Origin of the sequence: Pseudomonas sp. MF5691 (assembly GCF_016405645.1) — a bacterium.
GTDB classification, from domain to species: Bacteria; Pseudomonadota; Gammaproteobacteria; order Pseudomonadales; family Pseudomonadaceae; genus Aquipseudomonas; species Aquipseudomonas shahriarae.
On the sequence record NZ_JAEKDC010000012.1, the window covers coordinates 115,152 to 172,822 of the forward strand.

Annotated in this window: 48 protein-coding genes, 2 tRNA genes and 1 other RNA gene (1 of these 51 only partly in view); 29 read left to right on the plus strand and 22 right to left on the minus strand. The window is 59.0% G+C overall.

All coding sequences use genetic code 11. The features are described 5' to 3' along the window. Positions 1–44: 44 nt before the first annotated feature. Entirely contained in the window at positions 45–1,175 is a 1,131-nt protein-coding gene (qatC, locus tag JFT44_RS18095) for a Qat anti-phage system QueC-like protein QatC (protein WP_233098386.1), read from the plus strand. Here qatC and JFT44_RS18100 read toward each other — a convergent pair. The 9 genes from JFT44_RS18100 to JFT44_RS18140 all read right to left on the minus strand — a co-directional run bounded on the left by JFT44_RS18100 (position 1,148) and on the right by JFT44_RS18140 (position 12,184). Then, on the minus strand, positions 1,148–1,474 hold the full coding sequence (locus JFT44_RS18100; RefSeq protein WP_198799048.1) for a hypothetical protein: 327 nt from the start codon (positions 1,472–1,474) through the stop codon (positions 1,148–1,150). The genes qatC and JFT44_RS18100 overlap by 28 nt on opposite strands. Beyond that, entirely contained in the window at positions 1,471–2,451 is a 981-nt protein-coding gene (locus JFT44_RS18105) for an integrase domain-containing protein (RefSeq protein WP_198799053.1), read from the minus strand. Before JFT44_RS18105 ends, JFT44_RS18100 begins: the two co-directional genes overlap by 4 nt. Further along, positions 2,429–2,788 carry a hypothetical protein gene (locus JFT44_RS18110; RefSeq protein ID WP_070413333.1) on the minus strand — a complete coding sequence of 120 codons (360 nt, stop codon included), beginning with the start codon at positions 2,786–2,788 and terminating at the stop codon, positions 2,429–2,431. The genes JFT44_RS18105 and JFT44_RS18110 overlap by 23 nt, the downstream gene beginning before the upstream one ends. Continuing rightward, positions 2,772–4,172, minus strand: a complete 1,401-nt coding sequence (locus tag JFT44_RS18115) for a YfjI family protein (protein WP_198799049.1) — start codon at positions 4,170–4,172, stop codon at positions 2,772–2,774. The genes JFT44_RS18110 and JFT44_RS18115 overlap by 17 nt, the downstream gene beginning before the upstream one ends. A 1,030-nt stretch (positions 4,173–5,202) precedes the next feature. After that, positions 5,203–6,459, minus strand: coding sequence for an integrase domain-containing protein (locus JFT44_RS18120; RefSeq protein WP_070413367.1), 1,257 nt, complete (start codon positions 6,457–6,459; stop codon positions 5,203–5,205). A gap of 187 nt (positions 6,460–6,646) precedes the next feature. Continuing rightward, positions 6,647–7,040, minus strand: a transfer-messenger RNA (tmRNA) gene (ssrA, locus tag JFT44_RS18125). 102 nt (positions 7,041–7,142) lie between these two features. Then, positions 7,143–7,427 (minus strand): hypothetical protein, encoded by a 285-nt coding sequence (locus JFT44_RS18130; RefSeq protein ID WP_057440183.1) that lies wholly within the window; start codon positions 7,425–7,427, stop codon positions 7,143–7,145. Positions 7,428–7,528: 101 nt separating this feature from the next. Beyond that, positions 7,529–10,363 carry an FAD-binding and (Fe-S)-binding domain-containing protein gene (locus JFT44_RS18135; protein WP_198831001.1) on the minus strand — a complete coding sequence of 945 codons (2,835 nt, stop codon included), beginning with the start codon at positions 10,361–10,363 and terminating at the stop codon, positions 7,529–7,531. Positions 10,364–10,489: 126 nt separating this feature from the next. Next, a complete protein-coding gene (locus tag JFT44_RS18140) occupies positions 10,490–12,184 on the minus strand; it encodes a lactate permease LctP family transporter (protein WP_057440181.1) in 1,695 nt (564 codons plus the stop codon). 259 nt (positions 12,185–12,443) lie between these two features. On the opposite strand from JFT44_RS18140, the gene JFT44_RS18145 reads away from it, so the two are divergent. Next, positions 12,444–13,211: an FCD domain-containing protein gene (locus tag JFT44_RS18145; RefSeq protein ID WP_057440180.1), complete on the plus strand. Its 768-nt coding sequence runs from the start codon at positions 12,444–12,446 to the stop codon at positions 13,209–13,211. Between the two features lie 66 nt (positions 13,212–13,277). Here the strand turns inward: JFT44_RS18145 and smpB are convergent, their stop codons facing one another. Then, positions 13,278–13,760 carry an SsrA-binding protein SmpB gene (gene smpB / locus JFT44_RS18150; protein WP_029299012.1) on the minus strand — a complete coding sequence of 161 codons (483 nt, stop codon included), beginning with the start codon at positions 13,758–13,760 and terminating at the stop codon, positions 13,278–13,280. Between the two features lie 168 nt (positions 13,761–13,928). On the opposite strand from smpB, the gene JFT44_RS18155 reads away from it, so the two are divergent. After that, on the plus strand, positions 13,929–14,363 hold the full coding sequence (locus JFT44_RS18155) for a type II toxin-antitoxin system RatA family toxin (RefSeq protein ID WP_057440179.1): 435 nt from the start codon (positions 13,929–13,931) through the stop codon (positions 14,361–14,363). Further along, positions 14,356–14,670: an RnfH family protein gene (locus JFT44_RS18160; RefSeq protein ID WP_057440178.1), complete on the plus strand. Its 315-nt coding sequence runs from the start codon at positions 14,356–14,358 to the stop codon at positions 14,668–14,670. The genes JFT44_RS18155 and JFT44_RS18160 overlap by 8 nt, the downstream gene beginning before the upstream one ends. Positions 14,671–14,731: 61 nt before the next feature. On the opposite strand, the gene JFT44_RS18165 is transcribed toward JFT44_RS18160, so the two are convergent. Then, positions 14,732–15,259, minus strand: coding sequence for an outer membrane protein assembly factor BamE (locus JFT44_RS18165; protein ID WP_057960664.1), 528 nt, complete (start codon positions 15,257–15,259; stop codon positions 14,732–14,734). Positions 15,260–15,357: 98 nt separating this feature from the next. Between JFT44_RS18165 and fur the strand changes: the two genes are divergently transcribed. Continuing rightward, entirely contained in the window at positions 15,358–15,762 is a 405-nt protein-coding gene (fur, locus tag JFT44_RS18170; protein WP_010562662.1) for a ferric iron uptake transcriptional regulator, read from the plus strand. Between the two features lie 96 nt (positions 15,763–15,858). On the opposite strand, the gene recN is transcribed toward fur, so the two are convergent. Then, positions 15,859–17,532, minus strand: a complete 1,674-nt coding sequence (gene recN, locus JFT44_RS18175; RefSeq protein WP_128593140.1) for a DNA repair protein RecN — start codon at positions 17,530–17,532, stop codon at positions 15,859–15,861. Between the two features lie 232 nt (positions 17,533–17,764). Between recN and grpE the strand changes: the two genes are divergently transcribed. The 8 genes from grpE (at position 17,765) to JFT44_RS18215 (ending at position 28,247) form a co-directional block, all read left to right on the plus strand. Next, the gene (gene grpE / locus JFT44_RS18180; protein ID WP_038445951.1) at positions 17,765–18,334 is read left to right on the plus strand and encodes a nucleotide exchange factor GrpE; all 570 of its coding nucleotides are present in this window, start codon (positions 17,765–17,767) and stop codon (positions 18,332–18,334) included. Between the two features lie 103 nt (positions 18,335–18,437). After that, complete coding sequence (dnaK, locus tag JFT44_RS18185; protein ID WP_057960662.1) at positions 18,438–20,360, plus strand: molecular chaperone DnaK; 1,923 nt, start codon at positions 18,438–18,440, stop codon at positions 20,358–20,360. A gap of 316 nt (positions 20,361–20,676) precedes the next feature. Further along, a complete protein-coding gene (gene dnaJ / locus JFT44_RS18190; RefSeq protein ID WP_198831002.1) occupies positions 20,677–21,801 on the plus strand; it encodes a molecular chaperone DnaJ in 1,125 nt (374 codons plus the stop codon). 10 nt (positions 21,802–21,811) lie between these two features. Further along, positions 21,812–22,618, plus strand: a complete 807-nt coding sequence (gene dapB / locus JFT44_RS18195) for a 4-hydroxy-tetrahydrodipicolinate reductase (protein WP_057440174.1) — start codon at positions 21,812–21,814, stop codon at positions 22,616–22,618. Between the two features lie 259 nt (positions 22,619–22,877). Continuing rightward, positions 22,878–24,014 carry a glutamine-hydrolyzing carbamoyl-phosphate synthase small subunit gene (gene carA / locus JFT44_RS18200; RefSeq protein ID WP_198831003.1) on the plus strand — a complete coding sequence of 379 codons (1,137 nt, stop codon included), beginning with the start codon at positions 22,878–22,880 and terminating at the stop codon, positions 24,012–24,014. Positions 24,015–24,119: 105 nt separating this feature from the next. Then, positions 24,120–27,341, plus strand: a complete 3,222-nt coding sequence (gene carB / locus JFT44_RS18205; protein WP_057960660.1) for a carbamoyl-phosphate synthase large subunit — start codon at positions 24,120–24,122, stop codon at positions 27,339–27,341. Continuing rightward, entirely contained in the window at positions 27,338–27,814 is a 477-nt protein-coding gene (gene greA, locus JFT44_RS18210; protein WP_032862903.1) for a transcription elongation factor GreA, read from the plus strand. The genes carB and greA overlap by 4 nt, the downstream gene beginning before the upstream one ends. Positions 27,815–27,842: 28 nt before the next feature. Then, positions 27,843–28,247 (plus strand): hypothetical protein, encoded by a 405-nt coding sequence (locus tag JFT44_RS18215; RefSeq protein ID WP_057444151.1) that lies wholly within the window; start codon positions 27,843–27,845, stop codon positions 28,245–28,247. Positions 28,248–28,255: 8 nt separating this feature from the next. On the opposite strand, the gene JFT44_RS18220 is transcribed toward JFT44_RS18215, so the two are convergent. Beyond that, positions 28,256–28,564 carry a YhbY family RNA-binding protein gene (locus JFT44_RS18220; RefSeq protein WP_029298992.1) on the minus strand — a complete coding sequence of 103 codons (309 nt, stop codon included), beginning with the start codon at positions 28,562–28,564 and terminating at the stop codon, positions 28,256–28,258. Positions 28,565–28,669: 105 nt separating this feature from the next. On the opposite strand from JFT44_RS18220, the gene rlmE reads away from it, so the two are divergent. The 16 genes from rlmE (at position 28,670) to JFT44_RS18300 (ending at position 44,633) form a co-directional block, all read left to right on the plus strand. After that, the gene (gene rlmE, locus JFT44_RS18225; RefSeq protein ID WP_038445965.1) at positions 28,670–29,320 is read left to right on the plus strand and encodes a 23S rRNA (uridine(2552)-2'-O)-methyltransferase RlmE; all 651 of its coding nucleotides are present in this window, start codon (positions 28,670–28,672) and stop codon (positions 29,318–29,320) included. A gap of 200 nt (positions 29,321–29,520) precedes the next feature. Continuing rightward, positions 29,521–31,431, plus strand: a complete 1,911-nt coding sequence (gene ftsH / locus JFT44_RS18230; protein WP_029298988.1) for an ATP-dependent zinc metalloprotease FtsH — start codon at positions 29,521–29,523, stop codon at positions 31,429–31,431. Positions 31,432–31,439: 8 nt separating this feature from the next. Continuing rightward, positions 31,440–32,291 carry a dihydropteroate synthase gene (folP, locus tag JFT44_RS18235; protein WP_198831004.1) on the plus strand — a complete coding sequence of 284 codons (852 nt, stop codon included), beginning with the start codon at positions 31,440–31,442 and terminating at the stop codon, positions 32,289–32,291. Between the two features lie 16 nt (positions 32,292–32,307). After that, a complete protein-coding gene (glmM, locus tag JFT44_RS18240; RefSeq protein WP_057440170.1) occupies positions 32,308–33,645 on the plus strand; it encodes a phosphoglucosamine mutase in 1,338 nt (445 codons plus the stop codon). Positions 33,646–33,711: 66 nt separating this feature from the next. Beyond that, positions 33,712–34,467, plus strand: coding sequence for a triose-phosphate isomerase (tpiA, locus tag JFT44_RS18245; RefSeq protein ID WP_057960657.1), 756 nt, complete (start codon positions 33,712–33,714; stop codon positions 34,465–34,467). 4 nt (positions 34,468–34,471) lie between these two features. Then, entirely contained in the window at positions 34,472–34,855 is a 384-nt protein-coding gene (gene secG, locus JFT44_RS18250) for a preprotein translocase subunit SecG (protein WP_029298979.1), read from the plus strand. A gap of 21 nt (positions 34,856–34,876) precedes the next feature. After that, positions 34,877–34,962 (plus strand) — tRNA-Leu (locus tag JFT44_RS18255). A gap of 96 nt (positions 34,963–35,058) precedes the next feature. Continuing rightward, positions 35,059–35,135 (plus strand) — tRNA-Met (locus tag JFT44_RS18260). A gap of 140 nt (positions 35,136–35,275) precedes the next feature. Then, the gene (gene rimP, locus JFT44_RS18265; RefSeq protein ID WP_032862957.1) at positions 35,276–35,734 is read left to right on the plus strand and encodes a ribosome maturation factor RimP; all 459 of its coding nucleotides are present in this window, start codon (positions 35,276–35,278) and stop codon (positions 35,732–35,734) included. A 59-nt stretch (positions 35,735–35,793) separates the two neighbouring features. After that, positions 35,794–37,275: a transcription termination factor NusA gene (nusA, locus tag JFT44_RS18270; protein ID WP_038445977.1), complete on the plus strand. Its 1,482-nt coding sequence runs from the start codon at positions 35,794–35,796 to the stop codon at positions 37,273–37,275. 27 nt (positions 37,276–37,302) lie between these two features. Next, the gene (gene infB, locus JFT44_RS18275; protein WP_057440169.1) at positions 37,303–39,828 is read left to right on the plus strand and encodes a translation initiation factor IF-2; all 2,526 of its coding nucleotides are present in this window, start codon (positions 37,303–37,305) and stop codon (positions 39,826–39,828) included. A 159-nt stretch (positions 39,829–39,987) separates the two neighbouring features. Further along, entirely contained in the window at positions 39,988–40,383 is a 396-nt protein-coding gene (rbfA, locus tag JFT44_RS18280) for a 30S ribosome-binding factor RbfA (protein ID WP_029298974.1), read from the plus strand. Between the two features lie 3 nt (positions 40,384–40,386). Beyond that, positions 40,387–41,304 carry a tRNA pseudouridine(55) synthase TruB gene (gene truB / locus JFT44_RS18285; RefSeq protein ID WP_003176136.1) on the plus strand — a complete coding sequence of 306 codons (918 nt, stop codon included), beginning with the start codon at positions 40,387–40,389 and terminating at the stop codon, positions 41,302–41,304. A gap of 115 nt (positions 41,305–41,419) precedes the next feature. Next, complete coding sequence (rpsO, locus tag JFT44_RS18290) at positions 41,420–41,689, plus strand: 30S ribosomal protein S15 (protein ID WP_003176135.1); 270 nt, start codon at positions 41,420–41,422, stop codon at positions 41,687–41,689. Positions 41,690–41,883: 194 nt separating this feature from the next. Then, positions 41,884–43,989 (plus strand): polyribonucleotide nucleotidyltransferase, encoded by a 2,106-nt coding sequence (gene pnp / locus JFT44_RS18295; RefSeq protein ID WP_057960656.1) that lies wholly within the window; start codon positions 41,884–41,886, stop codon positions 43,987–43,989. Positions 43,990–44,285: 296 nt separating this feature from the next. Beyond that, positions 44,286–44,633: a BON domain-containing protein gene (locus tag JFT44_RS18300; protein ID WP_057960655.1), complete on the plus strand. Its 348-nt coding sequence runs from the start codon at positions 44,286–44,288 to the stop codon at positions 44,631–44,633. Between the two features lie 231 nt (positions 44,634–44,864). On the opposite strand, the gene JFT44_RS18305 is transcribed toward JFT44_RS18300, so the two are convergent. The 9 genes from JFT44_RS18305 to JFT44_RS18345 form a co-directional block, all read right to left on the minus strand. Next, positions 44,865–47,798, minus strand: coding sequence for a DUF748 domain-containing protein (locus tag JFT44_RS18305; protein WP_198831005.1), 2,934 nt, complete (start codon positions 47,796–47,798; stop codon positions 44,865–44,867). 107 nt (positions 47,799–47,905) lie between these two features. Beyond that, positions 47,906–48,922, minus strand: a complete 1,017-nt coding sequence (locus JFT44_RS18310) for a class I SAM-dependent rRNA methyltransferase (protein WP_115127382.1) — start codon at positions 48,920–48,922, stop codon at positions 47,906–47,908. A 130-nt stretch (positions 48,923–49,052) separates the two neighbouring features. Then, positions 49,053–49,922, minus strand: a complete 870-nt coding sequence (locus JFT44_RS18315; protein ID WP_057440165.1) for an oxygenase MpaB family protein — start codon at positions 49,920–49,922, stop codon at positions 49,053–49,055. Positions 49,923–49,938: 16 nt separating this feature from the next. Next, positions 49,939–51,876: an acetate--CoA ligase gene (gene acs, locus JFT44_RS18320; RefSeq protein WP_198831006.1), complete on the minus strand. Its 1,938-nt coding sequence runs from the start codon at positions 51,874–51,876 to the stop codon at positions 49,939–49,941. Between the two features lie 122 nt (positions 51,877–51,998). Then, entirely contained in the window at positions 51,999–53,663 is a 1,665-nt protein-coding gene (gene pgi, locus JFT44_RS18325) for a glucose-6-phosphate isomerase (protein ID WP_057440163.1), read from the minus strand. Positions 53,664–53,980: 317 nt separating this feature from the next. Beyond that, positions 53,981–54,835 carry a pantoate--beta-alanine ligase gene (panC, locus tag JFT44_RS18330; RefSeq protein WP_057960651.1) on the minus strand — a complete coding sequence of 285 codons (855 nt, stop codon included), beginning with the start codon at positions 54,833–54,835 and terminating at the stop codon, positions 53,981–53,983. Next, positions 54,832–55,632, minus strand: coding sequence for a 3-methyl-2-oxobutanoate hydroxymethyltransferase (gene panB / locus JFT44_RS18335; RefSeq protein WP_057960650.1), 801 nt, complete (start codon positions 55,630–55,632; stop codon positions 54,832–54,834). Before panB ends, panC begins: the two co-directional genes overlap by 4 nt. A 272-nt stretch (positions 55,633–55,904) precedes the next feature. Then, the gene (folK, locus tag JFT44_RS18340; RefSeq protein ID WP_128593137.1) at positions 55,905–56,390 is read right to left on the minus strand and encodes a 2-amino-4-hydroxy-6-hydroxymethyldihydropteridine diphosphokinase; all 486 of its coding nucleotides are present in this window, start codon (positions 56,388–56,390) and stop codon (positions 55,905–55,907) included. A 5-nt stretch (positions 56,391–56,395) separates the two neighbouring features. Beyond that, positions 56,396–57,671: the 3' portion of a polynucleotide adenylyltransferase PcnB gene (locus JFT44_RS18345; protein WP_057960649.1), read on the minus strand. It continues 122 nt past the right edge of the window; only the last 1,276 of its 1,398 coding nucleotides appear in the window; its start codon lies off the right edge, out of view; its stop codon occupies positions 56,396–56,398.

Consider the following 57,671-nt stretch of genomic DNA (forward strand, 5'->3'; position numbering starts at 1 on the left):
TGAGGCGTTTGGGGGCTCCGGTCAGTAGAACCGGGTTCGATTTGTTGACCATAGCCATGGCCGTAACAGCCGCAGATACTTTTGTTGATAAAGCAGAAGCTGATGATGGTTGGGCCCGGGACCTTCGCTTATTCATCCCCATCGCTGATCCTCAACTTTGGCAGCCCGCGATACCGCTTTTACAGAAGGCTCTGCATTTCTTAAGCGGCGATCTTTGGGAGATCATCCTATTGCCTGATGGACCCAGACAGCTCACGTCTCAGAACCGTGGTCGCATCACCGTTATGGCCGGCCACGATTGCGTCAGTTTGTTCTCGGGGGGGATGGATAGCGGCATTGGAGCGTTGAATTTATTAGCAGAGGACAGGCGCCCATTGTTGATAAGTCATGCATATCGAGGTGACTCGGAAAAGCAAATCATGGTTCGGGATCATCTACCGGTGGAGGTCTCAAGATTCGCTGCGGTGGCAAATCCGGTGTCCTTGACTGGGAGAAAAACCGATGTGCAGATGCGCACTCGAAGCTTCAATTTCCTCGCCTATGGTGCACTGGTTGGGGCCACACTCGCGCAGCTACGAGTCACTGGCACACCAGTAGAACTTTTCGTTCCCGAGAACGGGCTCATTGCGCTGAACCCTCCAATGACTGCTCGACGCATTGGCGCGTTGAGTACTAGGACGACGCACCCACATTTTTTGGGCCTATTCCAAAAAATCCTGGATACGGTCGGCCTGCCTGTACGAGTCGAGAATCCGTACGCGCTTCAGACGAAGGGAGAGATGCTTTCTGGGTGCTTAGATCAAGCGAGCTTGAGGGTCCTGGCATCGGAAACGGTATCGTGTGGTAAGTGGAAACGGACACACCAGCAGTGTGGTAAGTGCGTCCCGTGCGTCATCCGACGCGCCTCGTTCCACGCTGCCGGAATGACGGACGGCACCGCGTACCATGCCAGAGGAGCGGATCTGACTTCAGTAGTTCGGGATGCGAATGCCAGAGATGATTTGATGGCCATGATCCTGGCGGCCCGCAGATTGCCTGCAGAAGATGTCGCGAAATGGGTGCGTCAATCCGGCCCGCTTCCACTCCACCGCCAGTCTCGTGATTATTTAGTAGATGTGGCCAGCAGAGGCATGGGAGAGGTTAGAAACTACCTATGGTCTCTTGGTTTGCTCTGAAGGGAGCTGTAATCTTGAGGTGCCATATCAGAAATTTTCTGGCCGTTCCCTAATCGCTTCCAGACCAATAGGGCGGTGAGCCGATAATAGTACCGGGTAGCTTCGGAACGTTCCTCCAAGCAATGAGTGAGAAACCAGCACACATGTTTGAGTTGCCAGGTCCACGGATTGTCTCGCTTCCATCGCTGTTGAATGGCCGCTTGCATGATTCGGGCTTGCCGCATGTGGCGTTGCTGGGTGGCCTTCGAGCCGGTCAGTACGCCGCTCAGAAACAGCGCCATATCGAAGTGCTTGGTCATGCCCGACCTCCAATGTAGGCCGAAACCACATCGATCCGGTTATGCCCGAGTTCAAGGCTGATCTGTTGCCGCGCCTGTTGATCAAGGTCGCGGTCAATGTGGTAGCAGTGGCCACCATTGACCGGTGCAGTGTGGCCCGTGAGCTGCTCGTAACGTTCGCAGGCGTAGGCCGCTCGCAGTTCATGGAAACCCTTCAGCCCGTGTTCATGCAGCGTTTCGCGGGCGGGGAGTACGGTCTGTTGCAGGAACACGGCGTAGCTTTCGTCTCGGGCCAGCAAGTTGCGGCTGCGGGGCGGCGACGCATGACGAGCCAACTGCAGCGCCGCCCTCACCGCTTCATTGGCCACGATCCATCGCGGCGCTGAAGCCCCTGAGCGGCCGCCTTTGGTGCCGTCCTGGATGTTGATGCGGCCTAAGTGTTCGGCTTCGCGGTGCAAACGTGGCAGGTCAGCCAGGATCGCTTCGCGCAAGCGCATGCCGGTTGCTCGGGCCAACAGGACAATCGCGGCCACCCGCTCGTGTTGCTGTTCGCCAAGCGCCTCGAGTACTCGCCGCAGCTGTTGGTGGTCTTGGCCATCCGGCGCGCGGGTGCGTACGCTCGAGCGCTGCCGTCCTAACGCCTGGCTCGGACTGGCGATCCTCACGTCCTGATCACCGCGCAGCGCGGCGAGGGTGCGGTTAACGCTACTCAGGCGGTTCTGCGCAGTCGCGATGCAGAGTTCGCCTTGCTGGATCTGCTGGCGCAGGTAAGCAGCGTAGTCTTGCAGCGTCTGTCGATCGATCTGGCGTGCATCGTTGTAACCGGGGCCATTCTCTGACCGACACCAACGCACGAACGCTTGCCAGCGGTCACTGTGCGCTTTGACCGTGGCGAAGTGGCCGCCGGCAAACAGATCCTTGAGCGCTTGTGGGCCGGCGTAGCTCAGCTGACGACCATAGCCAAAGTTGCGACCCTCACGCCGACCGGCCAGTGCCATCGTCATCACCGTTTTCGTTGGTTTGCAGAAAGAGCAGCAGGGCTTTCCAGTGGAGGCTGAGCCGGTCCAGCTGCTGCCAGTGTGTCGGGCGGATCAGGAGGGCATTTTTGTAGTGCAGCAGCAGTGCCCCTTCCTCACGCAGTTGTTCCATCAGCAGGACGAGGTAGGCAGGATCAAGTGGTGGTGTGGCGACAGCGGCGACAGTGGCGACAACCCGCGTCGTTTCTGGCCTGGGGCGTGGCGACAGGGTGGCGACAGAAGCGGCGACACGTCGCGATTCTGGCGGCGGTTGATGTTGCGCTTGGTAGCGGCGCACCGCGTCATTGAGGCGGAACATGACGGACCTCGAAGGTTCTTCCATCGCGGCTGCTCAGCCAGCGATGAGTGATCAACTCGACGAATAAAGAGGCGGTATGGTCAGCACTTTTTCGGGCAAAACGAGGACCGTTACGATTGACGTCGCGGACGGTGAAGTGGGTCCAGCCTTTCTGCACCAGCCAGCGCAGCAGCCGATCCGATTCCTCGCGTCGGCTATTGACCGGTTCCTGTTCGGTCAGGCGCTGAATCTCGGCCAGGTAGTAATCCATCAGCGTGGAGGCACGCTGGATGTGTGCTTCCTCCAACATACTGGCCTCTTCAACCATGGCCAACACGCCCGCGATACGCAGTACATTCGCCGCGGCCTTGCTCGCGACAGGCTGGACGCCGGCAAGCTCGCCGAACTCGCCAGACTGGCACTCGATGGTGTCGTGAATATCAATCCAGGCACGACGGGCACGGGGAGTCAGCTCCAGCGTGGCGGGATTGAGTGAGCCATCCTGGTGAAGCGACCAGGGCTGTTGCAGCAGGGCGGTGATCTGCTGTTGGTAGCGCTGGACTTTGGGATCTCGGGTCAGGTCGATTGCCTTGTAGAGCCGCTGGCCGGCCAGGCGCTCGGGCCAACTGATCAGGCAACGGCCCAGGATGCCTTGGCCATTGATCACCGGATCTTTGAAAATCTGGTTGGCCAGGTAGGGCTGCAGCATCAGATGCAGGCTGAGGCGGCGATCATAGGCCCGAAGGCTTTCTCCGGCCATGGAGCGGGCCCTGTCGATCGGGCTGCCATCCCACAGCATCGACAAGGTGGTGATTGCCTTGAGCAGATTCTCTTTGCTCATGGTGCTGCTGCCCAAGAATTGGCCACCTTCATCATTGAACAAACCCATGCTGGGTAAGCCATGGCACAGGCTTTTGACCAGGGCCTCGATAGTGGGCTCGGCAATGATCAGTCTCGGCGGTACCGGCTCGGACAGCTCACCGTCTTTCGACTCAGCGCGATCCGTTGAGGTTTTGGGCTTGGCCATGATGCTGGTAGCGGCGCGATAGGCTTTGAGCTTTTCCGCATACAGGGTCCACTGCTGTCGTTCCCAGTCGCGCGCCGCCTTCAGTGCCAGGTGATCCACTGCGCTTTTGCGATCACCCGAGGACGCCACCGTCAGTAGGTAGAGGGACAGCGGATAGGTTCGGCCATCGAGTTGGGCATTGGCATGGCCCTGGCTCACCAGGGCAGCGCTGGCAAGCACCGATTGTGCAGCCATGGCGCTGGGCACGCCGATCACCTCGGCCAGTCGTTCGACCGCAGGGCCCAACAGGTCCCCGAGTGCTTCGACCGGGTAGGGCAGTGGCGCCTGCTGGTATTCCAGCAATGGTTGTGGTGGCTCGAACGCTTCGCACAGTTGCATCGCTATTCTCCTGAGATTATCGACTTCGTCCTCACTCATCCCGCCACGGTTGTTGAGTGTTATCAGGGATCAAGGCCCCTGCGACCTGTGAGGGTTGTCCACTGACGCGGGACTGGCGGCTCTTTACGACCGGGAGCTTGGGCATCTCATGATCTGGCCTCCTGAACACTTCCGAAGACGTGGGCGGGTGGAGGCTGCGCTGGCTGACGAGACCAATGCCGCGAGATCCAGAGTCGGGTGAAGGCAGTGATGCGATGACCGGGGCATGCCTGACTGTCAGTCAGGTGCAGTCCATTCCTTGGGCTGCGGCACCATCATCGGCATCGCTGTGGCGAGTGAGCATTCGGTGTTTGTCACGCCGATTGTCACGAGGTGGAAAGCCGCAAAGCCCCATGCGAGCCGGGCTGCAGCAGTGTGAGATGCGCCCGTCTCTTTCGAGAGAAAGAGACGGGCGCAAGGTTGGCGCAAGAAATGGCCAAGCGGATAAGTTGCTGCAGGACAGCTGGGTAGGGGGATGAGTTGCCGCAGTAGGCACTCTGCTAGAAGTAGGCATCCATCACATGGGTAGTGACCGTACGAGCTGCCGGACGCTAATCGCACTTGGGGGTGAACCACCACGGTGTGGCGTAGACTCAAAGGTTCTGGCTACCTGGGTGCTGTCGAGGACAGCGCTTGTAAGGCTCTGGTGTAACGCTCGTTCTGCTCGCGGTCAACAGCATTTTGGGGGCACTGTTGCGCCAATCGGTAGCGCTGGAAGACCTTGGAGGCCGGTGGTTTTCCATGGTCGGGTGGTCGTTCGTCGGGTTTTAATGTGAGCCCATGCAGGTGGGAATGCGGAGCCTTCCCGCCTGCATGGGCTTGGCCGAAAAAGCTCCAAGAGCGAGGATTGCAACGGCGACAGTCGCCACTTTTGTCGCCATGCTGCAGGCCAGGCATTACACGGGTTGTCGCCGGTGTCGCCACTGTCGCCAAATCAACCATCACTCCATCCGGGAGTCATTCTCGGTTACCGGCAGCGTCCGGTGAGCGCTCACCGTATCGGCACGACGTTGTGGTCCCTGGTTTGATTGATCGCAGATGCCGACAGGCTGCCGGTGGCCGCCTTCTGGATATACTCACTCCACCAGGCCATCATCGGACGCCGGCGTTCGATGTAGTCCGCCCGGTTGTAGGCACTACGGACTTCATCCTTGTCGACATGCGCCAGTGCGACTTCGATGAGCTCCGGATCCCACCCATGCTCGTTCAGGATGGTGCTGGCCATGGAGCGCATGCCGTGGCTGACCAAGCGGTCCTGAAAGCCCATGCGTTTCAACGCCATGTTGGCGGTCTGGCTATTAGCGTGGGTACGCGGGTTTCTATCTGCCGGGAACACGTATTCTCTGTGGCCGCTATGGGTCTTGAGTGTCTCCAGTAACGCGAGTGCCTGTTCAGTCAGCGGAATGGTATGCGGGCGACGCTTTTTCATGCGCTCTGGTGGGATGGTCCAAATGCGTTTGTCGAAATCGATGTCTGCCCACCGAGTGGTGGCTGCCTCGACAGGGCGGGTCATCGTGTGCAACTGCCATTCGATCAGACAGCGCGTGACTCGCTTGATGCTGGCATTCGCGATTTCCATCATGAGCTCCGGAAGCTCGTCAGGTCGTAGCGCGGCCATGTTCTCTTTCCTGGGTTTTTTGAACACCGCCCGAATGCCACTGAGGGGGTTCGCAAAGATCAGTCCTGAATTGACCCCATAGGTCATGATTTCGTTGAGCCGTTGGCTCAGTCGCTTCACTGTCTCGAGACTGCCTTTGGCCTCAATCGGGCGAAGCAGTTCGATGACCATCGGTGCGGTAATTTTTGAGAGCGGCGTTGTTTTCAGGTCTGGAAATACGTGCAGCGTGAGCGATCGCCAAATGTCTTCGGCGTACGCCGGCGTGACGGAGTCCTTCTTCAGCTCGAACCAGGCGGTGGCCACGTTCTCGAACGTATGTTCCGTCTCCGCTCGTTTGGCTTCGTCCTGTGCATTGCGTTGCACCTTGGGATCAATACCTTGTGCAAGCAGCTCGCGCGCTTCCACCACTTTTTTCCTGGCGTTCGCTAGTGAGAGTTCTGGGTACGTGCCCAGCCCCATATTGATACGGTTTTTGGTTACCGGCTCGCGGTAGTTGAAGTTCCACAGCATCGAGCCATTGCTCCTGACTCGGAGCTGAAGGCCATCACCATCGCTGAGGACGTAATCCTTGTCTTTTGCCTTGACTGCCTTGAGCTGGCGGTCGGAGAGGCGAAGGGCTAGAGCAGGCATGAGAGCTACCTCTGACACCATTTTGGTATTCCAAAAAATAGCACCAGATGGCTTGGAATACCATTTGGAATACCAAAATTGCTAGAACTCCAAAAAGCTCTAGAGATCTCTATAGCCGCTAAACCCCTGTATTTACTGGATTTCAGGCACAAAAAAAGACGTCCTTGGACGTCTTTAGTTGATCAAGTGGTGGAGCCGGGGGGATTTGAACCCCCGTCCGCCAGTACTCTGCTGTCGGTACTACATGCGTAGCCGTTTCTATTAAGTTAACCCTCAGCGACCCGAAGGGCAGGGTGCTTTGGGCGAGTTGTGTAAGTTTTAGCCGCTTCGTCCACAACGTACTGCACGGCGATTCTGTTCTATATGACAATCACTTTGGGTTTACAGACATCCCCTGGTGATTGCTGGACCCGAAGGTACCAGGAGGGAAGGGCTAAGGCTGCTTACGCAGCGAGAGCGTATTCCCCGTAGGTTTCGTCATTGGCAACTATAGAAAGTTGCAACAGTGGATTTACGAGTTCTGTTACCAACTCGGCATGCACCTAAAGGTTCGCAACCGGCGTCGAATCCTAAACGGCCCCGTGCTTGTTGCTCGATGTGATCGTGAGCGACAAGCCTGCGCAGTGTACGTCAAACGGTCACAGAAGGCCAACCCGAAAGGTTGGCCTTGAGCGGTTGGCGGGTTATGGGTTGCCGCCTTTGTCCAGGTTCTGCAGGTCTTGCAGGGCTTTGGAGGTGATCTCGATACACTTCTTCTCATCACCGGCCGCGTGGGCTGCTTTGGCTTGGGAGACGGCCGTGTCGATCTCGCCGCTTTTGCCACTGGTGTCCGTGGCGAGCAGTGCTTTGCCGTTGTTGATTTTATCCAGGTTGATCTGGCACAGATCTGCTTCGTTGCCTGCGGCAAACACGGGGGAGGCCAGCATCGCAGCGGTAACGAATACACCAGCCAGTACGGAACGCTTCATGGGTATCTCCTTGTGCAAAGAGGTCTCGATGCTGCGCGGTACGTGCGGGCAGCCGGCGAGGTCATGGGTCGGCCCCGGTTGCCCGGGGCTTAAGCAAGTGACTACGCCAGTTCGCAGGGGTTCGTTTTTATTGCGCGGGCCTGGGTCACCCGATCAACCAGGTAGACCAGGCCGTGGTAATCAATCCCACCATGCTGGGTCAGACCGATCTCACAGGTGCGGCTGGTGGAGATGCCTTCGCTGCAGTACTGCACGGCGTCCTTGAGGGAGCGCAGGGAGTGGGCGTTGAGTTCCGGCGTGGTGAAGCCTTTGTCGCCGGCAAACCCGCAGCAGTGAATGCCTTCGGGGATTACCACGTTGTTGCTGCAACGCCGGGCCAGGTCGATCAGGGCCTGGCTTTCGCCCAGGTGTTGGGTGCTGCAGGTCACATGCACGGCAATCGGTGCATCCTGGGGGGTGAAGTCCAGGCGGTCCATCAGGTGGGTGCGGATAAACCGCACCGGGTCGTAGAGGTCCAGGCGCGTTTGCCCCAGGTCCTGGACCAGGCGCAGGGTGCAGGGGCTGGTGTCGCAGTAGATCGGGTCGAGACCGCCACGGCTGGCGTGGAGCAGGGCGCCGATCAGTTCCTGGCGTTTGTGTTCGGCCTGTTCGGCGTAGCCTTTGGAGGCGAAGGGCTGGCCGCAGCAGAGGCTGTCCGGGTTGTCCGGGATGACCACCTGGTAACCGGCTTTTTCCAGCAGGCCGCGGGTTTTGTCGTACAGCGACATTTGCTCTTTGTCCCCGGCCGCCGGCCCCATTGCCCGCGATACACAGGCCGCGAGGTAGACCACCCGTGGGCGTTCATCGTTGACGGCGGGGCTGAAGCGGATGGCTTTTTCCGGCTGTGGCATGGCGCTGGTCCACTGCGGGATTTGCCCCTTGGACAGCTTGGTCATGGAGGCCGAAAGTTTCGCCAGGCGTGGCGCGCCCAGTAGCATGCGGGCGCCGTTGGCCACATGCAGGGTGAAGCGTGCGCCTTGCAGTGCGGTGGAGAAATGGCTGGCCAGCCACTCGGCGGTTTTCGTACTGCCTGCTTCACGGCTGCGCAGTTTTTTCACCAGGTCGCCGGTATTGATGCCTACCGGGCAGCGCTGGGCGCACAGCCCGGTGGCGGCACAGGTGTCGATGCCTTGATAGTGATACGCCGCTTCCAGCTCGGTGGTGTCGATGCCGGCGCGTTTGCGCGCCTGGATATCACGCCAGATCACGATGCGTTGGCGCGGGCTCAGGGTCAGGCCCTTGGAGGGGCATACCGGCTCGCAGAAACCGCACTCGATGCACTTATCCACAATCTCATCGGCGGCGGGCAGGGGCTTGAGGTTTTTAAGGTGGATTTGCGGATCTTCGCTGAGCACCACGTCCGGGTTGAGAATGCCGTTGGGATCGAGCAGGCGCTTGAGTTGCCACATCAACTGATAGGCATCGCTGCCCCATTCCAGTTCGACGAAGGGCGCCATATTGCGCCCGGTGCCGTGCTCGGCTTTCAGCGAGCCGCCGAACTCCACGGCCACCAGTTGTGCCACGTCATCCATGAACGCTTGATAGCGTGTGACTTCTTCGGCGCTGTTGAAGCCTTGGGTGAACACAAAGTGCAGATTGCCTTCCAGGGCGTGTCCGAAAAGGATGGCTTCGTCGTAGTGATGTTTGTCGAACAGCTCGATCAAACGGTTCACACCAATGGCCAGTTGCTCCACCGGGAAGGTCACGTCTTCGATGATTACCGTGGTGCCGGTCTTGCGTACGGCGCCGACGGCGGGGAAGGTGTCCTTGCGGATCGCCCACAGGCGTGCGTTTTCCAACGGGTCTTCGGTGAAGTCGACTTGCTTCTCGACCGGGAAGTCGGCCAGCGAGGCCATGATCAGCGCCAGTTGCTCATGCAGCAATGTGGACGAGGCGGCGCGGGATTCGATCAATAGCGCGCAGGCACTTTCCGATAGTTGTTGTACGAAAGCGGGCATGCCGGGTTTGTCCTGCACCGAGCGCATGCTGCGTCGGTCCAGCAGCTCAACCGCTGACACCGGCTGGGTTTTCAGCACGGTTACGGCGTTGCAGCAGGTTTCTACATCCGGGAATACGATCAGCGCCGAAGCTTTGCTCGGGTGATCAATGACGGTGTCGTAGGTCACTGCGCTGATAAAGCCCAGGGTGCCTTCGGAACCCACCAGCAGATGGCTGAGGATATCCAGTGGCTCGTCGAAATCCACCAGGGCATTGAGTGACAGCCCGGTGGTGTTTTTCAGACGGTATTTATGGCGAATTTTTGCCGCCAATTCAGGATTGGCCCGGGTCTCGCGGCCCAGGGTGGCCAGGCGCTCAAGCAACTGGCTGTGTTGTTGGCGGAACGCCGCGACGCTGGTGGCGTCCTCGGTATCGAGGCGGCTACCGTCGGCCAGCACCAGGCGAATCCCGGCCAGGGTGTGGTAGGTGTTCTGGGCGGTGCCGCAGCACATGCCGCTGGCATTGTTGGCGACAATCCCACCGATCTTGCAGGCGTTGATTGACGCTGGATCCGGACCGATCTTACGCCCGAACGGCGCAAGCCAGGCGTTGGCCTGGGCCCCAATGACGCCGGGCTGCAGGCGGATTTGCGTACCCTGGCCACGAATCTCACGCCCGTTCCAGTTATCGCCGAGCACAATCAGCACTGAATCGCTGATGGCCTGGCCGGAGAGGCTGGTGCCGGCTGCGCGAAAGGTCACTGGTACGCGGTCACGTTGCGCCAGTTGCAGCAACTCGACCACTTCATCTTCCGATTCGACGCGCACCACCAGTTGTGGGATCAGTCGGTAAAAACTGGCGTCGGTGCCGAAAGCCAGGGTGGAAAGAGGATCGTCGAAGCGTCGATCTTTCGGGATCAGTCGTGCGACGGCATCCAGGAACGCGATGGGCAGACTCATGGGGCCTCCAGGGTCAGCAGCACCCAGTCTGGGGAGCCTTGGCGCCACGGTCCTGCAGACTGGGTTGTGAATAGCTGACGCCGCAAAGCGGTTGCGGCGTCGGTTCTTACGGTATTGCCTGTGGTCTTAATGCACCAGCATGCCGGTGAACCAGTACGCCTGGGCGTAGGTGATCAGGCCGACAATCGTGGCGAAAAACAGGCTGTGCTTGAGGGTAAAGCGGAACAGGTCGGATTCCTTGCCGACCAGGCCGGTCGCGGCACAGGCCACGGCGATCGACTGTGGCGAGATCATCTTGCCGGTTACGCCGCCGCTGGTGTTTGCCGCTACCAGCAGGGTGTCGCTGACGCCGATCTGGTGTGCGGTGGTGGCTTGCAGGGAGCTGAACAGGGCGTTGGACGAGGTATCGGAACCCGTGAGGAACACACCCAGCCAGCCGAGGAACGGCGAGAAGAACGGGAATGCCGCGCCGGTGCCGGCCAACACCAGAGCCATGGTCGAAGACATCCCGGAGTAGTTGGTCACGAATGCGAACGCCAGCACCATGCCGATGGACAGGATCGGCCAGCGCAACTCGTAGAAGGTCTCTTTCAAAGTGGTCAGACCAGTTTTGAAATTGATCTTCAGCACCAGCATGGAGATCAGTGCGGAGAAGAAAATCGCCGTGCCGGTGGCGGAAATCGGGTCCAGCTTGAACACCGCTGGAATGGCCGTCGCGTTGGTGACGATGGGTGCAACCTTGATCACCATCTGGTCCAGGTGCGGAATCGCAAAATTGAACACCCAGCTGTACATCGAGCCGCCGGCGGCGAACATTGCCTTGAACGGCTTGAGGGTCCAGATGGTCACCAGCACGGTCAGGATCAGGAACGGCGACCAGGCTTTGAAAATCTCCATCAGGCTGTAAGGCGAAGCCACGGAAGTGCGCGGCTGGCCGAAACCGCCGACGCTGCCGGTAACCGAAACGCTGGAGGTGGCGCCAGCAATCTGTGCGCCCGCTGTACGCTTGGGCTGCCAGACTTTCAGGAACAGGGTCAGGGAGATCAGGCTGGCCAGGGCCGAGGTGATATCCGGCAGTTCCGGGCCGATGAAGTTGGAGGTGAAGTACTGGGTGATGGCAAAGCTCAAGCCGGCCACCAGTGCCGCAGGCCAGGTTTCCTTGACGCCGCGCAGGCCGTCCATCATGAACACCAGCCAGAACGGCACGAACAGCGACAGCAGCGGCAGCTGGCGGCCGGTCATGGCGCCGATCTTGAAGGCGTCGATGCCGGTGACCTGGCCGGCCACGATGATCGGGATCCCCAGGGCGCCGAACGCCACTGGCGCGGTGTTGGCAATCAGGCACAGGCCGGCGGCGTACAGTGGGTTGAACCCCAGGCCGACCAGCAGCGCGGCCGTAATCGCCACGGGTGCGCCGAAACCGGCGGCACCTTCCAGGAATGCGCCGAAGCAGAAGCCGATCAGCAGCACTTGCAGGCGCTGGTCATCGGTAATCGACAGCACCGAGCTGCGGATCACTTCGAACTGGCCACTCTTGACCGTCAGTTTGTAGAGGAATACCGCGGCGACGATGATCCAGGCGATTGGCCACAGGCCGTAGGCAAAGCCATAGCCGGCAGCGGCGAATGCCATATCGACCGGCATCTGGAAGGCAAATATCGCCACCAGGATCGACAGCGCCAGGGTGATGCTCCCGGCAACATGGCCTTTAAGGCGAAACACCGCCAGGGCCAGGAAGAAAAATATGATCGGGATAACGGCGGCCAGTGCGGACAGGCCAAGGCTGCCGAGTGGGCTGTAGAGCTGTTGCCAGGTTTGCATATGGGGTGGCCCCTAATTGTTGTTGGTCATGCATGCTCAGCTGATTTGGATAATTGGTAAGACCAATTTACAATCGCTGTGGGCTAGGTTAAGAGCCTTCGGGGTGGCGTGTCAATTTGCCGCTTGAGAAACTTTGGTCGTATGTCGACGGGGCGGGGTCTGATCGGTGCAATCAAAGGGGTTCTGATAGGTGCCGACGCCGCCGCAATAGGCCAGAATAGAGGGCCCGGCGAGTGGCCGGGATCGTGGAGAGTCAGTTATGGCGTTTGATCAGGTGCGTCAGCGCCGTTTGTCCGACGATATTGTCGAGCAGCTTGAGGGGATGATCCTTGAGGGCACGTTGAAGTCGGGTGAGCGATTGCCAGCCGAGCGCGCACTGGCTGAACAGTTCGGTGTGTCGCGTCCGTCATTGCGCGAGGCGATCCAGAAGCTGGCGGCCAAGGGGCTGCTGGTCAGTCGCCAGGGCGGCGGCAATTATGTGGTGGAGACGCTGGGTTCAACCTTCAGCGATCCATTGTTGCATCTGCTGGAAAGCAACCCCGAAGCCCAGCGTGATCTGTTGGAATTTCGTCAGACGCTTGAAGCGTCTTGCGCTTATTACGCCGCCTTGCGTGCCACGGAAGTGGATCGCGAACGGCTGACTGCCGCCTTTGACGCCTTGCAGGATTGCTATGCACGGGATGATGAGGTGAGTCGCATTGAGGAAGGCGCGGCCGACGCCAGGTTTCACTTGGCTATCGCCGAAGCCAGCCATAACGCGGTATTGCTGCACACCATCCGGGGCTTGTTTGATTTGCTCAAGCGTAACGTGGTGACCAATATCGGCGGCATGTACCAGCAACGCACCGAAACCCGGGATATGCTGATCAACCAGCATCGGGATTTGTATCTGGCGATTATCGAGGGGCGGGCGGAACAGGCGCGCGAGGTCTCAACACGTCACCTGCTGTACGTGCAGGAAGTGTTGGAAGAGGTGCGTCAGGAAGTGCAGCGTATGGCTCGGGCAGAGCGGCGCAAGGGGATATAGCCTGCAATTGCGGCGCAGGGAGCAGGCTCCCTGGCCACATCGGCTCGCTTCAAGAGGCGGGGAAGATCAGTCTTCCTTGCCCTTGTTGCGTACGGCGCGCTGCAATTCCCGATTGGAGTCGCGTTCGCGCTCGGTATCACGCTTGTCGTATTCCTTCTTGCCCTTGCCCAGTGCGATCTCGCACTTGACCAGGTGCTTGCTCCAGTACCACGACAGGCAGACGCAGGCATAACCCTTCTGCTGGACCGCAGCAGCGAGCTTTTCCAGTTCGCGGGCATTGAGCAGCAGCTTGCGTGTGCGCACCGGGTCGGCAATAACGTGGGTACTGGCGGTCATCAACGGCGTGATATGACTGCCGAGCAGCCAGGCCTCGCCATCCTTGAGCAGCACGTAACTGTCGACCAGTTGCAACTTGCTGGCGCGCAGACTTTTTACTTCCCAGCCGGCCAGGACCAGACCAGCTTCGAACCGATGTTCGATGAAGTAATCGTGTCGCGCCTTTTTGTTCTGCGCGATGGTCCCTGTTGGGTGTTTCTTTTGTTTAGCCATAGGGGCGGCATTATAGGCAGTTGCGAGCGTGTCGGCTACGGTCAACCTGCGTGCTTGAGCGTGTTGGATGAATCCCGGACAATACCGCCAGTTTTCTGGTTTTTTTCTCTCGCGAATCGGGCAGTCTTTTCGCGATGTTTGCCGCTCAGCTTCGGAAATAACGCTCCCATGACGACGCATATTCAACGCTCGGCCCTGCTGCCTTACCCGGCGCAAGCGCTCTATGACCTGGTCAATGACGTGGCGAGCTACCCGGATTTCCTGCCCTGGTGCTCCTCATCCACGGTGCTGGAGAGCAGCGATGAGCATATGCGCGCGAGCCTGGAGGTATCCAAGGGCGGGCTTGGTCAGAAGTTTGTGACGAGTAATGTGCTGGTTCCCGGTCAGTCGATTGAGATGAATCTGGAAGAAGGGCCGTTCACTCAACTGCACGGCGTCTGGGTGTTCAAGCCGCTGGGAGAGAAGGCATGCAAGATCAGCCTGGACCTGACGTTTGATTACGCGGGCTCCATTGTGCGGGCGACCTTGGGGCCGCTGTTCAATCAGGCGGCGAATACCCTGGTGGATGCGTTTTGCCAGCGGGCCAAGCAACTGCATGGCTGAGTCGTTGATCGAAATTGAGGTGGTCTACGCTGCGGTAGACCGGCAACGGTTGTTGAGCCTGGCGGTTGCGCCGGGTACGAGCCTGAGGGCTGCGGTGCTGGCGTCGGGCATTGCGGCACAGTTTCCCGAGCTGGATATCGCCGCTTGCCCCTTGGGGATTTTCGGCAAGGTTGTGGCCGACGCTGAAACCCGTAATGTCCAGGTTGGCGATCGCATCGAGATTTATCGCCCCTTGCTGGCGGATCCCAAAGAGGTCAGGCGCTTGCGAGCAGCTAAAGCGGCTGAAGCCCGGCGGCAAAATCCATAACCTGTGAAATAGCAGGCAACAAAAAGCCCGGCATGCCGGGCTTTTTGTTGAGCGATACAAATTATTGCGGGGCTGTATCCAGAGGTTCTGGCGTTGGCACCGGAACGGTTTCCACGCTGTCGATGTCTTTCTGGATGGTATCCAGCAAGGAGCCAGGCTTGGCCGGCACCTCGGACTTGGGTTTTTCAGCATTCTGCGCTGGCGCAGTGACGCTGGTCCCGCTGTCCTTGCCCAACAGGGCTTCATCACGGCTTACGCCGGGCATGAAGTCGCCGGAAAGGCTGACCAGTTGGTCGTTGCCATTAAAGATGACACTGACGCGCTCCTGTTGGCGCTCTCCGCCTCCAGGCTGCAGGCTATAGAGATAATCCCAGCGATCGGCATGGAATGTGTCGGTCAGCAGGGGATTGCCCATAATAAACCGTACTTGCCGTCGGGTCATTCCCGGGCGTAACTGGTCTATCATGTCCTGCGTGACGACATTGCCCTGCTGGATGTCGATTTTGTAAACCCCGGGGAATGAACAACCGGCGAGTGCGAGCAGTCCCACAAGGGTGAAACTGGTTAGCAAGAGCTTGGTGTTTTGCATCGGTGGGCGACTTCCACTATCTTGGCTGGGACAACGTAAACGCCGATCATACCCGTATTAAGAGAAGCTGCGAAGCAGCATCCGCGAGAAAGCTAACCATGGTTGAAAATAGCGAACTACGCAAAGCCGGTCTTAAAGTGACTCTGCCACGAGTCAAGATTCTACAAATGCTCGATTCCGCCGAGCAGCGCCACATGAGTGCCGAGGATGTTTACAAGGCGCTGATGGAGTCTAACGAGGACGTCGGCCTGGCCACGGTTTACCGTGTACTGACCCAGTTCGAAGCCGCAGGGCTGGTGGTTCGTCATAATTTCGACGGCGGTCATGCGGTGTTTGAATTGGCTGACGGTGGTCATCACGATCACATGGTTGACCTGGATACCAATGAGGTTATTGAGTTCACCAGCCCGGCGATCGAAAAGCTTCAGCACGAAATCGCTGAGGAGCATGGATTCGATTTGGTTGACCACAATCTTGTGTTGTACATCCGTAAGAAAAAGTAAAAAAGCGCTGCAGATTCGCTCTGCGCAACGATCGAAGGCGACCCTAGGGTCGCCTTCATGCTATCTGCCGCCAGAGAAAATCCGATAAAAAAGGATTCAAACCTTCGCCGTTACCACCATTTTCTTCGCGTGGGCCAGGGACTCCTTGGTCAGGTCGATGCCGCCAAGCATGCGCGCGACTTCTTCCACCCGTTCGGTCTTGTTCAGCTTGGACACGGCGGTATGTGTCGCGTCGCTGCCCCGTACCTTGTGCACAAATAGATGTTGATGCCCTTGGGCTGCAACTTGGGGCAAGTGGGTAACGGTCAGCACTTGTCCGCGTTCACCCAGGCGGCGCAACAATTGGCCGACAATTTCAGCGGTCGGCCCGCCAATCCCCACGTCCACTTCGTCGAAGACCAGGGTCGGTACGCGCGAGGTCTGGGCGGTAATAACCTGGATTGCCAGGCTGATCCGTGACAGTTCACCGCCTGAGGCGACTTTGGCCAGAGCCTTCAGGGGTTGGCCCGGGTTGGCGCTTACCAGCAATTCGACCTGTTCCAGGCCGTTGGGCTGTAGTTCGTTGCCACTGTTGGCGTGCAACTCGATGGTAAAGCGTCCGCCCGGCATGCCCAGGCGTTGGATCTCCTGCTCAACGGCGCAGGCCAGTCCGGTCGCGGCCTGGTGCCGCAGGTCGCTCAGTTCCCGGGCCTTTTCCTGGTAATGACGGGCAAAGGAAGCCAGTTCATCGCCCAGGCGCTCGATGGATTCATCATTGGCATTCAGGGTTTCGATCTCGTCCAGCAGCTTTTGCTGCATGGCCGCCACTTCGGTCGGCTGGATCCGATGTTTGCGCGCCAGGGTATAAATAGTGTCGAGGCGCTCTTCGATCTCTTGCAGGCGGGCCGGGTCAGCATCGAAGTGGTCAAGGAAGCGGTTCAGTTCACCAACGGCCTCTTCGACCTGGATCTGCGCACTGGTCAGCAGGGTAGTGGCTTCATTCAGGGAGCCAGAGCCACTGTTTACGCTCGACAGGCGGTTAAGGCTTGCCGTCAGTGCGTTCAGTACATTGCCGGAGTCACTTTCGCTGCATTGCTCGACAACCTGGCGGCAGATGCCCAGCAGGGTTTCGGCATTGGTCAGGTTCTTGTGCTCCTGCTCCAGTTGTTCCAGCTCGGTTTCGCCCAGGCCCAGACTTTCCAGTTCTTCCAGCTGATAGCTGAGGAGTTGGTGGCGGGCGCGTTGCTCGTCGCCGGAATTGGATAGGCGCTCCAGTTCCAGGCGGGTCTGGCGCCAGCGTTGTGCGGCCAATTGCACCTGGCGGGCGAGGTCGGTGGCGCCGGCGTATTCATCCAGCAGTCGACGATGGGTATCGGTTTTCAGCAGGGATTGATGTTCGTGCTGGCTGTGGATGTCGATGAGCAGCTCACCGAGGGCTTTCAAGTCGCCGAGGGGGCAGGGCGTGCCATTGATGTAGCCCCGCGAGCGGCCTTCGGCGGTAATCACCCGGCGCAGAATGCACGGGCTATCGCTGTCAAGGTCGCGCTCGGCGAGCCAGGCGCTGGCTTCCGGAATATCTGCCAGGTCAAAGGTCGCCAGAATATCGGCCTTGTCTGCACCGGGGCGAACCACGCCGCTGTCGGCGCGATCACCCAGGGTCAGGCCCAGGGCGTCGAGCATGATCGACTTGCCGGCGCCGGTTTCGCCTGTGATTACGCTCATCCCGCGATCCAGTTCAAGATCCAGATGCTCAACGATGGCGTAGTTATGTACGGACAGGTGAACCAGCATAGTGGCCGCTCCCAGGCTTTAGGTCTGGTTATTTATACAGTGTTTTGTTTGGCGCTGACAATCCTGCGACTTAGCTCAATTTGCTTGGATAAAGGGTTTTTTTAGCTCTATGTGGAATGTGCGGGAAAGTGTGAGTCGGGGTATGTCCGCCCTTGAACCTGGAAATTGTGGCCCCATATACCGGAACAGAAGCGCGAGTTGAGTTCGCGCAGGATTTCGAAAGGAGAAAACTATGGCTGACGAACAGACGCTGGATACGCAAAACCCAGACGCCAACCAGGCCTCGCAGGCAGCGGGTGAAGACCTGGCGGCTCGTGTGCAAGTGCTCGAAGAGCAACTGGCAGGCGCTCAGGATCAGGCTTTGCGTGTTGCTGCCGATCTGCAGAACGTCCGCCGCCGCGCCGAGCAGGATGTAGAGAAAGCCCACAAGTTTGCGCTGGAGAAGTTTGCCGGTGATCTGTTGCCGATCATCGACAGCCTGGAGCGTGGCCTGGAGCTGTCCAGTCCGGACGACGAAAACATCCGTGCCATGCGCGAAGGGATCGAACTGACCCTGAAAATGTTCCAGGACACCCTGAAGCGTTATCAGCTGGAAGCAATCGATCCGCAAGGCGGCGAGCCGTTCAACGCGGAGCATCACCAGGCCATGGCCATGCAGGAAAATGCTGACCTTGAGCCTAATAGCGTGTTGAAGGTGTTCCAGAAGGGCTACCAGCTCAATGGTCGCCTGTTGCGCCCGGCGATGGTGGTGGTGAGCAAGGCTCCCGCACCGGTTTCGCCGTCGATTGACGAGCAGGCTTGAAATCGTTCGTAACGACCCCATTTATAAGTCAAGCGTTTAAGTGCTACCGCAGTTAGCCACCACTGCTGCGGCAACCAAATCCAAAGTTTCGGGAGAGTGAATCATGGGCAAAATTATCGGTATCGACCTGGGGACTACCAACTCCTGCGTCTCCGTGCTGGAAAACGGCGTATCCAAGGTTATTGAAAACGCAGAAGGCGCGCGTACCACTCCGTCCATCGTGGCTTACGCCAACGACGGCGAGATCCTGGTAGGCCAGTCCGCCAAGCGTCAGGCTGTGACCAATCCGCATAACACCTTGTACGCGGTGAAGCGTTTGATCGGTCGTAAGTTCGACGAAGAAGTCGTACAGAAAGACATCAAGATGGTGCCGTACAAAATCGCCAAGGCTGACAACGGTGACGCCTGGGTTGAAGTGAACGGCCAGAAAATGTCGCCACCGCAAATCTCGGCTGAAATCTTGAAAAAGATGAAGAAGACTGCCGAAGACTACCTCGGTGAAGCAGTGACTGAAGCGGTGATCACCGTTCCGGCCTACTTCAACGACAGCCAGCGCCAGGCGACCAAAGACGCCGGCCGCATCGCGGGCCTGGACGTAAAACGTATCATCAACGAACCTACCGCGGCCGCTCTGGCTTACGGCATGGACAAGGCCAAGGGCGACCACACCGTGATCGTTTATGACCTGGGTGGCGGTACTTTCGACGTTTCCGTGATCGAAATCGCTGAAGTCGATGGCGAGCACCAGTTCGAAGTGTTGGCGACCAACGGTGACACGTTCCTGGGCGGCGAAGACTTTGACATTCGTCTGATCGACTACCTCGTTGACGAATTCAAGAAAGAAAGCGGCATGAACCTCAAAGGTGACCCGCTGGCGATGCAGCGCCTGAAAGAAGCTGCTGAAAAAGCCAAGATCGAACTGTCTTCGAGCAATTCGACCGACGTGAACCTGCCGTACATCACTGCAGATGCCACCGGTCCTAAGCACTTGAACGTGAAGATCTCGCGCGCCAAGCTGGAATCGCTGGTTGAAGACCTGGTTCAGCGCACTATCGAACCTTGCCGCATCGCCCTGAAAGATTCGGGTATCGACGTTGGCTCGATCAACGACGTGATCCTGGTTGGCGGTCAGACCCGTATGCCGCTGGTACAGCAGAAGGTCACCGAGTTCTTCGGTAAAGAAGCGCGTAAAGACGTGAACCCGGACGAAGCCGTTGCCATGGGTGCTGCCATCCAGGGTGCGGTACTGGCCGGCGACGTGAAAGACGTGCTGCTGCTGGACGTCAGCCCGCTGACTCTGGGTATTGAAACCATGGGTGGCGTGATGACCGCGCTGATCGAGAAAAACACCACGATTCCTACCAAGAAATCGCAAGTGTTCTCGACTGCCGATGACAACCAGGGCGCCGTGACCATTCACGTGCTGCAAGGTGAGCGTAAGCAGGCTGCACAGAACAAGTCCCTGGGCAAGTTCGACCTGGCCGAGATTCCACCCGCTCCACGTGGCGTGCCACAAATTGAAGTGACCTTCGACATCGACGCCAACGGCATTCTGCACGTAGGCGCCAAGGACAAGGCTACTGGCAAGACTCAGTCGATCGTGATCAAGGCCAACTCCGGTCTGTCCGAGGAAGAAATTCAGCAGATGATCAACGATGCTGAAAAGAACGCCGAGGAAGATCGCAAGTTCGAAGAACTGGCCGCTGCCCGCAACCAGGGTGATGCACTGGTTCACTCGACTCGCAAAATGATCGCGGATGCTGGCGACAAAGTGACTGCTGAAGAGAAGACCGCAATCGAAGCCGCCGTGGTTGCCCTGGAAGCCGCTGTTAAAGGCGACGACAAGGCCACCATCGAGGCCAAGGTTGAGGAGCTGTCGAAAGTCTCCGCGCCGGTCGCTCAGAAGATGTACGCCGAGCAGGCTCCGCAAGGTGACGGTGCTGCGCAACAGGCAGAACCTGAAGCCAAGCACGACGACGTTGTCGATGCCGAGTTCGAAGAAGTAAAAGAAGACCAGAAGAAGTAACTTGGTCGCCCGGTTGACCGCTATCAAGCGGTGACTGGTAGGATGTCGCCGCGCGGGAGCTTGCTCCCGCGTTGGCGTGTCTGGGGTACGCGAATTTTTACAGCATGCGACAAGGTTCGGATGTTGGCGGTGTGATCGGGAATGCTCCTGCTTTGCGATCGACAGACACCGCGTTTTTGGCTGGGTCTCGGCTGAAAGCAGTAAAGACCAGGATCGTTGAATTTGACGTGAGTTGGGTCCGGGCCTGTATTGGGGCTCAACGAGTTTGGCAGGCTCAGGAGGGTTTTGCCGGACGTCCTTAAGAGTGCAAAGACTTATGGCAAAGCGTGACTATTACGAAGTATTGGGTGTGGAGCGCGGTTCCAGCGAGGCGGACCTGAAGAAGGCTTACCGTCGCCTGGCGATGAAGCACCACCCGGACCGTAATCCGGATAACAAAGAATCCGAAGAATTGTTTAAAGAGGCCAATGAGGCCTACGAATGCCTGTGTGATCCGAACAAGCGTGCAGCCTACGACCAGTATGGCCATGCCGGTGTCGATCCAAGCATGGGCGGCGGCGGGGCTGGCTTTGGCGGGCAGAACTTCTCCGATATCTTCGGCGATGTATTCAGCGACTTCTTCGGCGGCGGTCGTGGTGGTCAGCGTGGCGGTGCCCAGCGTGGCAGCGACTTGCGCTACACCCTGGAACTGAATCTGGAAGAGGCCGTACGCGGCACCAGCGTCAATATCCGCGTGCCGACGCTGGTCAATTGCAAGCCGTGTGACGGTTCGGGCGCCAAGAAAGGCTCCTCGCCGATCACCTGCCCGACCTGTGGCGGTATTGGCCAGGTGCGCATGCAGCAGGGTTTCTTCTCGGTGCAGCAAACCTGCCCGCGCTGCCATGGCCAGGGCAAGATCATTTCCGATCCGTGCGATTCCTGCCACGGCGAAGGGCGCGTCGAAGAGTACAAGACCCTGTCGGTGAAAGTGCCGGCGGGTGTTGATACTGGCGACCGTATCCGTTTGTCGGGCGAGGGCGAGGCCGGCGCGCAGGGTGGTCCGACGGGCGACCTGTACGTGGTGATCAATGTGCGCGAGCACGCGATCTTCCAGCGTGACGGCAAGCACCTGTTCTGCGAAGTGCCGATCAGTTTTGTCGATGCGGCCCTGGGTGGCGAGTTGGAGATTCCGACCCTCGAAGGGCGGGTCAAGCTGAAGATCCCCGAGGGTACTCAGACCGGCAAGCAGTTCCGGATCCGTGGCAAAGGTGTAGCGCCGGTGCGCGGCGGTGGTGCGGGCGACTTGGTGTGCCGTGTGGCTGTCGAGACGCCGGTCAACCTGGATCGTCGTCAGCGTGAGTTGCTCGAAGAGCTGCGCGGTTCGCTGGCCGGTGATGGCTCCCATTCGCCCAAGACCGCTGGCTGGTTCGAAGGCGTGAAGCGCTTCTTCGGCGACCTGTAAGGACGTGGATATGCGACGTATAGCAGTGATGGGCGCCGCCGGGCGTATGGGCAAGAATCTGGTGGAGGCGGTGCAGCAGCGCTCGCCCCTGTCGGGGCTGACTGCGGCGATCGTACGCCCCGGCAGTACGCTGATTGGCGCCGATGTTGGCGAGCTGGCCTCCCTGGGGCGGATCGGTGTGTCATTGTCCGGCAGCCTGGAGCAGGTGGCTGATGAGTTCGATGTATTGATCGACTTCACCCTGCCCGAAGTGATGCTGAAAAACCTGGCGTTCTGCCGCAAGGCGGGCAAAGCCATGGTTATCGGTACCACGGGCCTGAATGCCGAGCAAAAGCAATTGCTCGTCGCGGCAGGCAAGGACATTCCTATCGTGTTTGCCGCCAACTTCAGTGTGGGCGTCAACCTGTCGCTGAAGTTGCTCGACATGGCGGCAAGGGTGTTGGGTGATGACGCGGATATCGAGATCATCGAGGCGCATCACCGGCACAAGGTCGATGCGCCATCGGGCACTGCCATGCGCATGGGCGAAGTGATTGCCGATGCCTTGGGGCGTGATCTGTCGAAGGTCGCGGTGTATGGTCGCGAAGGTCATACCGGGGCGCGCGAGCGTGAAACCATTGGCTTTGCCACTGTGCGCGGTGGTGATGTGGTGGGTGACCATACGGTGCTGTTTGCTGCCGAAGGTGAACGCCTGGAGATTACCCATAAGGCTTCCAGTCGCATGACCTTCGCCAAGGGCGCGGTGCGTGCCGCATTGTGGCTGGAGGGTCGCGAAGCGGGTCTCTACGACATGCAAGACGTGCTGGATCTGCGTTAATCAGTAGCAAAAACGGGCCCGGAGGATTACTCTAGGGCCCCGTTTTTACCCGCTAAGCGACGTCCTGTCGCATTCTCCTGCCTTTTCGGCTCATTAGCGGTGGACCCAAAAAGCCTTTTTCTGTAAGCTACAGCTTTAGTGTGTCCACTAAAAGCGCGCAGAATAATTCAGTGAAGAAGCGGGGTGACGTGTCCATACGTCACTCCGCTTTTTTGCAACCTGCGATCGCCCTTTCAGGCTTTATTTACGGGAGGTCTTCTTGACTAAGCCAGCCATACTCGCCCTTGCTGATGGCAGCATTTTTCGCGGCGAAGCCATTGGAGCCGACGGTCAGACCGTTGGAGAGGTGGTGTTCAACACCGCCATGACCGGCTATCAGGAAATCCTTACCGATCCTTCCTACGCCCAACAGATCGTTACCCTGACTTATCCGCATATCGGCAACACCGGTACTACATCGGAAGACGTCGAGTCTGATCGTGTCTGGTCGGCCGGTCTGGTGATTCGTGACCTGCCACTGGTTGCGAGCAACTGGCGTAACACGATGTCGCTGTCCGATTACCTGAAAGCCAACAATGTTGTGGCGATCGCCGGTATCGATACGCGCCGCCTGACACGCATCTTGCGTGAAAAAGGCTCGCAGAACGGCTGCATCATGGCCGGTGACAATATTTCCGAAGAGGCGGCAATTGCTGCAGCGCAGGGCTTCCCTGGCCTCAAAGGCATGGACCTGGCGAAAGTCGTCAGCACCAAAGAGAAGTACGAGTGGCGCTCCACTGTCTGGGACTTGAAGACCGACAGTCACGCGACCATCGAAGCGGCTGAGCTGCCGTATCACGTCGTGGCCTACGACTACGGCATCAAGTACAACATTCTGCGCATGCTGGTCGAGCGCGGTTGCCGTGTGACCGTGGTCCCGGCCCAGACCCCGGCCAGCGATGTGCTGGCCCTGCAACCGGATGGCGTGTTCCTGTCCAACGGCCCGGGTGACCCTGAGCCATGCGACTACGCGATCAAGGCCATCAAGGAAGTGCTGGACACCGAGATCCCGGTATTCGGTATCTGCCTCGGCCACCAGCTGTTGGCCCTGGCCTCCGGCGCCAAGACCCTGAAAATGGGCCACGGCCATCACGGTGCCAACCACCCGGTACAAGACCTGGACACCGGTGTCGTGATGATCACCAGCCAGAACCACGGTTTTGCGGTGGATGAAGCCACCTTGCCGGCCAACGTGCGTGCCATTCACAAGTCGCTGTTCGACGGTTCCCTGCAGGGTATCGAGCGCACCGACAAGAGCGCGTTCAGCTTCCAGGGCCACCCTGAAGCGAGCCCGGGCCCGAACGACGTAGCGCCGCTGTTCGACCGTTTCATCAATGAGATGGCCAAGCGACGCTGACTGAGTGGCTTGCGGGCGGCCCCGACTCTCGGTGGCCCCCGCAGGCTCTTCAAAGATTGTTCAAGACGGCTTGCCGACTGACCTGCGGATTTGAGTGACAAACCCATGCCAAAACGTACAGACATAAAAAGCATCCTGATTCTCGGCGCTGGCCCGATCGTGATCGGCCAGGCCTGCGAATTCGACTACTCCGGCGCCCAGGCCTGCAAGGCCCTGCGCGAAGAGGGTTACCGCGTCATCCTGGTGAACTCCAACCCGGCCACCATCATGACCGACCCGGACATGGCCGACGCCACCTACATCGAACCGATCAAGTGGCAGACCGTTGCCAAGATCATCGAGAAAGAGCGTCCGGACGCACTGCTGCCGACCATGGGTGGCCAGACTGCACTGAACTGCGCCCTGGACCTGGAGCGCGAAGGCGTCCTGGAAAAGTTCGGCGTAGAGATGATCGGCGCCAATGCCGACACCATCGACAAGGCTGAAGACCGTTCGCGTTTCGACAAGGCCATGAAGTCTATCGGTCTTGATTGCCCGCGCTCGGGTATCGCCCACAGCATGGAAGAGGCCAACGCGGTTCTCGAAAAGCTCGGCTTCCCGTGCATTATCCGGCCGTCCTTCACCATGGGCGGCACCGGCGGCGGTATCGCTTACAACCGTGAAGAGTTCGAAGAAATCTGCGCCCGCGGCCTGGATCTGTCGCCGACCAAAGAGCTGCTGATCGACGAATCTCTGATCGGCTGGAAAGAGTACGAGATGGAAGTTGTCCGCGATAAAAAGGACAACTGCATCATCGTCTGCTCGATCGAAAACTTCGACCCGATGGGTGTGCATACCGGTGACTCGATCACCGTTGCTCCTGCGCAAACCCTGACGGACAAGGAATACCAGATCATGCGTAACGCCTCGTTGGCGGTACTGCGTGAGATCGGCGTTGAAACCGGTGGTTCCAACGTTCAGTTCGGTATTTGCCCGAACACAGGCCGTATGGTCGTGATCGAGATGAACCCGCGTGTGTCGCGTTCTTCGGCGCTGGCATCAAAAGCTACCGGGTTCCCGATTGCGCGCATCGCTGCCAAGCTGGCGATCGGTTACACCTTGGACGAGCTGCAAAACGAAATCACTGGCGGCGCTACGCCGGCGTCCTTTGAGCCGTCGATCGACTACGTAGTTACTAAGCTGCCACGCTTCGCTTTCGAGAAGTTCCCGAAAGCCGACGCCCGCCTGACCACTCAGATGAAGTCGGTCGGTGAAGTCATGGCCATTGGCCGGACATTCCAGGAGTCCCTGCAGAAAGCCCTGCGTGGCCTGGAAGTGGGCGTTTGCGGCCTGGATGAGAAGCTCGACCTGAGCAATCCGGAAAGCATGAGCATCCTCAAGCGCGAGCTGACCGTGCCGGGCGCCGAGCGTATCTGGTATGTGGCTGACGCCTTCCGCGCGGGCATGACCGTCGAAGACATCTTCGGCATGAACATGATTGATCCGTGGTTCCTGGTGCAGATCGAAGATCTGATCAAGGAAGAAGAGAAGGTCAAGACCCTGGGTCTTTCCTCTATCGACCGCGACCTGATGTTCCGTCTCAAGCGCAAAGGCTTCTCCGACCAGCGTCTGGCCAAACTGCTGGGCGTGACCGAGAAAAACCTGCGCACCCACCGCCACAAACTGGACATCTTCCCGGTCTACAAGCGTGTTGACACGTGCGCCGCAGAGTTCGCCACCGACACCGCGTACCTGTACTCCACCTACGAGGAAGAGTGCGAAGCCGCGCCGTCGGGCCGCGACAAGATCATCATCCTGGGCGGCGGTCCAAACCGTATCGGTCAGGGCATCGAGTTCGACTACTGCTGCGTACACGCCGCCCTCGCCCTGCGCGAAGACGGGTACGAGACCATCATGGTCAACTGCAACCCGGAAACTGTTTCCACTGACTACGACACTTCCGACCGCCTGTACTTCGAGCCGGTAACGCTGGAAGACGTGCTGGAAATCTGTCGCGTCGAGAAGCCAAAAGGCGTGATCGTGCAGTATGGCGGGCAAACTCCGCTGAAACTGGCGCGTGCCCTGGAAGCGGCTGGCGTGCCGATCATCGGTACCAGCCCTGACGCCATCGACCGTGCCGAAGACCGTGAGCGCTTCCAGCAAATGGTCGAACGCCTGAACCTGCGCCAGCCGCCAAACGCGACCGTGCGCAGCGAAGACGAAGCCATCCGTGCAGCCAGCAAGATCGGCTACCCGTTGGTGGTGCGTCCGTCCTACGTGCTGGGCGGCCGGGCGATGGAAATCGTCTACGAAGAAGAAGAACTCAAGCGTTACCTGCGTGATGCGGTGAAAGTGTCCAACGACAGCCCGGTGCTGCTGGACCACTTCCTCAACTGCGCCATCGAGATGGACGTGGATGCGGTCTGCGACGGTACCGACGTGGTGATCGGCGCGATCATGCAGCACATCGAGCAGGCGGGTGTTCACTCCGGTGACTCCGCGTGCTCCCTGCCGCCGTACTCGCTGCCGCTGCACATCCAGGACGAGATGCGCGAGCAGGTCAAGAAAATGGCCCTGGAGCTGGGCGTGGTCGGTCTGATGAACGTACAGTTGGCGCTGCAAGGCGAAGACATCTACGTCATTGAAGTCAACCCGCGTGCTTCGCGTACCGTGCCGTTTGTTTCCAAGTGCATCGGTGTGTCCCTGGCGATGATTGCCGCCCGTGTCATGGCCGGTAAGACCTTGAAGGAAATCGGCTTCACCAAGGAAATCATTCCGAACTTCTACAGCGTGAAAGAGGCGGTATTCCCATTCGCCAAATTCCCTGGTGTGGACCCGATCCTGGGCCCAGAGATGAAGTCCACCGGTGAAGTGATGGGCGTGGGCGATACCTTCGGCGAAGCATTCGCCAAGGCCCAGATGGGCGCCAGCGAAGTGCTGCCGACCGGCGGTACTGCGTTTATCAGCGTGCGTGATGATGACAAGCCGCTGGTTGCAGGCGTGGCCCGTGATCTGATCAACTTGGGCTTCGAAGTCGTGGCCACCGCCGGGACCGCCAAGCTGATTGAAGCCGCTGGCCTGAAAGTGCGTCGCGTGAACAAGGTAACGGAAGGTCGTCCGCACGTGGTCGATATGATCAAGAATGACGAAGTCACCCTGATCATCAACACCACCGAAGGTCGCCAGTCGATCGCGGATTCCTACTCCATTCGTCGTAACGCCTTGCAGCACAAGATCTACTGCACCACCACCATTGCTGCTGGCGAAGCCATCTGTGAAGCGCTCAAGTTCGGTCCGGAAAAGACCGTGCGTCGCTTGCAGGATCTACACGCAGGATTGAAGGCATGATCAAATACCCAATGACTGTCCAGGGCGCCAAGGCCCTGGAAGAGGAGCACGCCCATCTGACCAAGGTCGTACGTCCAAAGCTGAGTCAGGACATCGGTACGGCCCGTGAGCTGGGCGACTTGAAGGAAAACGCCGAATACCATGCTGCCCGTGAGCAGCAGGGCATGGTCGAGGCGCGGATCCGTGATATCGAAGGGCGCATGCAGAATGCGGTCATCATTGATGTCACGACTATTCCCAAGACCGGCAAGGTGATTTTCGGCACGACTGTAGAAATCGCCAACGTCGAGACGGATGAAAGCGTGACTTACCACATCGTGGGTGAGGACGAGGCTGACTTCAAACTCGGCAAGATCTCCGTCGGTTCGCCCCTGGCCCGCGCCTTGATTGCCAAGGAAGAGGGTGATGTGGTGGCCGTCAAGACGCCCGGTGGCGTGATCGAGTACGAGATTGTCGAAGTTCGTCACATCTGAAAAACGGCGCCCGCTTCGAGCGGGCGCCATGCTTTGGCAGTTGGCCCAGATGCTTTGGGTTGGCGGGCTATGGCTGTTGCATCTTGGTGTATTGCCGGTGCTGGGCATGATTGGCCTGGCGCCGTTGCTGATCGATGAGATCGGCGGATTATTGAGTGCGCTGCTGGTGGGATTTGCGGCAGCGTGCGTGATTCTCCAGGCATTGGTGCTGGTCAAGGCCGAGGGCTTGGGGAGCTTGTGGCGGGATATGCGCGGGCAACTGCTGTTGATGGCGCTGTATGCGTGCGCAATGTATTGCGTGGTGCGCATATTGCTGCCGGAAGCGTTGCGCTGGCAGCTGTTCAGCTATCTTGTGCTAGGGTTTTCTGGCTTGGTGCTGGTGGTACAGCCTGCGCCGGGATGGAGTGGCAGGGCGCGCGAAGCGCGCCCGTGACCCTTGCATCATTTGAAGCGATGAACGTTCGACAGTTGCTTGTTGGCGCTGAAATTCTTGCGATACAGCAGCGCCATCTTGCCGATGACCTGAACCAGGTCCGCTTTGCCCACCTTGCACAGTTCTGCAATGGCGGCCAGGCGCGCTTCGCGATCAAGGATATTGACCTTGATCTTGATCAGCTCGTGATCGCCTAATGCGCGTTCAAGTTCGGCTAACACACCTTCAGTCAAACCGTTGTCGGCCACAATCAAAACTGGTTTCAGATGGTGGCCAATGGATTTGTACTGTTTCTTCTGCTCTTGAGTGAGCGGCATAATCTGACCCCTGCGTCTGATCTTGTAAAAAGCGGCGGCCAGTTTACCCGAGCGAGTCCGGGACCGCCCAGTTAATCACGACCCGTTTTATTTTCGAGGTGGCCCGTGGCCCGTTCCAAAACTAGCCTTAACTGGCTTAAAGAGCATTTCAACGATCCTTACGTCAAAAAGGCGCAAAAGGATGGCTACCGTTCCCGGGCCAGCTACAAGCTGCTGGAGATCCAGGAAAAGGACCGGTTGATCCGTCCCGGCATGAGCGTAATTGATCTCGGCGCAGCCCCCGGTGGCTGGTCCCAGGTGACCAGTCGTCTGATTGGTGGGCAAGGCCGTTTGATCGCTTCCGATATCCTGGAAATGGATAGCATCCCTGATGTGACCTTCGTGCATGGCGACTTTACCCGTGATGATGTACTGGCACAGATCCTCGAGGCTGTCGGAAATTCGCAGGTAGACCTTGTGATTTCGGATATGGCCCCCAATATGAGTGGATTACCAGCCGTGGATATGCCACGCGCCATGTTCCTGTGCGAATTGGCACTGGATCTGGCAGGAAGGGTTCTGCGTCCGGGTGGTGATTTTCTGGTCAAGGTCTTCCTTGGGGAAGGTTTTGACGAGTACCACAAGAACATGCGCAAGCTGTTCGACAAGGTGCAGACCCGCAAGCCTGACTCCTCGAGGGACAGGTCTCGCGAGCAGTATTTGCTGGGCCGCGGCTATCGCGGTGTCGAAGGCGCTGCCAGTGATGAGCGTCTTTAAAGGTTTTAAGGGAGTCGATAGGTTTTTTTATATCGCTTTCGTCACGAAGCTTTACGAATATTGTGTAGTCAAAGTTTCACAAAGGGTTACAGACGGCGCCTGCCAGAGTTGTAGGTAATGTAGTAAGTTAGGCCAGTGAATATCATGCGAAGCGCGCGCCAGTAGCGGAGCTTGCTTCAGAGGGTAGTTAATTGAACGATATGGCAAAGAATCTGATCCTGTGGTTGATCATCGCGGCTGTCCTGGTGACGGTGATGAACAACTTCTCCAGCCCTAACGAGCCGCAGACCCTCAACTATTCCGACTTCATCCAGCAAGTTAAGGATGGCAAGGTCGAGCGCGTAGCGGTTGATGGCTACGTGATCACTGGCAAGCGCAACGATGGCGACAGCTTCAAGACCATCCGTCCGGCGATCCAGGACAATGGTCTGATCGGCGACCTGGTGGACAACAAGGTGGTCGTTGAGGGCAAGCAGCCTGAGCAGCAGAGCATCTGGACCCAGCTCCTAGTGGCCAGCTTCCCGATCCTGGTGATTATCGCCGTGTTCATGTTCTTCATGCGCCAGATGCAAGGCGGCGCAGGGGGCAAGGGCGGACCGATGAGCTTCGGCAAGAGCAAGGCCCGCCTGCTTTCCGAAGACCAGGTAAAAACCACCCTGGCTGACGTTGCCGGTTGCGACGAAGCCAAGGAAGAAGTTGGCGAGTTGGTCGAGTTCCTGCGCGATCCGGGCAAGTTTCAGCGCCTGGGTGGCCGTATTCCTCGCGGTGTACTGATGGTCGGTCCTCCGGGTACCGGTAAAACCCTGCTCGCCAAGGCGATTGCCGGCGAAGCCAAGGTGCCGTTCTTCACCATTTCCGGTTCCGACTTCGTCGAGATGTTCGTCGGTGTGGGCGCCAGCCGTGTGCGTGACATGTTCGAGCAGGCCAAGAAGCACGCGCCATGCATCATCTTCATCGACGAAATCGACGCTGTCGGTCGCCATCGTGGTGCGGGCATGGGCGGTGGTCATGACGAGCGTGAGCAGACCCTCAACCAGTTGCTGGTCGAGATGGACGGCTTTGAAATGAATGACGGCATCATCGTGATTGCCGCCACCAACCGTCCTGACGTACTTGACCCGGCGCTGCTGCGTCCGGGCCGTTTCGACCGTCAGGTTGTGGTTGGCTTGCCAGATATCCGTGGCCGCGAGCAGATTCTCAAGGTCCACATGCGCAAAGTGCCAATGGGCGACGACGTCGCTCCAGGCGTGATTGCCCGCGGTACCCCTGGTTTCTCCGGTGCCGACCTGGCCAACCTGGTGAACGAGGCCTCGCTGTTCGCTGCCCGTACCGGCAAGCGCATTGTCGAGATGAAAGAATTCGAGCTGGCCAAAGACAAGATCATGATGGGTGCCGAGCGCAAATCCATGGTCATGTCCGAGAAAGAGAAGCAGAACACCGCTTATCACGAGGCTGGTCACGCCATTGTCGGTCGCGTTGTGCCTGAGCACGACCCGGTCTACAAAGTGTCGATCATTCCTCGCGGCCGGGCACTGGGTGTCACCATGTTCCTGCCGGAAGAGGATCGTTACAGCCTCTCCAAGCGCGCTCTGATCAGTCAGATCTGCTCGCTGTACGGCGGTCGTATCGCTGAAGAGATGACCTTGGGCTTTGACGGTGTGACCACCGGCGCTTCCAACGACATCATGCGTGCCAGCCAGATTGCCCGGAATATGGTTACCAAGTGGGGCCTGTCCGAAAAACTCGGCCCGCTGATGTATGCCGAGGAAGAAGGCGAAGTGTTCCTGGGTCGTGGTGGTGGCGGTCAAAGTGCCAGCTTCTCCGGCGAGACTGCCAAGCTGATCGACTCTGAAGTGCGCAGCATCATTGACCAGTGCTACGGCACGGCCAAGCAGATCCTCACCGATAACCGTGACAAGCTCGACGCCATGGCAGATGCCCTGATGAAGTACGAGACCATTGATGCCGAGCAGATCGACGACATCATGGCTGGTCGTACGCCTCGCGAGCCTCGTGATTGGGAAGGTGGTTCGGGTACTTCAGGCACACCGCCAGTGGTACAGAACGAACGCCCGGAAAACCCAATCGGCGGCCCGGCTGCCGACCTTTAAGGCTTGAAATGACTTCTGTGTTGTCCTCCACCCGGTTGCCTTGCGGCAGCCGGGTTCTTGATTTGGCCCATACGCATGTTATGGGCATTCTCAATGTAACCCCTGATTCCTTTTCCGATGGTGGTCGCTTCAGCCAGCTGGATGCGGCGTTGCGCCATGCAGCGGCAATGGTAGCTGCGGGTGCGACCATTATTGATGTGGGGGGCGAATCAACCCGGCCTGGCGCGCGTGCTGTTTCCCCTGTGGAGGAAATGGAGCGTGTTGCGCCGATTGTCGAGCGTATTCACCGCGAACTGGATGTCATTATTTCGGTAGACACCTCGACCCCGGCGGTCATGCGCGAAACCGCGCGGCTCGGGGCCGGACTGATCAATGACGTGCGCTCGCTGCAGCGCGACGGCGCGCTGGATGCGGCGGCGGCCACCGGGTTGCCTGTCTGTCTGATGCATATGCTCGGCGAGCCCGGGACGATGCAGGACGCGCCGCACTATGATCACCTGGTCGAAGAAGTGACGGAATTTCTTGGCGATCGCATTGCCCAATGCGCCGCTGTGGGAATTGCCCCTGAGCGGATCATTCTCGATCCCGGGTTTGGTTTTGCCAAAACCCTGCAGCACAACCTGAGCCTGTTCAAACATATGGAATCGCTGCATGCCCTTGGTCGCCCCCTGTTGGTTGGGGTGTCGCGCAAGAGCATGATAGGCATGGCCTTGAATCGCCCTGTGGGTGAGCGTCTGTACGGCGGCCTGGCCCTGGCGGCGTTTGCCGTGGCCAAGGGCGCGCGTATTCTGCGGGTGCACGATGTGGCCGAGACAGTTGACGTTGTACGGATGATCGAAGCAGTAGAATCAGCCGAATAAGAATGATGGAGCACTTATGACAAAGAAATATTTTGGCACCGACGGTATTCGTGGTCGGGTCGGCGAATTCCCGATCACTCCGGACTTTATGCTCAAGCTGGGCTGGGCGGCCGGGATGGCCTTCCGCAGCATGGGGGCATGCCGCATCCTGGTGGGTAAGGACACGCGGATTTCTGGCTATATGTTCGAGTCTGCGCTGGAGGCGGGCCTGTCTGCCGCCGGGGCAGATGTGATGCTGCTGGGGCCGATGCCTACGCCTGCGATCGCTTACCTGACGCGTACCTTTCACGCTGAAGCCGGTATTGTGATCAGTGCCTCGCACAATCCCCATGATGACAATGGCATCAAATTCTTCTCGGGCCAGGGCACCAAGCTGCCGGACGCGATCGAGCACATGATTGAAGAGTTGCTGGATGCGCCGATGACCGTCGTCGAATCGAGCAAGCTGGGCAAGGTTTCACGGATTAACGATGCGTCTGGCCGTTATATCGAGTTTTGCAAAAGCAGCGTGCCTACCAGCACCAATTTTGCCGGGCTCAAGGTGGTCATCGACTGTGCCCATGGTGCAACCTACAAGGTTGCTCCCAGTGTATTCAAGGAGTTGGGTGCCGAGGTTACAGTGCTGTCGGCCCAGCCCAACGGCCTGAACATCAACGATAACTGTGGTTCGACCCATATGGGTCAATTGCAGGCAGCAGTATTGGCCGAGCACGCGGACCTGGGTATTGCCTTCGATGGCGACGGCGACCGCGTGTTGATGGTCGATCATACCGGCGCCATCGTCGACGGTGACGACCTGCTGTTCATCATTGCCCGCGACCTGCATGAGCGTAACAAGCTGCAAGGTGGTGTGGTCGGTACCCTGATGAGTAATCTGGGGCTGGAGCTGGCCCTGGCAGACCTGGGGATCCCGTTCGTGCGGGCCAATGTGGGCGACCGCTACGTGATTGCCGAGCTGCTGGAACGCAACTGGCTGGTAGGTGGCGAGAATTCGGGGCATGTCGTGTGCTTCCAGCACACCACGACCGGGGATGCGATCATTGCGGCGCTGCAGGTGCTGTTGGCTCTGCGTCGGCGTGACGAAAGCCTGGCCCTGGCGCGCCAGGCGCTGCGCAAGTGCCCGCAGGTGCTGCTCAATGTGCGCTTTTCGGGCGGCGAAAACCCTATCGAGCACCCGGCGATCAAGGAAGCCTGTGAGCGCGTAACCGTCGCTATGGCGGGGCGTGGTCGGGTCTTGTTGCGCAAGTCTGGGACCGAGCCTTTGGTGCGTGTGATGGTCGAAGGCGATGATGAAACACAGGTTCGCGGCTACGCCGAAGAGCTGGCAAAACTGGTAACTGAAGTTTGCGCCTGAATTCGGCTTGCCAGTGTTGATGTGGTTGGGTAACATCTGCGCCCACTTTGACCGACGAGGTACAGCATGCGTCGCACTATGGTAGCTGGTAACTGGAAGATGCACGGTACCCGCGCCAGTGTCGCTGAGCTGGTCAATGGCCTTCGTCACCTGGCCCTGCCGAGCGGTGTTGATATCGCGGTATTCCCGCCTTGCTTGCATATCAACCAAGTGGTTGATGGCTTGAAAGGCAAGTCGATCCAGGTCGGCGCGCAGAATTCTGCGGTGGAAGCCATGCAGGGTGCGTTGACCGGTGAGATTGCACCGAGTCAGCTGGTGGATGCGGGTTGTTCCTATGTGCTTGTTGGGCACTCCGAGCGCCGTCAGATGATGGGCGAACGTGATGGGATACTCAATCGCAAGTTCGCAGCAGCACAGGCTTGTGGCCTGATTCCGGTGTTGTGCATAGGGGAGACCCTTGAGCAGCGTGAATCGGGCAAGACTCTTGAAGTTGTCTCGCGTCAGCTGGGCAGCATCATCGAGGAGTTGGGTGTTGGTGCGTTTGCAAAGGCAGTGATTGCTTACGAGCCGGTCTGGGCCATTGGCACCGGGCTGACTGCTACACCGCAACAGGCGCAGGATGTGCACGCAGCCATTCGCGCGCAGTTGGCGGCAGAGAATTCTGAGGTCGCACAAGGTGTGCGGCTTCTATACGGCGGCAGCGTGAAGGCGGCCAATGCGGTCGAACTGTTCGGCATGCCGGATATCGATGGGGGGCTCATTGGTGGAGCTTCCCTGAATGCAGATGAGTTCGGTGCGATTTGTCGCGCCGCGGGAAACTGAGAAAATGCTGGAAACAGTCGTAGTCGTTTTTCATCTGTTGGGTGCACTGGGCGTTGTTGCCCTGGTATTGCTGCAACAGGGTAAAGGTGCGGACGCTGGTGCGTCTTTCGGGGCAGGTGCTTCAAATACTGTGTTCGGAAGCCAAGGTTCCTCTACCTTTCTTAGTAAGTTTACTGCTATACTTGCCGCCGGTTTCTTCATAACCAGCCTGGGGTTAGGTTACTTTGCTAAAGAGAAAGCTCATGTGCTGACTCAAGCAGGTTTGCCAGATCCAGCAGTGTTGGAAGTTCCAAAAGCAAAACCGGCTTCTGATGATGTCCCGGTGCTTCAAGAGCAAAAGTCGGCTACTCCAGCGACTGACGTGCCTCCAGCTCAAGAGCAGAAGTAAGAAGGTTGTAAACGCTGTATTGCCGAGGTGGTGGAATTGGTAGACACGCAACCTTGAGGTGGTTGTGCCCATAGGGTGTAGGGGTTCGAGTCCCCTTCTCGGTACCAATTATCAGGAGAGCCCGCTGTTGCGGGCTTTCTTGTAGGTGGAAGGTTACATTGACCCTGTAAAGGATCGGTCGTATACTTCCGCCCCAGCTTTGTCGCGGGGTGGAGCAGTCTGGTAGCTCGTCGGGCTCATAACCCGAAGGTCGTCGGTTCAAATCCGGCCCCCGCAACCAGTTTTAGCGGAGCCCCTTTTAAGGGGCTTTTTGTTAGCTGGACACTTTCAACGCCGCTGTTCGACGGCGTTTCAAGGATGGGCGTTTCGCCCATTTTTTTATTTTGCACAGCATGCACATACATGCACGAGGGGGTTCAGGTGTCGAGCAAGCTAGAAGAGTTGCAGGCCTTGCTGGCCCCGGTGGTCGTGGCCCTAGGCTATGAATGCTGGGGTATTGAGTTTTCGGCTCAAGGTCGCCACTCAATGTTGCGCGTTTATATCGATAAAGAGGGCGGTGTGCTGGTGGACGATTGTGCCATCGTCAGCCGTCAGATCAGCGGTGTCCTGGATGTTGAAGATCCGATCGCCGTTGAATACACCCTCGAAGTTTCCTCGCCAGGCATGGAACGCCCACTGTTCACTATTGAGCAGTTTGCTAAATATGTCGGTGAACAAGTGAAGATCAAGCTGCGATCCCCTTTCGAAGGGCGACGCAACTTTCAGGGCCTTCTGCGCGGTGTAGAAGAACAGGATGTAGTGGTGCAGGTAGAAGACCACGAGTTCCTGTTGCCGATCGATATGATCGACAAGGCCAACATTATTCCCAGTTTTGACTGAGACGTGCCAGAAACTGCGGATCCCGCGGATCCAATGGCTTGCGAAAGGCGAGGCGTACGATGAGCAAAGAAGTACTGCTGGTTGTTGAGTCGGTATCCAATGAAAAGGGCGTACCGGCTAACGTGATTTTTGAAGCGCTGGAGTTGGCCCTGGCCACTGCTACCAAAAAGCGTTTTGAAGACGAAGTTGATCTGCGTGTGGAAATCAATCGCCACACCGGAGCTTATGAGACTTTCCGTCGCTGGACAGTCGTTGAAGAAGCCGATCTTGATGATCCGGCCATCGAAACCTGGCCAAGCAAGGTTGCGCAAACGCATCCGGGCGCCCAGGTGGGTGACGTCGTCGAGGAAAAGATCGAGTCCATCGAGTTCGGCCGCATCGCTGCACAGACTGCCAAGCAAGTCATTGTGCAAAAGGTCCGTGAAGCCGAGCGCGCTCAAGTCGTTGACGCCTATCGCGAGCGCCTGGGGGAAATCATCTCCGGCACCGTGAAGAAAGTGACCCGCGACAACGTGATCGTCGATCTGGGTAACAATGCTGAAGCGTTGCTGGCCCGTGAAGACATCATTTCCCGCGAAACCTTCCGTGTCGGCGTGCGTTTGCGTGCGCTGCTCAAGGAAATCCGCACTGAGAACCGTGGCCCTCAACTGATCCTGTCGCGTACCGCGCCGGAAATGTTGATCGAGCTGTTCCGTATCGAAGTGCCGGAAATTGCCGAAGGCCTGATCGAAGTCATGGCTGCGTCCCGCGACCCGGGTTCGCGCGCCAAGATCGCGGTCCGCTCCAAGGACAAACGCATCGACCCGCAGGGTGCTTGCATTGGTATGCGCGGTTCGCGCGTCCAGGCAGTGTCGGGCGAATTGGGCGGTGAGCGTGTGGATATCGTGCTGTGGGACGATAACCCGGCGCAGTTCGTGATCAACGCCATGTCCCCGGCTGAAGTCGCGGCAATTATTGTTGACGAGGATGCCCATGCAATGGACATCGCCGTTGGCGCAGACAATCTGGCCCAGGCCATCGGTCGCGGTGGTCAGAACGTGCGTCTGGCCAGCCAGTTGACTGGCTGGACCCTGAACGTCATGACCGAATCGGACATCCAGGCTAAGCAGCAAGCAGAAACCGGCGACATCCTGCGCAACTTCATCGACGAGCTGGAAGTCGACGAAGATCTGGCACAGGTGCTGGTAGATGAAGGCTTTACCAGCCTGGAAGAGATTGCCTACGTACCGGTGGAGGAAATGCTCAACATCGACGGCTTTGACGAAGACACCGTCAACGAGCTTCGCGCTCGGGCCAAGGATCGCTTGTTGACTAAAGCCATCGCTACTGAGGAAAAGCTGGCAGACGCCCATCCGGCCGAAGACCTGCTCTCGCTTGAGGGTATGGACAAGGATTTGGCGATGGAACTGGCGGTGCGCGGCGTAATTACCCGCGAAGACCTGGCCGAGCAGTCTATTGACGACCTGCTCGACATCGACGGCATTGACGATGATCGTGCCGGCAAGTTGATCATGGCCGCCCGAGCCCATTGGTTCGAGTAATTAGGCGCGGCCTGAGGAGAGAAGTGCATGACGCAAGTCACGGTGAAACAACTGGCCGATGAGGTCAAAACACCGGTAGAGCGCCTGTTGCAGCAGATGCGTGAGGCAGGTCTGCCGCACACCGCCGCCGAGGAACATGTGAGCGACAGTGAGAAGCAATCGTTGCTGACTCACTTGAAAAGCAGCCACAAGGCGAAAGTGGAAGAACCGCGCAAGATTACATTGCAGCGCAAAACAACCAGCACCCTGCGGGTGGCTGGTAGCAAGAGCATCAGCGTTGAAGTGCGTAAGAAGAAAGTCTTCGTACAGCGCAGCCCGGAAGAAATCGAAGCCGAGCGCAAACGCGAGATGGACGAACGTCGCGCAGTAGAAAATGCTGCACGTCAGAAGGCTGAAGAAGAAGCCAAGCGTCGCGCCGAAGAAGAAGCGCGTCGCCAGCCTGCTGCTGCGCAACCTGCTGGTACTGACGCAGTCGCTGCGCCTAGCGCGCCTGTAGAAGCTGTGCGTGAGGCCGCTCCGGTTGCCGCTGCACCAGCGCCTGCTGCTGACGCTCGCAAGCGCGACGAACCTCGTCGTCCGGACAAACCACGTGCCGACGATAACAATCGTCGTAGCGGCGGTGGCGATGGCGAGCGTAAAAACGCTCCACATCGTGCTTCGGTCAAAGAGAAAGCGCCTGCTCCGCGCGTTGCCCCACGGACTACCGACGAAGAAAGCGATGGCTTCCGTCGTGGTGGTCGCGGCAAGGCCAAGCTGAAGAAACGCAACGCCCACGGTTTCCAGAGCCCAACCGGCCCTGTCGTGCGTGAAGTGAAGATCGGCGAGACCATCACTGTTGGCGATCTCGCTCAGCAGATGTCGGTCAAGGCTGCTGAAATCATCAAGTTCATGTTCAAGCTGGGTACTCCAGCCACCATCAACCAGGTACTGGACCAGGAAACTGCCCAGCTGGTTGCTGAAGAGCTGGGCCACAAAGTGACCCTGGTCAGCGACACCGCCCTGGAAGATTCCCTGGCCGAGTCCCTGAAGTTTGAAGGTGAAGCGGTTTCCCGTGCTCCAGTCGTGACCGTCATGGGCCACGTTGACCACGGTAAGACTTCCCTGCTCGACTACATCCGTCGTGCCAAGGTTGCAGCGGGCGAAGCCGGCGGCATTACCCAGCACATCGGTGCCTACCACGTTGAAACCGACCGTGGCATGGTGACGTTCCTCGACACCCCTGGTCACGCCGCGTTTACCGCCATGCGTGCCCGTGGTGCCAAGGCGACCGACATCGTGATCCTGGTGGTTGCAGCGGACGACGGCGTGATGCCGCAAACCATCGAAGCCGTTCAGCATGCTAAAGCAGCTGGCGTGCCGCTGGTGGTTGCCGTGAACAAAATCGACAAGCCGGGCGCTGATCTCGATCGCATCCGTAGCGAACTGTCGGTTCATGGCGTGACTTCCGAAGAGTGGGGTGGCGACACTCCATTCGTACCGGTCTCGGCGAAGATGGGTACCGGCGTTGACGAACTGCTCGAAGCAGTCCTGTTGCAAGCCGAGGTCCTGGAACTGACCGCTACCCCATCGGCTCCTGGCCGTGGTGTTGTGGTTGAATCCCGCCTCGACAAGGGCCGTGGCCCGGTTGCGACCGTTCTGGTTCAAGACGGTACCCTGCGCCAAGGCGACATGGTGCTGGTCGGTTCGAACTACGGCCGTGTACGTGCCATGCTCGACGAGAACGGCAAGCCAATCAAGGAAGCCGGTCCAGCCATCCCTGTCGAGATTCTCGGCCTGGACGGTACCCCGGACGCTGGCGACGAGATGAGCGTAGTTGCCGACGAGAAGAAAGCCCGTGAAGTGGCTCTGTTCCGTCAAGGCAAGTTCCGCGAAGTCAAGCTGGCCCGTGCTCACGCCGGCAAGCTGGAAAACATCTTCGAGAACATGGGCCAGGAAGAGAAGAAGACGCTTAACATCGTCCTCAAATCTGACGTCCGTGGTTCCCTCGAAGCGTTGAACGGCGCCTTGAATGGCCTGGGTAACGACGAAGTGCAAGTGCGTGTTGTCGGTGGCGGTGTCGGTGGTATCACCGAATCCGACGCCAACCTGGCACTGGCTTCCAACGCTGTACTGTTCGGCTTCAACGTGCGTGCCGATGCTGGCGCACGGAAGATCGTCGAGCAGGAAGGCCTGGACATGCGTTACTACAACGTCATCTACGACATCATCGAAGACGTCAAGAAAGCCCTCACCGGCATGCTTGGCAGTGACGTTCGGGAAAATATCCTGGGTGTCGCCGAAGTCCGTGACGTGTTCCGTTCGCCGAAGTTTGGCGCGATCGCCGGTTGCATGGTTATCGAAGGTACTGTGCACCGTAACCGTCCAATCCGTGTACTGCGTGAAGACATCGTTATCTTCGAAGGCGAGCTGGAATCCCTGCGCCGCTTCAAGGATGACGCTTCCGAAGTACGTGCCGGCATGGAGTGCGGTATTGGCGTCAAGAGCTACAACGACGTCAAGCCTGGCGACAAGATCGAAGTCTACGAGAAGGTTCAGGTTGCTCGCAGCCTCTAACTCGCGCACTTCAGGAGCCACGCCGCGTGTGGGCATGCAAATGCCCCGCGCAGTGTCCGGACTCTAAACGCAACGCCCGGTCTGGCTTTTGTCAGGCCGGGCGTTTGCCGCTTTCAGACCCCACGGGTTTCACCGTGTGGCAGTAACAGGTAACAAGACATGGCAAAAGAATACAGCCGTACCCAACGTATCGGCGATCAGATGCAGCGCGAGCTGGCCCAACTGATCCGTCGCGAAGTCAAAGACCCGCGCGTTGGCCTGGTCACCATCACCGCTGTTGAAGTGAGCCGTGACGTCGGTCACGCCAAGATCTTCATCACCGTGATGGGTCAGGACAACAGCGAAGAAATCGCGCAAAGCATCAAGGTGCTCAACTCCGCTGCAGGTTTCCTGCGTATGCAGTTGGCCCGTGAGATGAAGCTGCGCAGCGTGCCCCAGTTGCACTTCCACTACGACGAAAGCGTCGTGCGTGGTGCGCACCTGTCGGCCCTGATCGAGCGCGCCGTGGCTGAAGACAATCAGCATCCGTCCACACCTGAAGACGCCAAGGAGTAAGCGGTGGCTCAGGTCAAACGTATCCGTCGTAACGTCAGCGGCATCATCCTGCTCGACAAGCCCATTGGTTTTACCTCCAATGCGGCGTTGCAGAAGGTCCGCTGGCTGCTCAATGCCGAAAAGGCCGGGCACACTGGTAGCCTCGACCCCCTGGCTACTGGCGTGTTGCCATTGTGCTTTGGCGAGGCCACCAAGTTCTCGCAATACCTGCTCGATTCGGACAAGGGTTACGAAACCCTTATGCAACTGGGCAAGACCACCACCACGGCAGACGCCGAAGGTGATGTTCTGCAGGTTCGCGACGTGACCGTTGGTCGTGCAGATATCGAGGCTGCCTTACCCGCTTTTCGTGGTCAAATCAGTCAGATACCGCCGATGTACTCGGCTCTCAAGCGTGATGGCCAGCCTCTTTACAAGCTGGCACGTGCGGGCGAAGTAGTGGAGCGTGAACCGCGTTCTGTTACTATTGCGCGCTTGGAATTGCTCGCCTGTGAAGGCGACACCGCCCGCTTGGCCGTGGACTGCAGCAAAGGCACCTATATCCGTACCCTGGTGGAAGATATTGGTGAACAGCTCGGTTGCGGCGCGTACGTTGCAGAACTGCGACGCACCCAGGCTGGCCCTTTCACCCTGGCCCAGACGGTCACGTTGGAAGAGTTGGAAGCTGTACATGCCGAAGGCGGCAATGAAGCAGTTGATCGCTTCCTGATGCCATCGGACAGCGGTTTGCTGGATTGGCCATTGCTGCACTTCTCGGAACACAGCGCGTTCTACTGGCTCAACGGCCAGCCGGTCCGCGCACCGGATGCTCCGAAGTTCGGCATGGTGCGGGTACAAGATCATAACGGTCGCTTTATCGGTATCGGTGAAGTGAGCGAAGACGGGCGCATCGCGCCGCGTCGGCTGATTCGGTCAGAATGACCGAACGAGTGTGGCTGTTAACAGGCACGGTCAACACTCATTTTTAGATACAGGGATTTGTCCCTGGCCTGTTGAAACTGCCCTTTGGGTGGTTTCCTGAAAAAAGGATTGCCTCATGGCTCTCGACGTTCAAGAAAAAGCACAAATCGTAGCTGACTATCAGCAAGCTGTTGGTGACACTGGTTCGCCAGAAGTGCAAGTTGCACTGCTGACCCACAACATCAACAAGCTGCAGGGTCACTTCAAGGCCAACGGTAAAGATCACCACTCCCGTCGTGGTCTGATCCGCATGGTAAACCAGCGCCGTAAGTTGCTGGACTACCTGAAAGGCAAGGATCTGGGCCGTTACCAGGCTCTGATCGGTCGCCTGGGTCTGCGTCGCTAATCAGCGATTGCGCTAGAGGTTGGTTGTTTGCCGTGTGTCAGTGGGTTTCCCGCTGGCCCATGGCAGGCTCCCAGCCTCAAGTTTTATCTGGATACACGTTTTACCCTGGACAAGGGTTGGGCCGATTCCCGACATTGCCCAAGAATTTCGCAAGAAGACAAGTTCCCCAAGAGCCACAAAGAAGGTAGGACACCGTGAACCCGGTAATCAAAAAATTCCAGTTCGGTCAGTCGACCGTTACCCTCGAGACAGGCCGTATTGCCCGTCAAGCCTCCGGCGCAGTGCTGGTCACCGTTGACGACGACGTTACCGTATTGGTAACCGTTGTAGGCGCCAAGACCGCTGACCCAAGCAAAGGCTTCTTCCCTCTTTCCGTTCACTACCAGGAAAAGACTTACGCTGCCGGTAAGATCCCTGGTGGTTTCTTCAAGCGCGAAGGCCGTCCTTCCGAGAAAGAAACCCTGACTTCCCGACTGATCGACCGTCCGATCCGTCCGCTGTTCCCAGAAGGCTTCATGAACGAAGTGCAGGTTGTCTGCACCGTCGTTTCCACCAGCAAGAAGACCGATCCGGACATCGCTGCGATGATCGGCACCTCGGCTGCCCTGGCCATCTCCGGTATTCCTTTCGATGGCCCGATCGGCGCAGCTCGCGTTGCTTTCCACGAAAGCACCGGCTACCTGCTGAACCCAACTTACGAACAACAGAAAGCTTCGAGCCTGGACATGGTCGTTGCCGGTACTTCGGAAGCCGTGTTGATGGTTGAATCGGAAGCCAAAGAGCTGACCGAAGACCAGATGCTGGGCGCTGTACTGTTTGCTCACGACGAGTTCCAGGTTGTGATCAACGCTGTTAAAGAACTGGCTGCCGAAGCCGCCAAGCCGACCTGGACCTGGGCTCCTCAGCCAGAAGCCACTGAACTGCTGGGCGCTATCCGCTCCGAGTTCGGTGCTGCGATCTCCGACGCCTACACCATCACCATCAAGGCCGACCGTTACGCTCGCCTGGGTGAACTGAAGGATCAGGTTGTTGCCAAGCTGTCCGGTGAAGAAGGCCAGCCTTCTTCCAGCGAAGTCAAAGCAGCCTTCGGCGAAATCGAATACCGCACCGTTCGCGAAAATATCGTTAACGGCAAGCCACGTATTGACGGTCGCGACACCCGCACCGTACGTCCGCTGAATATTGAAGTCGGCGTTCTGCCGAAGACCCACGGTTCGGCCCTGTTCACCCGTGGTGAAACCCAGGCCCTGGTAGTCGCGACTCTGGGTACTGCCCGTGACGCACAACTGCTGGACACCCTGGAAGGCGAGAAAAAAGACCCGTTCATGCTTCACTACAACTTCCCTCCGTTCTCGGTAGGTGAGTGTGGTCGCATGGGTGGTGCTGGTCGCCGCGAAATCGGTCACGGCCGCCTGGCCCGTCGTTCGATTGCAGCCATGCTGCCTGCCGCCGACGTGTTCCCGTACACCATTCGTGTTGTGTCGGAAATCACCGAGTCCAACGGTTCCAGCTCCATGGCTTCCGTTTGCGGTGCTTCCCTGGCATTGATGGACGCTGGTGTGCCGATGAAGGCGCCAGTTGCCGGTATCGCCATGGGTCTGGTTAAAGAAGGCGAGAAGTTCGCAGTCCTGACCGACATCCTGGGTGACGAAGACCACCTCGGCGACATGGACTTCAAAGTAGCCGGTACCGCCAAAGGTGTTACCGCGCTGCAGATGGACATCAAGATCAAGGGCATCACCGAAGAAATCATGGAAATCGCTCTGGGCCAAGCCCTGGAAGCGCGCCTGAACATCCTCGGCCAGATGAACCAGATCATTGGTCAGTCCCGCACCGAGCTGTCGGAAAATGCTCCGACCATGATCGCGATGAAAATCGACACCGACAAAATCCGTGATGTCATCGGTAAAGGCGGCGCGACCATCCGTGCGATCTGTGAAGAAACCAAGGCTTCGATCGACATCGAAGACGACGGTTCGATCAAGATCTTCGGCGAAACCAAGGAAGCGGCTGAAGCTGCACGCCAGCGCGTCCTGGGCATCACCGCTGAAGCCGAGATCGGCAAGATCTACGTCGGTAAGGTTGAGCGCATCGTCGACTTCGGCGCGTTCGTCAACATCCTGCCGGGCAAGGACGGTCTGGTTCACATCTCCATGCTGAGCGATGCTCGCGTAGAGAAAGTGACCGACATCCTGAAAGAAGGCCAGGAAGTGGAAGTGCTGGTACTGGACGTGGACAACCGCGGCCGTATCAAGCTGTCCATCAAGGACGTAGCAGCAGCCAAGGCTTCGGGCGTTTAATTACTCCCAGGCTTTACGCTGAAAAAGAGGACTCTTCGGAGTCCTTTTTTTTGGGCTGCAGGAAAGTGAAGGTAAATCAGCCGTTTAGCCCAGGACAAAAGCCGCAACTTGCATGCAGGCACGATGGGCTTCATGCAAGTTGCACGATTCTGAATTTCGGCAAAAAACATAAGCTATTGAATTTAAAGGTTTTTATTCGTATGCGAAAGTTGGCACAGCGCCTGCAACAGTACTGGTAACCCTGCAGCATTAACGTTGAAACGCTGCAGACCTTCGAAAAAACAGGAGTTACTCGTATGAAGAAGTTCGCTATCGCTGCTGCAACTGCCACCGCGCTGACCCTGACCATGGCTAATGTTGCGTTCGCCCAAACTTCCCAGGCTCCAATGGTTGTAGCCGCCGGTGAAGTGGACAAGGCCAAAGAAGCGACCACCGATACCTGGATCACCACTAAAGTCAAAGCTGACCTGGTTACCGAGAAAGGCATTCCTGGCACCGACATCAAAGTCGAAACCAACAAAGGTGTGGTCTCCCTGTCCTCCACTGTTGCTGTGACTGATGCACAAAAGGAAATGGCAGTAGCCATCGCCAAGAAAATCAAAGGCGTTAAAGCTGTATCGGCCGACGGCCTGAAAGCAGAGTAACGCGCAACGACTCGACTGGACTTAGGCAAGGCGGCCACGAGCGAGGCAGATATCCGCTCAATGCACCTTACAGGTTCATGCGACCGACCACAGGGATGTGGTCACTACGGGCCCCGACACTTGTGTCGGGGCCCGTTTTATTGTGGCGGGGAATACATGTCTGCGGATTATGCAGATCAAGTGTGGGAGCAGGCAGCCAGCTCCCACACTTTGGACTTATGGTGCCGGTAGTTACTCGGCATCCAGGTGCATTGGCGTAATTACCCGGCCATCTTTCTCGGCCTGGCCGAGGCTGGCATCAATGAAGTACACCCGATCGTCTTCCAACTGGCCCTTGTCGACCAGATAGTCCTTGATTGCACTCGCGCGGTCCTGGCCCAGTTTGCGTAGCAGCACATCACTGCCGCTCCAGAACTTGATCACGCCGTCGCGCAGCTTCGCCGAGCGCTCATCGCTGCCCAGGTCTTTCCACTCAGCCGGTGGCTGTTGCTTCAAGCGGGTGCGATAGATGCCTTCGAGCAGTGGCGCCTTTTCCTTTTCCGGTACTACAAGCAATGACGCCTGGGCCGGGACTTTATCGCCACGGCGCTGGAGTATCTTGTAGTAGTTGTACTGATACTCACGCTCAAGCCGCTCGGCGGCCAGGAACGGACCATCGCTGCTGGCTGCCGCAGTGCCTTCGATTTCCAGGCGCAGGGCAGGGCGCTCCTTGAGGGCTTTGGCGAGGCTGTTGAGGGCCGACTCGGCGTCTTTGCTCAGGGCGCTGGAGCCTGCGGCGAACGACACGTTGCCCAGGTCTTGCGAGCCTCCACCGGTCACCAGCCCGCCAATGAACTTGAACGGCGCCGTTGCCGCGCGCACTACCAGGTTGCGCAGGGTCTGCCAGACGATCGGCATCACACTGAACTGCGGGTTGTTCAAGTCGCCGGTCACCGGCAACTCGATGGAGATCTTGCCGTCAGTGTCCTTGAGCAGGGCAATTGCCAGGCGAATCGGCAGGTCCACCGCGTCCGCGCTGTCGACTTTCTCGCCCAGTTGCAGTTGCTCTACCACCACCTTGTTCTCGGCCTTCAACTGGCCCTTGGTGATCACGTAGTGCAGGTCCAGGTTGAGCCGGCCCTTACGGATACGGAACCCGGCAAACTTGCCCGAGTACGGTGTCAGGGTGGTCAGCTCGACGCGTTTGAAGCTGGTGGCGATATCCAGCGCGGCCATCGGGTCAAACGGGTTGACACTGCCCTTGATCGTCACGGGTGCATAGCGGTCAACCTTACCCTTGATGTCCACGCTGGCCGGTTTGGCCTGGCGGCTGTCGATGGTGCCGATCTGGCCATTGAGTTGCTGGATCGCCGTGGCAAAGTTCGGCGTCAGGCTGAAGTCGGCAAAGTTGGCCGAGCCGTCATTGATCGCGATCTGCCCGATACGGATGCCCAGGGGTTTTTCATTGCTCGCGCTGGATTTGGCCGTCGATTTGGCGCCACTGTCGGCAGGCTGTGGGATCAGCAGGTCATCGACGTTGGTGGTGCGATCATCGTTGATCATAAAGCGCGCATAGGGTTGCAGCAGGTTGATCTTGTCGATCGACAGGCTGTTGCCGTGCTGGTAGTTCAAGCCTTCCACCACCAGTCGCTGCCACTTGAGGAAGTCGCGGGTCTTGAGCGTGTCCAGGGTGTGCAACTGATCCACTTGGGCGCGGCCGGTGATCTGCAGCGCGAGGGGTTCGGTGCTCTTGAGGTTCACATCGAGGTTGCTGCCGAGCATGCCGCTGCGCAGTTCCAGGCGGATAAAGGGGCTGATATAGGACTGGGCAACCCGCAGGTCGATATCCTTGGTGTCGACTTTCAACTTGGCGCTGACCGGGTTCAGGTTGACCTGGCCGCTCGCCTGGATCTTGCCCTGCTTGCCCAGGCCACTGTCGATCTTGAGGGTGAAGGGGCTTTGATTGAGGCTGTCGAAGTCTTGTACATCGACATTCAGCGGGCCCAGCTCCAGGGCCACCGCAGGTTTTACCTGGCGATCAGCCAAGTGCACCTGATAGTTACGCAGTTGCACATCCTTGAGCAGCACTTGCCAAGGCCTGCTCGGCGCTGTCGGCTCGGCTTTTGGCGAATCGGCCGTGGCGGGAGCGCTTGTTGGCTCAGGCTTGGTAGCCGGCTTGCTCGGCTGGCTGGCGAACAGTTTCTGCCAGTCCAGTTGGCCATCGGCTTCACGGGCGGCCCAGGTTTCGAGCTTGTTACTGCGGATTTTGCCCACGATCACTTGCTGCTTGGCCAGGTCGATCGAGGTTTCGCTGACATCCAGGCGCTCCAGGCGGGCCAGTGGCCGGCCATCCGGGGCCTTGATCGCGAACGGCGCGATGCTCGCCGAGACGTTGGTCAGGTTCAGTTCGGTTTCTTTGGCCAGGTTCAGCTTGTAGTCGGTACTGAAATTAAGGGTGCCATCTTCCAGGACCAGGGGCACGGCGTCCCGCACATAGGGCCACCAGACTTTCATCTTGCCATCTGTGACCTTCAACTTACCCTCAGAGGCGATCGGCACCAGGCTGAAGTTGCCGGTCCAGTCGATCTGCCCGCCCTCGGGGCCTGCGGCGACCAGGGTCATGTCGGCATTGTCTTCGGGCAGGGTGCTGAGGTTTTTCAGCTCGAAGTCGAGTTTGTCGTAGAGGAACTCGATAGGCTCGCTGGGGCGCACGTCTTCGAAGTGCACGTAACCGCTCGCCAGCTTGATGCGTTCGATGCGCAGCGGGAACGGTTTGCTTTCGGGGTCATCGGGGGTCGGTTCGCTCGGCGGCAACTTGAACAGCTGCGCCAGGTTGAGGGTACCGGTCTTGTCGAAGAGGATTTCGGTCTTCGGCTTGTCCAACTGCACATCGGCCAGGTGCAGGGCGCGGGTCCAGAGGCTGTCGATCTGCAGGTTGGCGTAGAGGCGTTCAAAGCCCACCTGTTCCTTGCCCGGCTCACCGATTTTCAGGCCCCAGAGGGTCAGTTCCAGGCTGAACGGGTTGAGCTCGATACGCTCGATACGGGCCGGCACGGTAGCGTAATTGGCCAACTGTTGGTTGGTCACGCGAAGCGCAATACCGGGCAGAATCAAAAAGCCCAGCAAGCTGTAGAGTGCAAGGGCGGTCAGCAAGGCGCCTGTGGCGCGAATCAATCCTTTGGGCATGGGTGACGCCATCTATGTCGATCAGGAGTGCCTTGGAGTATGGCACGGGTTTACGGTTCCGAAGAACCGCGCCTTTATTACGCCAGACAGGTTCTTTCAGGGCAATCCTACAACTGCAGGATCAGGGTCTTCAGCGGCGGCTGCTGGTCTTGTGAGGGAAAGTCAGCGCCGGGTGTCATCACTGTCCAGTCGCGTACGGGGCGGCCAGCCTTTTCAGCACAGCGCAAGACCTGCTCGCGCCAGTCATCCATGCTGACCTTTGCCAGGTTGTTGCAGCAGATCAGTACACCGTTTTGCGCGGTGGCCAGCAATGCCGGCTTGAGCAGGCTCTGGTAGTCACGCAACAGGTCCACGGTACCAAAGGCGCTCTTGGCCCAGGCGGGTGGGTCGAGCAGCACCAGGTCATATTGACGTTGCTCCAGGCGCGGGTAGCTCGGCAGTTTTTGCCCGCGACGCTGGGTGATCGGCAGCCCGGCCAGTTGGCGGATTGCCGGGAAGTAATCGGACTGTACAAACGTCATGGCTGGCAGTTGCGGGTTCAACTCGCCGTTTTCGCGACCGACTGCCAGGTTGCCCTCGGCGAAGTCCAGGTTGCACACCTCGCGGGCCCCGCCGGCCGCTGCACTGAGGCCGACGCCGCAGGTGTAGGCAAACAGGTTCAGCACGCTTTTGCCGGCACTGTGCGCCTTGACCCAGCCGCGGGTATTGCGCAGGTCCAGGAACAGCAGCGGGTCCTGCCCCGGGTGGCGACCGCGCACGCGATAGTTCAGGCCCCATTCGTGGCCAACCAGGTCTTCCAGGGCCGCAGGTTCGGCGCGGTACACCGTGTCTTCGCGGTCGATACGCGAGTTGCCTCGGGAGCGGTCGTTATAGACCAGCAGCAACTCCAGGCCCAGGTACTGGTTGATCATCAGGTGCAATTGCAGGAGCGCATCGCTGTCCAGGGACTGGTGAAAGCTCTGCACCATCAATTGCGGGCCGTAACGGTCGATGGTCAGGCCCCCCGCGCCTTCCTGGCTGCCATGAAACAGCCGATAGCAATCGGTGCCTTGGGCATGCAGCTCGGCGAGCAGGTCTTGGCGGTGATCGAGGGCGGCGCGCAGCGCCTGATTCAGGGACGACATGGAGCGCGCCTTGCTGGGGAATTTAAGCGCGCAAGTTTAACAGCTCCTGTGGGCGTCGGCTTGCCGGCGATGGCGCGGGTGCAGGTCGATCAGTATCGCGGGCAGGCCAGGTGCCACAGGGTGTGTGTCGTTACAGCAGGCCCATCCGCCTGTGGGCCCGTTGCACCGAACCATTGCGCATCGCCCAGCGCAGCAGCGGCGCGCTGCGCCTGACCCCGGCGCGGATCAGTTGGCGTTGCAGCGGGCTTTGCTGTTGACCCAGCATGTCACCCGCCCAGTCCGGTAGCAGGTCGATCCCGGCCTGCATCATCAGCGCCCCGAACGGCTTGGCCAGGGCGCTGGGAGCCGGGGCATCGAGCAACAGGCGCAGTACTTCGCGGCTGCGTTCGTCACACAGCAGTTGTGGGCGAATACGTTGCAGGTAATCAGCAATTTCCTGCCTTGAGCGCGGCACGTGGCGAGCCCCCAGTTGTTCGGCGACCAGGGCAATCTCGCTGTAGTACCGATCCTGGTCTCTGGGCGATAGATCCGGGTTTTTGTAGCGCAAATGCGCCGCCAGAAAGCTGCTGACTTCGGCGACGTGAACCCAGGTCAGCAATTCAGGATCACTGGCCGCGTAGGGGCGCCCGTCAGGTGCGTGCCCGACCACTTGCAGGTGGATGGTGCGCACCTTTTCGATCAGCCATAACGCGTCGCGGCGCGAGCCAAACGTAGTACCGGAAATAAACTGCGAAGTGCGGCGCAAACGCCCAAGCATGTCCTGGCGAAAATTCGAATGGTCCCACACGCCGGCCAGCGCCAGGGGATGAAGCGCCTGCAACATCAAGGCGCTGATACCCCCGATCAGCATGCTGCTGAAGTCACCATGGACCTTCCAGCTCACCGAGTCCGGGCCGAACAGCCCTGGGTCGCCCTTGGGGCTTTCCAGGTCCAGATTGCCCAGGGACAGCCCCGTCAGGCTCATCAGTTGGGATTCGATACGGTTGCGCAGAAATTCCATGGTGGCTTGGGGGTTCCTATCGGTTCAGGCGCTTGTCGATCAGGCCGTCGACCACGCTCGGATCGGCCAGGGTCGAGGTATCGCCCAGGCTGTCCAGTTCGTTGCAGGCGATCTTGCGCAGGATACGCCGCATGATCTTGCCTGAACGGGTTTTCGGCAAGGCCGGCGCCCATTGGATCAGCTCCGGCTTGGCAAAGCTGCCGATTTCCTTGCTGACCAGGTCCAGCAGGTGTTTTTTCAGCGCATCGCTGGGCTCGACGCCATTCATCGGTGTGACAAACGCATAGATGCCCTGGCCCTTGAGGTCATGGGGGTAGCCGACGACGGCAGCCTCGGCCACTTTGTCATGCAGCACCAGCGCGCTTTCCACCTCGGCGGTACCGATGCGATGGCCGGAGACGTTGATCACGTCATCAATGCGCCCGGTGATCCAGTAGTCGCCATCCTCGTCGCGCCGCGCACCGTCGCCCGTAAAGTAGTATCCGGGGTAGGGCTTGAAGTAGGTGTCGATCATCCGCTGCGGGTCGCCATACACGCTGCGGATCTGCCCCGGCCAGCTGGCTTTGATCGCCAGGACGCCGCTGCCGGCGCCGCTGATTTCCTTGCCCTGCTCGTCGAGCAATACCGGCTGCACCCCAAACATCGGCTGGGTCGCGCAGCCGGGCTTGATGCGCTGGGCGCTGACCAGCGGGCTGAGCATGATGCCGCCGGTCTCGGTCTGCCACCAGGTATCGACAATCGGGCAGCGCTGCTCGCCGACGGCATTGAAATACCACTCCCAGGCTTCCGGGTTGATCGGCTCGCCGACACTGCCGAGCAATCTCAGGCTGGCCCTGGACGTACTTTCCAGCGGGCCATGACCCTCGCGCATCAAGGCCCGCAGGGCGGTGGGCGCGGTGTAGAAAATATTCACCTGATGTTTATCGATCACCTGCCAGAAGCGCGAGCTGTCCGGGTAACTCGGCACACCCTCGAACATCAGGGACGTGGCGCCATTGGCCAGCGGCCCGTACACGATATAGCTATGGCCCGTGACCCAGCCGACATCGGCGGTGCACCAGAACACTTCGCCCTCGCGATAATCGAGCACGTATTTGAAGGTCATCGCCGCTTGCAGCAGATAGCCGCCGGTGGTGTGCAGCACGCCCTTGGGCTTGCCGGTACTGCCGGAGGTATAGAGGATAAACAGCGGGTCTTCGGCAGCCATCGGCTCGGGCGGACATGCGTCGCTGACCGCTTCCACCGCCTGTTGATACTTGAGGTCGCGCCCTTCAGTCCAGGCTACGGGCGCACCGGTTCGTTCCACCACCAGCACCGTCGTGACATTCGGACAGCTGGCCAGGGCCTTGTCGACATTCTGTTTCAGCGCCACCGGTTTACCGCCGCGTACGCCTTCATCGGCGGTGATCACGGTGCGGCAGTCGGCATCCAGGATACGGTCGCGCAGGGCATCCGGTGAGAACCCGCCAAACACCACGGAATGCACCGCACCAATCCGCGTGCAGGCCAGCATCGCGTAGGCGGCTTCCGGAATCATCGGCATGTAGATACACACCCGGTCGCCTTTTTTCACGCCACGGCTTTTCAGCACATTGGCCAGGCGGCTGACGTTTTGGTGAAGTTGGCGGTAGGTGATTTTGGAAGATTTTGCAGGATCATCGCCTTCCCAGATAAAGGCCGGCTGATCGGCGCGTTGCGCCAGGTGACGGTCAATGCAGTTGTAGCTGACGTTCAACTGGCCACCGGCAAACCACTGCGCGGCGCCGGTGTTGATATCGCAGTGCTGGACGGTCTGCCAGGGCGTGATCCAGTCGAGCAGCGCCTTGGCCTGTTCGGCCCAGAACGTATCGGGGTGTTCGATGGATTGCCGATAGAGGCGCTGGTAGCCCTCTTGACTGAGTTGCGCGCCCCGGCGCACTGCATCGGCATGGGGAAACTGGCTGATATCGAACATTAGGGATCCCTCTTCTTGTTATAGAGACAAGAGTTCAAGGCTGGTCCCTGGGGGAGCTGGCAAGCCAGCTCCCCCAGGGGGCGCTTGTGCAGGTTCAATCCCTGATTGTAGTGCCGATCACATCAACCGCGGTGACGACCACGGAAGTAGTTGATCAAGCCTTGGGTCGAGGCATCGTCGGCCAAGGTTTCCTCGGCGCCCGTCAGGCGGTTGTAGACGCCCTTGCCCAGTTCCTTGCCCAGCTCCACGCCCCATTGGTCAAAGGCGTTGATGCCCCAGATGACGCTTTGTACGAATACTTTGTGTTCATACATCGCCACCAGCGCGCCCAGACGGCGCGGGCTGATCCGCTCCACCACCAGGGTGTTGCTCGGGCGGTTGCCCGGGATCACCTTGTGCGGCGCCAGCTTTTGTATTTCGTCTTCGGCCATGCCTTTGTCACGCAACTCTGCTTCGGCTTCGCTGCGGGTTTTGCCGAGCATCAGCGCCTGGCTCTGGGACAGGCAGTTGGCATACAGCCACTGATGGTGGTCGGAGACCGGGTTGAAGCTGACGATCGGCACAATGAAGTCGGCCGGGATCAACTGGGTGCCCTGGTGCAGCAACTGGTGGTACGCGTGCTGACCGTTGCAGCCCACGCCGCCCCAGATAACCGGGCCAGTATCGGTGGAAACCGGCGTGCCGTCCTGGCGTACGCTCTTGCCGTTGGATTCCATGTCCAACTGTTGCAAGTGCTTGGTGATGTTACGCAGGTAGTGGTCGTACGGCAGGATCGCGTGGCTCTGGGCGCCCCAGAAGTTGCCGTACCACACACCCAGCAGGCCCAGCAGCACCGGCATGTTTGCCTCGAACGGCGCGGTCTGGAAGTGCTGGTCCATGGTGTAGGCACCCGACAGCAGTTCCTTGAAGTTGGACATGCCAATGGCCAGGGCGATTGGCAAGCCGATGGCCGACCACAACGAGTAACGGCCGCCGACCCAATCCCACATCGGGAAGATGTTCTCTTCACGGATACCGAAGGCCACGGCCGCCGCGTTGTTGCTCGACACGGCGATAAAGTGGCGATACAGCTCGGCTTCCGAGCCACCCTGGGCCAGGTACCAGGCGCGGGCGGCCTGGGCGTTTTTCAGGGTTTCCAGGGTGTTGAAGGACTTCGACGAGACGATAAACAGCGTGGTCTCGGCGCGCAGCTTCTGGGTTAGCTCGTGGAATTCACTGCCATCGATATTCGCCAGGTAGTGGCAGCGCACGCCTTTATGGGCGTAGGACAACAGTGCCTCGGAGACCAGCTCAGGGCCGAGGAACGAACCGCCGATGCCGATGTTGACCACGTCGGTGATTGGCTTCTCGGTGTAGCCACGCCACAGGCCGTCATGGATGCGGCCCACCAGGTCGGTGATCTGGTTCAGCACCTTGTGCACGTCGGGCATGATATTGGTGCCGTTGACCGACAACTTGTCGCCCACCGGGCGGCGCAGTGCGGTGTGCAGCGCCGGACGACCTTCCGAAGAGTTGACCGGCTCGCCATCGAACAGCGCCTTGATTGCGCTTTTGAGATCGACTTCGTTGGCCAGGCCCACCAGCAGGTCGCGGGTTTCAGGGGTAATCAGGTTTTTCGAGTAATCGAGGAAAAGTCCGCAGCTGCTCAACGTGAACTGGGTAAAGCGCTGGGGATCGGCATTGAACGCTTCGCGCATGCTGAAATCCTGCATGGCTTGGCGATGTTGATTGAGCGCTTGCCAGGCGGGCAGAGCGGTAACGTCATGAGGGGTGCGGTAATACGCCATCGCTGCGGGTTTCCTTTTTATTACTGGGACTGCTTTTAGGACACTTCTAAACCCGGAACATCCAGTTTTGTATCAAGGTTTGGGTTCCAGACAGCGCTAACTATAACGCCGGGCGATTACATTAAACCTAGCGTGTCGATATGTCTTGGCTTTGTCTGCGCGCAAGCCGGTACTTTTTTATACCGGGGCCTGGGAGGCGCTAAAAACTGAATGTGGGAGCGAGCTTGCCCGCGATGGTGCTGGGTCAGCGACAAATACATCGACTGACCGTCCGCCATCGAGGGCAAGCCCGCTCCCACATGGGGAGATTGCCAGGCTTAAGCGCTGAGGTTGAGGTGCAGGTTGTCGATCAACCGTGTTGCGCCCAGGTACGCGGCGACCAGGATCACCACATCACGATCCTCGGCGGTTGCCGGACGCAGGTGCTGGCCCTGGCAGACTTCCAGGTAGTCCATGCGCAGGCCGGCGGCCTCGATGTGCTGGACCTGCTCGGCCCGCAGCTTGGCGAAGTCGCGGTCGCCGTTTTCAATGGCGGTGGCGATATGACGGAGGCTGCGGTACAGCACCGGGGCGATGGCGCGCTGTTCTTCAGTCAGGTAACCGTTGCGCGAGGACAGCGCCAGGCCGTCCTCGGCGCGCACGGTGGGCTCGCCAATGATCTGGATCGGCATGTTCAGGTCGCGCACCATGGCGCGGATCACCGCCAGTTGCTGGTAGTCCTTTTGCCCGAACACCGCCAGGTCGGGCTGGACCATGTTGAACAGTTTGCTCACCACCGTCGCCACGCCCTCGAAGTGACCCGGGCGGCTGGCGCCGCACAGGCCTTCGGACAGTTGCGGCACGCTGACCCGGGTCTGCACCGTCATGCCGTCGGGGTACATCTCGTCGACGGTGGGGGCGAACAGCAGGTTGCAGCCCGCCACCAGCAGCTTTTCCTGGTCGGCGGCCAGAGTGCGCGGGTACTTGTCCAGGTCTTCACCGGCGCCAAACTGCAGTGGGTTGACGAAAATGCTCGCCACCACGAAGTCGGCTTGTTCGGCGGCGCGTGTCACCAGCGTAGCGTGGCCGGCATGCAGGTTGCCCATGGTCGGCACGAAGCCAATGCGCTTGCCGGCGTTACGCGCGTGAGTGACGGCGGCCCGCAGTTCGCGCAGGGTTTTTACGGTGTTCATGCAGAGAATCCGTGTTCGAGGCCAGGGAAGGTAACGGCTTTGACTTCAGCCACATAGGCGCTCAGCGCGGCCTGGATGTTGTCCTGGCCGGTCATGAAGTTCTTCACGAATTTGGGGGCGCGGCCGGTGAGGTTCAGGCCGAGCATGTCATGCAGCACCAGGACCTGGCCGTCGGTCGCGCTGCCGGCGCCAATGCCGATCACCGGGATTTTCACCGCCTGGGTGATTTCTTCCGCCAGTTCGCTAGGCACGCACTCGAGCACAATCATTGCAGCGCCGGCCTGCTCCAGGGCGATGGCGTCGGCCCGCATCTGCCGGGCTTGGGCTTCATTACGGCCCTGGACCTTGTAGCCACCCAGGATATTGACGGACTGTGGCGTGAGGCCCATGTGTGCGCATACCGGAACGCCGCGTTCAGCCAACAATCGGATCGACTCGGCAAGCCACAAGGCACCTTCGACCTTGATCATATGTGCCCCGGCCTGCATCAGCTTGCCGGCGTTCTGGAAGGTCTGCTCAAGCGTTGCGTACGCCATGAACGGCAGGTCGGCGATGATAAAGGCGCCTTCGTTACCGCGCTTGACGCTGGCGGTGTGGTAGGCAAGTTCATCGGTGGTGACGGGGAGGGTGCTGTCATTCCCTTGAAGAACCATGCCCAGGGAGTCGCCCACCAGTAACACCTCGACCCCGGCCTGGCAGCAAGCCTGGGCGAACGTGGCGTCATAGCAGGTCAGCATGGTGATTTTTTCACCCTTGAGTTTGAGGCTCTGCAAGGTGGTCAGGGTAATGTCTGGCATGAAAAGGGTCCTCGTTCAGGCGCTTGGAAACAGCGAGTAACGCGCGTGAGTCTTCGTTTATACAGGCGCACTTTCTTCAGAGCAGTGCTTATAAGGCCTGGATTGCGCCCTTCAGCGCCGGGTTGGCGGCAGCGGGACGCCTATAGTCGTGAGGAGGACTCTGGAAGTCAATTGGATGTGTTACCGCATTGTTACGAGCGGGGTGTTACCGCTGTTACTGATGCGATTCAGCAGGTAAAAGGCGTGCTCGGCCAGCGCCCACAGGGCTTGAGTCAAGCAGGAGGCAGGCGTTCCAGGCCGACGAATGGGCATTGATCGAGCAGATCACTGAGTAGGCGGCCGTCAGGCAGTTGCAAAGTGGCCGGTGCCAGTTCGGCAAGTGGATACAACACAAAAGCCCTTAGATGCATCTGGTAATGAGGCACCTTGAGGTGCGGCTCATCAATCAGGCGATCGCCAAACAGCAGGATATCCAAGTCCAGGGTGCGCGGGCCCCAACGCTCAAGGCGTTCGCGACCCTGGTCGTTCTCGATGGCTTGCAGCGCATCCAGCAGTTCCAGTGGCGCGAGGGTGCTGTTCAGCGCCGCCACCGCATTGGTATAGCGGGGCTGGCCGGGAAGCAGGGAATCACTTTGGTAGAAGGCAGAAACACCGACGAATGTGGTGTTCGGCAACTGCGCCAACGCCTCGATGGCGTTGCGCAATTGCTGTTGCGGGGCAGCGAGGTTGCTGCCCATGCCGATGTAGATACGCTCCACGGTGCTTATTCGCCAGAGGTATCGGCGGCACTGCGCTTGCGTTTGCTACCGCTGCTGCGGCGGCGCTTTTTCGGGCCGTCGCCAGTGGGTTCGCCTTTGCTGCTCAGTTCACGAATCATCTCGCGACGTTCGCTGTCATTGGCGTCCTGGTAGTCGGTCCACCATTCGCCCAGGCCATCAGTCTGCTCGCCGGCGCTTTCACGCAGCAGCAGGAAGTCATAGCCGGCACGGAAGCGCGGGTTGTCCAGCAGCAGGTCGGCACGTTTGCCACTGCGCCGTGGCAGGCGTTCCTGCATGTCCCAGATCTCGCGGATCGGCATGGTGAAGCGCTTGGGGATTGCGATGCGCTGGCATTGCTCGGCGATCAACTCGTGCGCGGCTTCCTGCATCGCTGGAATCGGCGGCATGCCACGGTTCTGCAGGCGCAGCACGCGGGCGGGCAGCGCCGGCCAGAGCAGGGCGGCAAACAGGAATGCCGGGGTCACCGGTTTGTTCTGTTTGATCCGCAGGTCAGTGTTGATCAACGCTTCACTGATCAGCGTGTGGGTGTACGTGGGGTTGTGCTCCAGTGCATCGGCGCTGGCCGGGAACAGTGGGTCGAACAACTGCAGGTCCACCAGCATTTCGAAGGTGTCGGCGGCATGCCCGGAAAGGAACAGCTTGAGCACTTCCTCGAACAGGCGTGCCGAAGGGATTTCCCGCAGCATCGGCGCCAGCTCGCGAATCGGCGCGGCCGTATGTTTCTCGATGCCGAAGTTCAGCTTGGCGGCAAAGCGCACGGCCCGCAGCATGCGCACCGGGTCTTCCTGGTAGCGCTGCGTAGGGTCGCCGATCAGGCGGATCAGGTGGTTGCGAATATCGTGTACGCCGTTGGCGTAATCGAGGATGCGCTCGCTGACCGGATCGTAATAGAGGGCATTGATGGTGAAGTCGCGGCGTTGCGCGTCTTCTTCCAGGGTGCCGTACACATTGTCCCGCAGGATGCGTCCGCTTTCGTTGCGGGAAGACTGGTTGCTGTCTTCCTCTTCATCGTTTTGCGGGTGGCCTGCTCGGAAGGTGGCGACCTCGATGATCTCGCGACCAAAGTGGATATGCACCAACTTGAAGCGCCGACCGATGATCCGCGCGTTGCGAAACTCGGCGCGCACTTGTTCAGGCGTGGCGCTGGTGGCGACGTCGAAATCCTTGGGAGTGATGTTGAGCAACATGTCGCGCACACAACCACCGACCAGGTAGGCCTGGTAGCCAGCGTTCTGCAGGCGTTCGACGATGTTCACCGCA

Excerpts from the sequence above, each read along its gene's own strand:
- JFT44_RS18100 (WP_198799048.1), bottom strand. The coding sequence starts at position 1,474 with ATGACCAAGCACTTCGATATGGCGCTGTTTCTGAGCGGCGTACTGACC.
- JFT44_RS18105 (WP_198799053.1), bottom strand. The coding sequence starts at position 2,451 with ATGGCACTGGCCGGTCGGCGTGAGGGTCGCAACTTTGGCTATGGTCGT.
- JFT44_RS18110 (WP_070413333.1), bottom strand. The coding sequence starts at position 2,788 with ATGTTCCGCCTCAATGACGCGGTGCGCCGCTACCAAGCGCAACATCAA.
- JFT44_RS18115 (WP_198799049.1), bottom strand. The coding sequence starts at position 4,172 with ATGCAACTGTGCGAAGCGTTCGAGCCACCACAACCATTGCTGGAATAC.
- JFT44_RS18120 (WP_070413367.1), bottom strand. The coding sequence starts at position 6,459 with ATGCCTGCTCTAGCCCTTCGCCTCTCCGACCGCCAGCTCAAGGCAGTC.
- JFT44_RS18130 (WP_057440183.1), bottom strand. The coding sequence starts at position 7,427 with ATGAAGCGTTCCGTACTGGCTGGTGTATTCGTTACCGCTGCGATGCTG.
- JFT44_RS18135 (WP_198831001.1), bottom strand. The coding sequence starts at position 10,363 with ATGAGTCTGCCCATCGCGTTCCTGGATGCCGTCGCACGACTGATCCCG.
- JFT44_RS18140 (WP_057440181.1), bottom strand. The coding sequence starts at position 12,184 with ATGCAAACCTGGCAACAGCTCTACAGCCCACTCGGCAGCCTTGGCCTG.
- JFT44_RS18145 (WP_057440180.1), top strand. The coding sequence starts at position 12,444 with ATGGCGTTTGATCAGGTGCGTCAGCGCCGTTTGTCCGACGATATTGTC.
- smpB (WP_029299012.1), bottom strand. The coding sequence starts at position 13,760 with ATGGCTAAACAAAAGAAACACCCAACAGGGACCATCGCGCAGAACAAA.
- JFT44_RS18155 (WP_057440179.1), top strand. The coding sequence starts at position 13,929 with ATGACGACGCATATTCAACGCTCGGCCCTGCTGCCTTACCCGGCGCAA.
- JFT44_RS18160 (WP_057440178.1), top strand. The coding sequence starts at position 14,356 with ATGGCTGAGTCGTTGATCGAAATTGAGGTGGTCTACGCTGCGGTAGAC.
- JFT44_RS18165 (WP_057960664.1), bottom strand. The coding sequence starts at position 15,259 with ATGCAAAACACCAAGCTCTTGCTAACCAGTTTCACCCTTGTGGGACTG.
- fur (WP_010562662.1), top strand. The coding sequence starts at position 15,358 with ATGGTTGAAAATAGCGAACTACGCAAAGCCGGTCTTAAAGTGACTCTG.
- recN (WP_128593140.1), bottom strand. The coding sequence starts at position 17,532 with ATGCTGGTTCACCTGTCCGTACATAACTACGCCATCGTTGAGCATCTG.
- grpE (WP_038445951.1), top strand. The coding sequence starts at position 17,765 with ATGGCTGACGAACAGACGCTGGATACGCAAAACCCAGACGCCAACCAG.
- dnaK (WP_057960662.1), top strand. The coding sequence starts at position 18,438 with ATGGGCAAAATTATCGGTATCGACCTGGGGACTACCAACTCCTGCGTC.
- dnaJ (WP_198831002.1), top strand. The coding sequence starts at position 20,677 with ATGGCAAAGCGTGACTATTACGAAGTATTGGGTGTGGAGCGCGGTTCC.
- dapB (WP_057440174.1), top strand. The coding sequence starts at position 21,812 with ATGCGACGTATAGCAGTGATGGGCGCCGCCGGGCGTATGGGCAAGAAT.
- carB (WP_057960660.1), top strand. The coding sequence starts at position 24,120 with ATGCCAAAACGTACAGACATAAAAAGCATCCTGATTCTCGGCGCTGGC.
- greA (WP_032862903.1), top strand. The coding sequence starts at position 27,338 with ATGATCAAATACCCAATGACTGTCCAGGGCGCCAAGGCCCTGGAAGAG.
- JFT44_RS18215 (WP_057444151.1), top strand. The coding sequence starts at position 27,843 with ATGCTTTGGCAGTTGGCCCAGATGCTTTGGGTTGGCGGGCTATGGCTG.
- JFT44_RS18220 (WP_029298992.1), bottom strand. The coding sequence starts at position 28,564 with ATGCCGCTCACTCAAGAGCAGAAGAAACAGTACAAATCCATTGGCCAC.
- ftsH (WP_029298988.1), top strand. The coding sequence starts at position 29,521 with ATGGCAAAGAATCTGATCCTGTGGTTGATCATCGCGGCTGTCCTGGTG.
- folP (WP_198831004.1), top strand. The coding sequence starts at position 31,440 with ATGACTTCTGTGTTGTCCTCCACCCGGTTGCCTTGCGGCAGCCGGGTT.
- glmM (WP_057440170.1), top strand. The coding sequence starts at position 32,308 with ATGACAAAGAAATATTTTGGCACCGACGGTATTCGTGGTCGGGTCGGC.
- tpiA (WP_057960657.1), top strand. The coding sequence starts at position 33,712 with ATGCGTCGCACTATGGTAGCTGGTAACTGGAAGATGCACGGTACCCGC.
- secG (WP_029298979.1), top strand. The coding sequence starts at position 34,472 with ATGCTGGAAACAGTCGTAGTCGTTTTTCATCTGTTGGGTGCACTGGGC.
- nusA (WP_038445977.1), top strand. The coding sequence starts at position 35,794 with ATGAGCAAAGAAGTACTGCTGGTTGTTGAGTCGGTATCCAATGAAAAG.
- infB (WP_057440169.1), top strand. The coding sequence starts at position 37,303 with ATGACGCAAGTCACGGTGAAACAACTGGCCGATGAGGTCAAAACACCG.
- rbfA (WP_029298974.1), top strand. The coding sequence starts at position 39,988 with ATGGCAAAAGAATACAGCCGTACCCAACGTATCGGCGATCAGATGCAG.
- rpsO (WP_003176135.1), top strand. The coding sequence starts at position 41,420 with ATGGCTCTCGACGTTCAAGAAAAAGCACAAATCGTAGCTGACTATCAG.
- JFT44_RS18300 (WP_057960655.1), top strand. The coding sequence starts at position 44,286 with ATGAAGAAGTTCGCTATCGCTGCTGCAACTGCCACCGCGCTGACCCTG.
- JFT44_RS18305 (WP_198831005.1), bottom strand. The coding sequence starts at position 47,798 with ATGCCCAAAGGATTGATTCGCGCCACAGGCGCCTTGCTGACCGCCCTT.
- JFT44_RS18310 (WP_115127382.1), bottom strand. The coding sequence starts at position 48,922 with ATGTCGTCCCTGAATCAGGCGCTGCGCGCCGCCCTCGATCACCGCCAA.
- JFT44_RS18315 (WP_057440165.1), bottom strand. The coding sequence starts at position 49,922 with ATGGAATTTCTGCGCAACCGTATCGAATCCCAACTGATGAGCCTGACG.
- acs (WP_198831006.1), bottom strand. The coding sequence starts at position 51,876 with ATGTTCGATATCAGCCAGTTTCCCCATGCCGATGCAGTGCGCCGGGGC.
- pgi (WP_057440163.1), bottom strand. The coding sequence starts at position 53,663 with ATGGCGTATTACCGCACCCCTCATGACGTTACCGCTCTGCCCGCCTGG.
- panC (WP_057960651.1), bottom strand. The coding sequence starts at position 54,835 with ATGAACACCGTAAAAACCCTGCGCGAACTGCGGGCCGCCGTCACTCAC.
- panB (WP_057960650.1), bottom strand. The coding sequence starts at position 55,632 with ATGCCAGACATTACCCTGACCACCTTGCAGAGCCTCAAACTCAAGGGT.